The 57,671-nt window shown below is 45.4% G+C and carries 52 protein-coding genes, 4 tRNA genes and 1 pseudogene (2 of these 57 running past the window's edge); 43 read left to right on the forward strand and 14 right to left on the reverse strand.

Annotation, left to right across the window (positions count from 1 at the left end; genetic code table 11):
- From BLT32_RS05895 to BLT32_RS05925, 7 genes are all read left to right on the forward strand, one after another.
- Positions 1-329, forward strand: the 3' portion of a protein-coding gene (locus BLT32_RS05895) for a LuxR C-terminal-related transcriptional regulator (RefSeq protein WP_053953601.1). Its footprint begins 322 nt before the window's first position; the window shows 329 of its 651 coding nt (coding positions 323-651); the start codon falls outside the window, past its left edge; it ends in the stop codon at positions 327-329.
- Positions 326-2,161 carry an excinuclease ABC subunit UvrC gene (uvrC, locus tag BLT32_RS05900; RefSeq protein ID WP_053953602.1) on the forward strand — a complete coding sequence of 612 codons (1,836 nt, stop codon included), beginning with the start codon at positions 326-328 and terminating at the stop codon, positions 2,159-2,161. The genes BLT32_RS05895 and uvrC overlap by 4 nt, the downstream gene beginning before the upstream one ends.
- A gap of 24 nt (positions 2,162-2,185) precedes the next feature.
- Positions 2,186-2,734 (forward strand): CDP-diacylglycerol--glycerol-3-phosphate 3-phosphatidyltransferase, encoded by a 549-nt coding sequence (gene pgsA / locus BLT32_RS05905; protein ID WP_053953603.1) that lies wholly within the window; start codon positions 2,186-2,188, stop codon positions 2,732-2,734.
- A 96-nt stretch (positions 2,735-2,830) separates the two neighbouring features.
- Positions 2,831-2,906: transfer RNA gene (locus BLT32_RS05910), tRNA-Gly, on the forward strand.
- A gap of 6 nt (positions 2,907-2,912) precedes the next feature.
- A tRNA-Cys gene (locus tag BLT32_RS05915) sits at positions 2,913-2,986 on the forward strand.
- A 24-nt stretch (positions 2,987-3,010) separates the two neighbouring features.
- Positions 3,011-3,097: transfer RNA gene (locus BLT32_RS05920), tRNA-Leu, on the forward strand.
- 68 nt (positions 3,098-3,165) lie between these two features.
- Complete coding sequence (locus tag BLT32_RS05925) at positions 3,166-3,384, forward strand: addiction module protein (RefSeq protein ID WP_053953604.1); 219 nt, start codon at positions 3,166-3,168, stop codon at positions 3,382-3,384.
- Positions 3,385-3,749: 365 nt separating this feature from the next.
- Here BLT32_RS05925 and BLT32_RS05935 read toward each other — a convergent pair whose 3' ends face one another.
- The 7 genes from BLT32_RS05935 to BLT32_RS05965 all read right to left on the reverse strand — a co-directional run bounded on the left by BLT32_RS05935 (position 3,750) and on the right by BLT32_RS05965 (position 9,525).
- A complete protein-coding gene (locus BLT32_RS05935) occupies positions 3,750-4,115 on the reverse strand; it encodes a YdbL family probable chaperone protein (RefSeq protein WP_053953606.1) in 366 nt (121 codons plus the stop codon).
- Positions 4,116-4,133: 18 nt separating this feature from the next.
- On the reverse strand, positions 4,134-4,319 hold the full coding sequence (locus tag BLT32_RS05940; protein WP_053953607.1) for a YnbE family lipoprotein: 186 nt from the start codon (positions 4,317-4,319) through the stop codon (positions 4,134-4,136).
- Positions 4,320-4,331: 12 nt separating this feature from the next.
- On the reverse strand, positions 4,332-6,752 hold the full coding sequence (locus tag BLT32_RS05945) for an intermembrane phospholipid transport YdbH family protein (RefSeq protein WP_053953608.1): 2,421 nt from the start codon (positions 6,750-6,752) through the stop codon (positions 4,332-4,334).
- A gap of 10 nt (positions 6,753-6,762) precedes the next feature.
- Positions 6,763-7,407 carry a DNA oxidative demethylase AlkB gene (gene alkB / locus BLT32_RS05950; RefSeq protein ID WP_053953609.1) on the reverse strand — a complete coding sequence of 215 codons (645 nt, stop codon included), beginning with the start codon at positions 7,405-7,407 and terminating at the stop codon, positions 6,763-6,765.
- A 16-nt stretch (positions 7,408-7,423) separates the two neighbouring features.
- Positions 7,424-8,023, reverse strand: a complete 600-nt coding sequence (locus tag BLT32_RS05955) for a GNAT family N-acetyltransferase (RefSeq protein ID WP_053953610.1) — start codon at positions 8,021-8,023, stop codon at positions 7,424-7,426.
- Between the two features lie 15 nt (positions 8,024-8,038).
- Complete coding sequence (locus BLT32_RS05960; protein ID WP_053953611.1) at positions 8,039-8,572, reverse strand: acyloxyacyl hydrolase; 534 nt, start codon at positions 8,570-8,572, stop codon at positions 8,039-8,041.
- Between the two features lie 68 nt (positions 8,573-8,640).
- Positions 8,641-9,525, reverse strand: coding sequence for a LysR family transcriptional regulator (locus tag BLT32_RS05965; protein ID WP_235443979.1), 885 nt, complete (start codon positions 9,523-9,525; stop codon positions 8,641-8,643).
- Between the two features lie 82 nt (positions 9,526-9,607).
- Here BLT32_RS05965 and BLT32_RS05970 point away from each other — a divergent pair, with 82 nt between their 5' ends.
- From BLT32_RS05970 to BLT32_RS05980, 3 genes are read left to right on the forward strand one after another with little or no spacing between them, the layout of a single operon-like run.
- Positions 9,608-10,252: a LysE family translocator gene (locus BLT32_RS05970; RefSeq protein ID WP_053953613.1), complete on the forward strand. Its 645-nt coding sequence runs from the start codon at positions 9,608-9,610 to the stop codon at positions 10,250-10,252.
- A 60-nt stretch (positions 10,253-10,312) separates the two neighbouring features.
- Positions 10,313-11,194 (forward strand): 6-carboxytetrahydropterin synthase, encoded by an 882-nt coding sequence (locus BLT32_RS05975; protein ID WP_053953614.1) that lies wholly within the window; start codon positions 10,313-10,315, stop codon positions 11,192-11,194.
- Positions 11,187-12,011, forward strand: coding sequence for a M23 family metallopeptidase (locus tag BLT32_RS05980; protein WP_053953615.1), 825 nt, complete (start codon positions 11,187-11,189; stop codon positions 12,009-12,011). The genes BLT32_RS05975 and BLT32_RS05980 overlap by 8 nt, the downstream gene beginning before the upstream one ends.
- Here the strand turns inward: BLT32_RS05980 and BLT32_RS05985 are convergent.
- Positions 12,008-13,771 (reverse strand): M61 family metallopeptidase, encoded by a 1,764-nt coding sequence (locus BLT32_RS05985; RefSeq protein WP_053953616.1) that lies wholly within the window; start codon positions 13,769-13,771, stop codon positions 12,008-12,010. The two genes, BLT32_RS05980 and BLT32_RS05985, sit on opposite strands and share 4 nt — an antisense overlap.
- Positions 13,772-13,846: 75 nt before the next feature.
- Between BLT32_RS05985 and BLT32_RS05990 the strand changes: the two genes are divergently transcribed.
- Genes BLT32_RS05990 through BLT32_RS06005 form a run of 4 tightly spaced genes read left to right on the forward strand, consistent with a single transcriptional unit; the run spans position 13,847 to position 17,306 of the window.
- Positions 13,847-14,542 carry a flagellar brake domain-containing protein gene (locus BLT32_RS05990; protein WP_053953617.1) on the forward strand — a complete coding sequence of 232 codons (696 nt, stop codon included), beginning with the start codon at positions 13,847-13,849 and terminating at the stop codon, positions 14,540-14,542.
- Entirely contained in the window at positions 14,539-15,627 is a 1,089-nt protein-coding gene (locus BLT32_RS05995; RefSeq protein ID WP_053953618.1) for a sensor histidine kinase, read from the forward strand. Before BLT32_RS05990 ends, BLT32_RS05995 begins: the two co-directional genes overlap by 4 nt.
- A complete protein-coding gene (locus BLT32_RS06000; RefSeq protein WP_053953619.1) occupies positions 15,624-16,448 on the forward strand; it encodes a LytR/AlgR family response regulator transcription factor in 825 nt (274 codons plus the stop codon). Before BLT32_RS05995 ends, BLT32_RS06000 begins: the two co-directional genes overlap by 4 nt.
- A gap of 12 nt (positions 16,449-16,460) precedes the next feature.
- A complete protein-coding gene (locus tag BLT32_RS06005) occupies positions 16,461-17,306 on the forward strand; it encodes a DUF6279 family lipoprotein (protein ID WP_053953620.1) in 846 nt (281 codons plus the stop codon).
- Here BLT32_RS06005 and pyk read toward each other — a convergent pair.
- The gene (gene pyk, locus BLT32_RS06010; RefSeq protein WP_053953621.1) at positions 17,303-18,733 is read right to left on the reverse strand and encodes a pyruvate kinase; all 1,431 of its coding nucleotides are present in this window, start codon (positions 18,731-18,733) and stop codon (positions 17,303-17,305) included. The two genes, BLT32_RS06005 and pyk, sit on opposite strands and share 4 nt — an antisense overlap.
- Positions 18,734-18,835: 102 nt before the next feature.
- On the opposite strand from pyk, the gene msrB reads away from it, so the two are divergent.
- Positions 18,836-19,234 (forward strand): peptide-methionine (R)-S-oxide reductase MsrB, encoded by a 399-nt coding sequence (msrB, locus tag BLT32_RS06015; RefSeq protein WP_053953622.1) that lies wholly within the window; start codon positions 18,836-18,838, stop codon positions 19,232-19,234.
- Here msrB and BLT32_RS06020 read toward each other — a convergent pair.
- Positions 19,219-20,022, reverse strand: coding sequence for a DUF2989 domain-containing protein (locus BLT32_RS06020; protein ID WP_053953623.1), 804 nt, complete (start codon positions 20,020-20,022; stop codon positions 19,219-19,221). The genes msrB and BLT32_RS06020 overlap by 16 nt on opposite strands.
- A gap of 156 nt (positions 20,023-20,178) precedes the next feature.
- Here BLT32_RS06020 and BLT32_RS06025 point away from each other — a divergent pair, with 156 nt between their 5' ends.
- From BLT32_RS06025 to BLT32_RS06100, 16 genes are all read left to right on the forward strand, one after another.
- Complete coding sequence (locus BLT32_RS06025; protein WP_053953624.1) at positions 20,179-21,624, forward strand: glyceraldehyde-3-phosphate dehydrogenase; 1,446 nt, start codon at positions 20,179-20,181, stop codon at positions 21,622-21,624.
- A 64-nt stretch (positions 21,625-21,688) separates the two neighbouring features.
- Positions 21,689-22,816, forward strand: coding sequence for a M14 family metallopeptidase (locus BLT32_RS06030; RefSeq protein ID WP_053953625.1), 1,128 nt, complete (start codon positions 21,689-21,691; stop codon positions 22,814-22,816).
- 44 nt (positions 22,817-22,860) lie between these two features.
- Positions 22,861-24,537, forward strand: coding sequence for an alanine/glycine:cation symporter family protein (locus tag BLT32_RS06035; RefSeq protein WP_053953626.1), 1,677 nt, complete (start codon positions 22,861-22,863; stop codon positions 24,535-24,537).
- 127 nt (positions 24,538-24,664) lie between these two features.
- Positions 24,665-24,991 (forward strand): zinc ribbon domain-containing protein, encoded by a 327-nt coding sequence (locus BLT32_RS12815; RefSeq protein ID WP_053953627.1) that lies wholly within the window; start codon positions 24,665-24,667, stop codon positions 24,989-24,991.
- 3 nt (positions 24,992-24,994) lie between these two features.
- Positions 24,995-25,282, forward strand: a complete 288-nt coding sequence (locus BLT32_RS12820) for a YeaC family protein (RefSeq protein WP_053953628.1) — start codon at positions 24,995-24,997, stop codon at positions 25,280-25,282.
- 12 nt (positions 25,283-25,294) lie between these two features.
- On the forward strand, positions 25,295-25,759 hold the full coding sequence (locus tag BLT32_RS06050; protein WP_053953629.1) for a GAF domain-containing protein: 465 nt from the start codon (positions 25,295-25,297) through the stop codon (positions 25,757-25,759).
- Entirely contained in the window at positions 25,759-26,055 is a 297-nt protein-coding gene (locus BLT32_RS06055; protein ID WP_235443981.1) for a hypothetical protein, read from the forward strand. The genes BLT32_RS06050 and BLT32_RS06055 overlap by 1 nt, the downstream gene beginning before the upstream one ends.
- Positions 26,048-26,674 carry an RNA chaperone ProQ gene (proQ, locus tag BLT32_RS06060; RefSeq protein WP_053953630.1) on the forward strand — a complete coding sequence of 209 codons (627 nt, stop codon included), beginning with the start codon at positions 26,048-26,050 and terminating at the stop codon, positions 26,672-26,674. The genes BLT32_RS06055 and proQ overlap by 8 nt, the downstream gene beginning before the upstream one ends.
- Before the next feature lie 9 nt (positions 26,675-26,683).
- Entirely contained in the window at positions 26,684-28,744 is a 2,061-nt protein-coding gene (gene prc, locus BLT32_RS06065) for a carboxy terminal-processing peptidase (protein ID WP_053953631.1), read from the forward strand.
- A gap of 116 nt (positions 28,745-28,860) precedes the next feature.
- Entirely contained in the window at positions 28,861-30,243 is a 1,383-nt protein-coding gene (locus tag BLT32_RS06070) for a sodium-dependent transporter (RefSeq protein ID WP_053953632.1), read from the forward strand.
- Positions 30,244-30,254: 11 nt separating this feature from the next.
- Entirely contained in the window at positions 30,255-31,709 is a 1,455-nt protein-coding gene (gene nhaC, locus BLT32_RS06075; protein WP_053953633.1) for a Na+/H+ antiporter NhaC, read from the forward strand.
- A 19-nt stretch (positions 31,710-31,728) separates the two neighbouring features.
- Complete coding sequence (pepN, locus tag BLT32_RS06080; RefSeq protein WP_053953634.1) at positions 31,729-34,317, forward strand: aminopeptidase N; 2,589 nt, start codon at positions 31,729-31,731, stop codon at positions 34,315-34,317.
- Positions 34,318-34,339: 22 nt separating this feature from the next.
- A complete protein-coding gene (locus BLT32_RS06085; RefSeq protein WP_053953635.1) occupies positions 34,340-34,564 on the forward strand; it encodes a DUF2835 family protein in 225 nt (74 codons plus the stop codon).
- A gap of 198 nt (positions 34,565-34,762) precedes the next feature.
- Positions 34,763-39,610 (forward strand): NAD-glutamate dehydrogenase, encoded by a 4,848-nt coding sequence (locus BLT32_RS06090; RefSeq protein ID WP_053953636.1) that lies wholly within the window; start codon positions 34,763-34,765, stop codon positions 39,608-39,610.
- Complete coding sequence (gene pyrD, locus BLT32_RS06095) at positions 39,610-40,614, forward strand: quinone-dependent dihydroorotate dehydrogenase (protein ID WP_053953637.1); 1,005 nt, start codon at positions 39,610-39,612, stop codon at positions 40,612-40,614. Before BLT32_RS06090 ends, pyrD begins: the two co-directional genes overlap by 1 nt.
- An 89-nt stretch (positions 40,615-40,703) precedes the next feature.
- On the forward strand, positions 40,704-41,258 hold the full coding sequence (locus tag BLT32_RS06100; RefSeq protein ID WP_053953638.1) for a cell division protein ZapC domain-containing protein: 555 nt from the start codon (positions 40,704-40,706) through the stop codon (positions 41,256-41,258).
- Positions 41,259-41,341: 83 nt separating this feature from the next.
- Here BLT32_RS06100 and BLT32_RS06105 read toward each other — a convergent pair.
- Positions 41,342-41,418 (reverse strand) — tRNA-Met (locus tag BLT32_RS06105).
- Between the two features lie 191 nt (positions 41,419-41,609).
- Between BLT32_RS06105 and rlmKL the strand changes: the two genes are divergently transcribed.
- The 5 genes from rlmKL to rmf all read left to right on the forward strand — a co-directional run bounded on the left by rlmKL (position 41,610) and on the right by rmf (position 47,985).
- Positions 41,610-43,727, forward strand: coding sequence for a bifunctional 23S rRNA (guanine(2069)-N(7))-methyltransferase RlmK/23S rRNA (guanine(2445)-N(2))-methyltransferase RlmL (gene rlmKL / locus BLT32_RS06110; RefSeq protein ID WP_053953663.1), 2,118 nt, complete (start codon positions 41,610-41,612; stop codon positions 43,725-43,727).
- Positions 43,727-43,966, forward strand: coding sequence for a glutaredoxin family protein (locus tag BLT32_RS06115; protein WP_053953639.1), 240 nt, complete (start codon positions 43,727-43,729; stop codon positions 43,964-43,966). Before rlmKL ends, BLT32_RS06115 begins: the two co-directional genes overlap by 1 nt.
- The gene (gene uup / locus BLT32_RS06120) at positions 43,963-45,915 is read left to right on the forward strand and encodes an ATP-binding cassette ATPase Uup (protein WP_053953640.1); all 1,953 of its coding nucleotides are present in this window, start codon (positions 43,963-43,965) and stop codon (positions 45,913-45,915) included. Before BLT32_RS06115 ends, uup begins: the two co-directional genes overlap by 4 nt.
- Positions 45,916-45,929: 14 nt before the next feature.
- Positions 45,930-47,639 (forward strand): DUF3466 family protein, encoded by a 1,710-nt coding sequence (locus BLT32_RS06125; RefSeq protein ID WP_053953641.1) that lies wholly within the window; start codon positions 45,930-45,932, stop codon positions 47,637-47,639.
- A gap of 169 nt (positions 47,640-47,808) precedes the next feature.
- Positions 47,809-47,985: a ribosome modulation factor gene (rmf, locus tag BLT32_RS06130; protein ID WP_053953642.1), complete on the forward strand. Its 177-nt coding sequence runs from the start codon at positions 47,809-47,811 to the stop codon at positions 47,983-47,985.
- A gap of 79 nt (positions 47,986-48,064) precedes the next feature.
- Here rmf and fabA read toward each other — a convergent pair whose 3' ends face one another.
- The 3 genes from fabA to BLT32_RS06145 form a co-directional block, all read right to left on the reverse strand.
- Complete coding sequence (gene fabA, locus BLT32_RS06135; RefSeq protein WP_053953643.1) at positions 48,065-48,577, reverse strand: 3-hydroxyacyl-[acyl-carrier-protein] dehydratase FabA; 513 nt, start codon at positions 48,575-48,577, stop codon at positions 48,065-48,067.
- A gap of 88 nt (positions 48,578-48,665) precedes the next feature.
- Positions 48,666-50,582: an AAA family ATPase gene (locus BLT32_RS06140; RefSeq protein ID WP_053953644.1), complete on the reverse strand. Its 1,917-nt coding sequence runs from the start codon at positions 50,580-50,582 to the stop codon at positions 48,666-48,668.
- Between the two features lie 155 nt (positions 50,583-50,737).
- The gene (locus BLT32_RS06145) at positions 50,738-51,649 is read right to left on the reverse strand and encodes a LysR substrate-binding domain-containing protein (RefSeq protein ID WP_053953645.1); all 912 of its coding nucleotides are present in this window, start codon (positions 51,647-51,649) and stop codon (positions 50,738-50,740) included.
- 114 nt (positions 51,650-51,763) lie between these two features.
- Between BLT32_RS06145 and BLT32_RS06150 the strand changes: the two genes are divergently transcribed.
- The 7 genes and pseudogenes from BLT32_RS06150 to BLT32_RS06180 form a co-directional block, all read left to right on the forward strand.
- A complete protein-coding gene (locus BLT32_RS06150) occupies positions 51,764-52,327 on the forward strand; it encodes an FMN-dependent NADH-azoreductase (RefSeq protein WP_053953646.1) in 564 nt (187 codons plus the stop codon).
- Positions 52,328-52,627: 300 nt separating this feature from the next.
- Entirely contained in the window at positions 52,628-54,268 is a 1,641-nt protein-coding gene (locus BLT32_RS06155) for a methyl-accepting chemotaxis protein (protein WP_053953647.1), read from the forward strand.
- A gap of 138 nt (positions 54,269-54,406) precedes the next feature.
- Positions 54,407-55,843 (forward strand): annotated as a pseudogene (gene ccoN / locus BLT32_RS06160) (cytochrome-c oxidase, cbb3-type subunit I).
- Positions 55,844-55,854: 11 nt separating this feature from the next.
- On the forward strand, positions 55,855-56,475 hold the full coding sequence (ccoO, locus tag BLT32_RS06165; RefSeq protein ID WP_053953648.1) for a cytochrome-c oxidase, cbb3-type subunit II: 621 nt from the start codon (positions 55,855-55,857) through the stop codon (positions 56,473-56,475).
- A complete protein-coding gene (locus BLT32_RS06170) occupies positions 56,475-56,660 on the forward strand; it encodes a cbb3-type cytochrome oxidase subunit 3 (RefSeq protein ID WP_053953649.1) in 186 nt (61 codons plus the stop codon). The genes ccoO and BLT32_RS06170 overlap by 1 nt, the downstream gene beginning before the upstream one ends.
- Complete coding sequence (ccoP, locus tag BLT32_RS06175) at positions 56,653-57,606, forward strand: cytochrome-c oxidase, cbb3-type subunit III (RefSeq protein WP_053953650.1); 954 nt, start codon at positions 56,653-56,655, stop codon at positions 57,604-57,606. Before BLT32_RS06170 ends, ccoP begins: the two co-directional genes overlap by 8 nt.
- A 50-nt stretch (positions 57,607-57,656) precedes the next feature.
- Positions 57,657-57,671: the 5' end (the start) of a FixH family protein gene (locus BLT32_RS06180; protein ID WP_053953651.1), read on the forward strand. It continues 483 nt past the right edge of the window; only the first 15 of its 498 coding nucleotides appear in the window; the start codon lies at positions 57,657-57,659; its stop codon lies beyond the right edge, outside the window.

A 57,671-nucleotide genomic window follows, 5' to 3' on the forward strand; every position in this document is an offset into this window, starting at 1 on the left:
ACGAGCTTGTACAAGCGCTAAAGACCCTCAAAACAGGAAGCATTTATGTTGCCGCTCCGGTTGCTGAATACTTAGCGCGGAACCCGCGCAGTCGCAAGCAGCAGGGAATGGTCGATGCTCTCTCAGATAGAGAGTTGCAGGTGGCACAAATGCTAAGCCGCGGCATTCGGGTTAGAGAAATTGCAAAACATTTGTGCATCAGTAGTAAAACAATAAATACCTTCCGCTACCGCATTTTCTCTAAACTTGGCATTGATGGTGATGTACAATTGTCACATATGGCAATTCAATCGGGTCTGGTTGACCTAATTCAGTTTGAAGGTAGATGACAAATAGCAATTCAGTAACCTTTAATTACAAAGACTTTCTTCGGAACCTGACTCATCAACCCGGTGTATACCGTATGTATGATGAGTCGGGCGACGTTATTTATGTTGGAAAGGCGAAAGATCTCAAAAAGCGAGTTTCCAGCTACTTTCGAGAAAAAGTTGACGCCGTCAAAACTCAAGTTTTGGTTAAGCAAATAGCGTCAATGGATGTCACTGTGACCGACACGGAAGCAGACGCGCTGATTCTCGAAAACAGCTTTATTAAAAAATACCGACCGCGCTACAACGTTTTACTACGCGACGATAAATCTTATCCTTATATTATTTTAACCTCTCACGAACACCCCCGACTGGGTTTTCACCGAGGTGCGCGCCGAGAGAAAGGTGACTACTTTGGGCCCTTCCCAAACGGTAGTGCGGTGCGCGAGAGCCTTAATTTAATGCAGAAGCTGTTTCCAATCCGTCAGTGCCAGGACTCCTATTACCGAGCTCGTACCAGACCTTGTTTGCAGTATCAGCTCAAACGCTGTCTGGCGCCTTGCGTTAGTAAATGCACCGATGACGAATACAACGAACAAGTTCAGTTGGCGAAACATTTTCTCAATGGAAAAAATCAGCAAGTTATTGATGAGCTGGTGACAAAAATGGAGCAAGCCAGTGAGGCTCTGGAATTTGAAAAAGCGGCACGGTTTCGCGACCAAATAGCGTCTTTGCGTAAGACTCAGGAGCGCAACTCGGTTACCGGTGCGCAGCAGGAGCTTGATGTTATTGGCATGGCTCGTGGTAATGGCATGACTACCATTCAAATGATGTTTATACGGGATAACCACTTACAGGGCAGCCGCAGCTATTTCCCGAAAGTACCGGCGGACACCAGTGACGAGGAAGTTTTGCGTGCCTTCTTGCTGCAGTTTTATTTATCAGATAATGCGGGCCGAAAAACGCCCCGCGAAATTATACTGCCGGACACAGTAGAGCCCGATGAAGTGCTGGCACAAGTCATGGGGCAGGCGCTCAATCGTTCGGTGAAAATGCAAAACAATGTTCGCGGTGAACGGAAACAGTATCAGCAATTAGCGGCAAAAAACGCAGTGAATGCGCTGGAGAGCCGTCTGAACCAACAAAGCACCATGAACCGTCGTACGTCGGCGTTACAGCAGGTGCTGGATTTTGGTGTACCCATTCAACGTATGGAATGCTTTGACATTAGCCATACCATGGGGCAGCAGACCGTAGCTTCCTGCGTGGTGTTTGATCAAAACGGACCGAAAAAGTCCGATTACCGACGCTATAATATTACCGGAATTACTCCGGGGGATGACTACGCCGCTATGTCTAAAGCATTGGCAAAGCGCTATGATAAGGCTAGAGAGCAGGGCAATATACCCGACATTCTCTTTATTGACGGTGGTAAAGGGCAGCTGTCACAAGCTGAGAAGTATTTCGAGGACTGGGGCAGTGATGCCCCGATGCTTATTGGTGTAGCAAAAGGTGAGTCCCGTAAACCGGGGCTTGAAACGCTGATTATGGCGGGCAGTCATGAGACTATTCCGTTAAGTAAAGACGCCAGTGCGCTGCATTTAATTCAGCATATTCGTGACGAGTCACACCGTTTTGCAATAACCGGACACCGTCAGAAACGCGCGAAAGTGCAGAAAACATCGACTTTAGAGCAAATAGAAGGCATTGGTGCTAAACGTCGACAAACGCTTTTGAAAAATCTGGGTGGATTACAAGAGGTAAAAAACGCTAGTATTAGTAAACTTTCTAGCGTACCTGGTATTAGCCAGGCCATGGCGGAAAAAATTTATTACTCGTTTCGGGATGAGTAAAACCAAATAAGGAAACAGCGGATAATGAAGTGGAATATCCCTAATATTTTGACCAGCTTTCGGATTTTTCTGATTCCGGTGTTTCTGGTGGTGTTTTACTTGCCCTTTGAAGACGCTCGTTTTTGGGCGGCCTTTATTTTTTGGCTTGCCGCTATTACCGATGCCTTAGATGGCTTTGTTGCACGTCGTTTTAATCAATTCACTAAATTTGGTGAGTTTTTAGACCCGGTGGCGGACAAAGCCATGGTTGTGGCGGCGTTAGTGGTGATAGTTGAGGACTTTAATGCTGCGTACATTACTATACCGGCATTAACCATGATTTGCCGGGAGCTTATTGTTAGCGCCTTGCGTGAGTGGATGGCGCAAAGTGGCAACCGCGGTAAAGTTGCGGTATCAAATTTGGGTAAACTGAAAACTATTGCGCAAATGGTCGCGCTTATAGGTTTAATTTGGAACGCGAATATCTATATTTTCTGGATTTCTATTGTTTTATTCTACGGTGCTTTCGTTTTGACCGTGTGGTCAATGTGGGAATATTTGCGCGGCGCCAGCAAGGAATTGACTAGAAATTAGCAGCTTTGCCGTAAATTTGCGCAAACAGTCATAAATTTGATAAAAAGTCATTGACTGAAAAAGATTAAACAGTAGAATGCCTCGGCAGATGACGGTGCGGGAATAGCTCAGCTGGTAGAGCACAACCTTGCCAAGGTTGGGGTCGCGAGTTCGAATCTCGTTTCCCGCTCCAAATTCTGGCGGGTTGGCAGAATGGCTATGCAGCGGATTGCAAATCCGTGGATCTCGGTTCGACTCCGGGACCCGCCTCCATTATTCGAGAACACTTCTTGTAGTGCCCGGGTGGTGGAATTGGTAGACACAAGGGATTTAAAATCCCTCGCTGGTAACAGCGTGCCGGTTCAAGTCCGGCCCCGGGCACCAATTCCGTATAAAATAAATAAATTTGATGCTAAACTCTTTTGTATCTAATTGGTACAAGGCGTTTCATTATGGACATCAAAGACATCCTTGAAAGCATTAAGCATTTGTCCGGCAACGACAAAGCTAAGCTTGCTCATTGTTTGATCTCTTCTTTAGATACAGCTCAAGATGATAATGTCGATGGCGCTTGGGCAGAACTGGCCGAAGAGCGACTGTCTCAACTTAATAGCGGGGCAGTAAAAGGCGTTTCATGGTCCGAAATTAAAGAGCAAGTAAAAGGCAAGTAATTGAAGCCTCTTACCTTTCACCCTAATGTAGCTCACGAAGTTGGTGCCGCGTATCATTGGTATGAAAGCCATGCAAAAGGGCTAGGGGATGACTTTTTCTCAGAGTTGGAAGCCTCCTATAAAGTCATATCTGAATACCCAGAAGCTTGGCCTACTTTTTACTCTCGTTTTAAGCGCTATGTACTCAACAGGTTCCCATTTTCCATCATCTTTAGTGTAAAAGGTGACTCCATCTTTGTTATAGCGGTTATGAATAACAGGCGGAAGCCGGGGTATTGGCATAGTAGGGCTCAATAGGTAAAAAGCGAGGAAAAAATTCCTCGCCTCTTCAACGCACTCCTTATACTTTATAGGTTCTACCGTTGTTAAGGCTTCTTCTTCCACTGACCATCAACCTTCACAAAATGCCCTGGCTGTGTGCGTTCAATGGCGCGTTTGCCGGCCAGTAGCTCAACATCAGCAACGGCAATGTCGTTTTCTTCTGCTATGCGGGCATATTCCTGACGTCTGGCTTCATTTATTTGTTCTGCTATTTGCTTTGCTTGCGCAGAGGACTTAACAACGCCTAAATAACCATTAGGTTGCTCGCCAACCCAGCCTTTATCTTTGGCTGATGACAGTTCGTCCATGGCTTCTTGTAAGGTTATTTCCTGTGCGTAACTTGCTGTTGGCACGCTCATGCCTGAAATAGAGAGTAGGGCGACGAACGCACTAATTGTTAGTTTTTTCATGTCACAATCCTTTGAAAGTTAAAATAAACCGCTCGACTCTGAAATAACGTCGTCGAGTGCTTTGTCGACTTTAACGTAAATTTCATGCTCAATTTTTACGTTCAGATTAATGGTTATTGGCTCTTTCGGAGCCGCCACCTGAACGGTTGGGGTGCAGGCGGACATGAGCAGCACCGATAGTGTAATGACAAGCAATTGTTTCATATCGTCCTCTGATTAATTGACCCGTTGCTGGATCCGTTTACGAATAACGTCGCTGACACTGTTGCTGAGCTGTATGCCTTTAATGAGCGCAGGTAGGTCTTCCTCTAAAGTGACGTTTAATTTTACCTTACGACCATTTTCAACGGCTGGATTATATCCGTTCAGCTGTAACTCTAAGGTTAGCTCACCGTTCTTGTCATAGCCAACGACACTCGACAGCTCTTGGTAATAAAAGTCCTCCAGTACGCTGGCGAGTGTTTTCAGACTTGGGTTTGAACCAACGGTAGAGCGCAACGCCGAAGAGTCTACCTGCAAATGCCCACCAGGCGCGACAGCACTTAAATAGCCTTTTTCGACTGTTAGTTGTTGAGAGTCCCAAACGAGGGGGATGGTTCCCGAAATTTCGCCGTCTATCGCAATTCGGTTACTTGGATACTGGCGCATGAGTTCACCGAGGTTGATACGCTCGAAGACAATAGGAATACGTATTTCGTTAACAAACTTATAAGTTTGTTCTGGTATTCTAACCGAGCCTCCCAGAGCTTTAATGCTATGACTGTTGAGCTGCACTGTACTGTTTCGCAGGTTCTTGAAAGGAATGACGCCGGCAAGCTCAGCTTCTACCGGACCAATAGTAAACCCTTGCTGAATACTGCCGACGGATAAGCTTGCCTGTTGAAAACTCAAACGCTCTGGAGTCGTATTAAATTGAGTGCTCAAATTAGCGTTGGCCACAGACGTTGTGTCATATATGGCATCGATGGACTGTAAGTTTGCGTCTCCTTCATCAATGCTCCATTTTCCTGTTTCTAAATTGCCTGACAGCCTAAAGCCCGCCGTAGCGGTGCCTTTGTTTAGCGTTAATAATGGGAGAGTGTCTTGTATCAGCGGTGACAATTGTGCCTGTAAGTCTGCTTGCGCTAAGTCATGAATGTTTATATCTATATTCGAGGTCAATCTTAAATCTTCTGTCAGTGTGCTGCTATGATTGAATGCCGCGCCCTGAGCTAATTCAATAGTGCCTTCGGCGTCAACACGGCCGTTTTTGTAATGGATATTATGCGAGAGTTGAGGCTTTAAACTCTGAAAGCCTGCTACTTTTATCGCAACATTATTAACTTCCGTTGTCAGGTTTGCTGTTGCCGTTTCGGGGGCGGTAAAAGGTATTTCTGCAAAGAACGTTGGAATTAAGAAGTCAGCATTGGCAAATTCTGATTCGGCGAAAAACGAAGAGGGGTGCTTTGAGCTAATCATCAGCTTATCGCTCTCGAGCGTTATATCAGCGTTGAATGCTAAGTCACTCAACGTATTAAGTTTGAGTGGACTTATGGCGGCAATACTATGTACTACAATTCTGTCGGCACTTAGGTTAGTTTTTGGAAGTTCAAGCCGAACAAACTGAGCGTCGTTTTGAACGAAGTGACCTGCCATAGTTATCCTAGCGGCAGAGACGCCTTTGCCGTCAACCGTTGCACTCAGCTGAACCGGCCAGGCTGTTTTATTCAGTATTTGTTGATAGCTTAATGGTTCAAGCGCTAAAGAGTCCTGGCTGGTAAGTTGCCACTTTACCGTGCTTATTTCTAAAGGCAGAGCTGGCCACTGTGTCAGGTTGCCACTGAGACTTAAGTCATAGTTTTCAATAACGCCGTTTTTAACGTTGAAACGCATATTTCCGTCAGCGACGGATGTAACGCCTGACGCTGCGACATTCACAGGCTGCTGTAATTTTAAGGTGAATTTGCCGGAAGTTGCGTTAATGAGACCCTCTGCACCTATTAATTTAGTTTCTGGTGAGAGTGAACCTTGGGCATTAAGCAATAGAGCAATGCGTTCGTTTTTTACAAACTCAGATGCTTGAGCAAGTTGCTCGGTTGGAACCTTTGCTGAACCTTCAATGTTCCATTCACCGCTAATAAGCTCGTAATTGGCGTTGAAATGGCCAAGGTTATGCTCTATATCGACCGATAAAATTGAGTCGTCGCGAGAGAGATGAATAGCGAGTGCTTCAGGATTAGAAAGGTTTAAACTGAGGTTAGGGCGCTTTGTGTTTAATGTTACTTCTCCCTTAAGCGGGGAGTACTGCTTGAAAAGCTCGCCTTTCAGTGTGACCTTGTTAAGAATAACCCTTTCAGGAAGCCAGCTTGGTACAGGCGTGTTTAGTAGCTTTTTAATGGTAAGCGGTGAGGCAGCTGAGTTCGACGTGGAGGATGACGGTAACTCGTTCATTGTCACACTTAACTGCTCAATGACCACTCGCTCTTTGGACAGCGAACCGATGCTTATCGACCAGTCCTCGATACCAACCTTTGCCAGTTCACGGTTAGCTATCGACAGGCCGATTAATAGCCCAATGCCAATAAACAGGACAAGAGTCAGTAAGACACTGCCGGTAAAGGCTAATAGACGCCAAAGCATGGGCTTAATGTCAGGCATTTACCGACCCTTACCTTACTCTGAAGGTTAAGTTCACGCGGACATTGCCGGTGAGTGGATGCTGGCCGTTAGCGAGTTTTTTTACGCCGTGGTACCGAAGGCGATCGGGGCCGCCCCAGACAAGTACGTCACCATGTTGCAGCGTCACTTTTTGTGGACTGCCGCCACGTTTGAGTCCTCCCCAGAGAAAAGTAACGGGTAAGCCAAACGAGAAAGATACAATAGGCTGTGAAAAGTCGGACTCGTCTTTGTCCTGATGAAGCCCCATAGCAGCGCCGGGGTGGTAAACGTTAATTAAGCAGGCATTGGGAGAAAACGATTCAAATCCACACTTTGCAGCCGCCTGTTCAGCAAGTGTTTTTAGCGTTTCAGGCATAGGCGGCCAGGGCTTTTTAGTTATCGGGTCTGTGTCTGTGTAGCGATAGCCCTTTTTGTCGGTTATCCAGCCAAAGTCGCCGCAGCTGCTGGTGCGTACTGACATTTTACCGCCCCCGGGCGTCACAAACTGTCTTAGTGGTGACTGTTTAATAACGTCCCTGAGGTGGCTTAAAATAGTGTCTGCCTGAGATGCGACATGGCCATGGAGTAGGTAGGCTTGCTCACTAAACTGCGTAACCTCATGGTTCTCGCCAGCAAATAAGTCGAGTGATGCCATAGCTCACCAAATCCGGTTAGAGTGCACGACTCATAATTAGGCGATCTTCACCCGGACCTAAGTAATCCTGAATGGTTTCGATAACTGAAAAACCCGCTTGTTTATATAATTTGATGGCAGCGGCATTGTCCGGAGCCACACTGAGCTCAAGTGTTTTCCAACTGCTTTCAGCCGCTGACTTGATAGCCTGCTCCAACAATATGCGGCCAAGCCCCTGACCTTGGAAGCTCTTCCCTATAAGCAAAGACATTAAGGTTGCCCGGCTGCCATCGAGCGGCACTATAAGGCTGTAACCGGCAACTTTCTCGTCACTTTTTATGGTTAAAAAGCTACCAGGCCACTGTCGTAGCGCTTGGTAAAAAAACAAGCTGGAGTAGGCGTCATTGCCATAAAGCTGCTTTTCAAAAAAGGCGAGCCGGGCAATATTTTCTGAAGACGCGGTTTGTACTGTCACAGGTACATCGTTTTTACCCGCTTGTGCCAGCGAGCCGACACATAGCCGACACTCGCCGGAAGCCGGCGCAGAGCCTTCAACATAACGGAGTTTATGAGAGGCGCTCTCTCTGTTACTGGATACTTGATAAACTCTGTCTCGTGAAGAAGTATGGCTGCTCATAATAACCTTTTTTAGTTAAAAAGGATGAACCCAACTAAGCCAATAAAAATCGAGACCGTCGTTAGGGCGCTTAATGTCTGCATTAGAATAATGAGTATAGCCAAAGTCAATGCGAGCGTCAGAGTTTTTGCTGAACTGCCAGGACAGCGAAATACGATCTTCAAACTGAAACTTGGTTGAGAGCTTTCTGTTACCGAGACTGGTCTTATCGAAATAACTGCCGCCAATACCCGCTTCTAAATAAAGCGGCCGCTCTGAGCCGGCTATATGCCAGGAAGCAACAGGGCTTATAGTAAACGCCGTAATGTTGTCAGATGTATCATTCGAGTCCTGCCAATGGTTTAACCCCATATCCACATAAAGCTTAGGCGAACCCAAAAAGCCCGGCATTTCTAAAGGAATGTCGGTAAAACGGTAGGCCACACGAGCGCCACGGAATTGGTCGGTTGAATACGAAGCCGTAAAGCTGACTTCATTAGCCAGTGCAGAGGATGAAGCTAAACTACTTGATAATAATAAGGCACTTAGAAGCGAAAAACGTCTTAACATGTCGCTCTCTTAATGGTTGATGAAAAGTGCCTTTATTTTATATACATTCACGAATGTATGTAAACGAGTTATTGGTTAATTAATTGTAACCATTTAATAAAAGCGACAAGGGCGACTGACTGACGCTTCCGTTTTTTGTAAAATACCGAGAGTGGTGACTTAATTGGCTGTGCATACTCTCGAAAAGGCGTTAAATGAGATAGTTGAGCGTTTAACAGGCTGCTATCGACTAAGGTCACGGCTTTTTCTGTTTGAGCTAAGTCCAGGGACATGTAAAAGTCATCGCAATGCAGAATACGTTGATTCTTGAGCTTGGACTGGTTTGCTTCGGCCAATTTGGTATGTTCCGGATTATCTGGGTTAATTATCCAGCTTTGGTGATATGGCGTGTCATTGGTTGAAATAGCCGATACCGGGACAAGATCATTTTTCGATAAACGCTGACTTTGCAAGTGTTTGTCGTTTATCTGACCATAACCAATAGCAATATCCCAGCTTTGATGTTGTACGGCAGAGACCATGTCAGCGGCATGTTCACCGGCAAAGTAGTCAGCACAGCGTGTAAAGTTTAATTGTATATGCGGGTAAAGGGCATGAAAGTCCTCGAGCTTATCGGCTAACCAAAAGCGGAAACGTTCAGAGCTTATAGCAACGGTCAGCTGAGTTGTTGTGTTATCACTCAAACTTCGGGTACGCTCTATAGCACGCTCTAATTGATCAAATATTTGTTCAATTTGTGGGGCTAACTCAAGCGCTACCGGTGTTAATGAGTGTACTCGGTTATCACGCTGGAAAAGTCGCATGTCGAGCTGCTCTTCAAGCGCTTGAATTTGACGGGTAACGGCCGACTGAGTCACTCCAAGTTGTTGTGCAGCCTGCTTAAAAGACCCGCTTCTGGCCGCAACATCAAAGACTCGAAGTGCATTAAGTGAAGGAAACTTTGCTTTTTTCATATTAATTATTTGGTATTTGTAATTAACAAAATGTAACTTTGATTCTCGCAGGTAAGTTACTGGAAAACAAGGAAGGAATACGTTGTCGTACTGGAGTGAGTTTTTAACTATTGCGTTAATTCATTTGTTTGCTGTCGCAAGTCCGGGCCCCGATTTTGCGGTTGTGTCGCGCTACAGCTTGAGCTTTGGCAGAAAAGCGGGTTACTGGGTAGCGCTGGGTATCGCTACCGGTATTATTATTCACGTTGCGTACTCGCTGGTCGGTGTGGCACTCATTATTCACCAAACTCCCTGGTTGTATCAGACCTTGCTGGTGGTAGGGGCGTTGTATCTTGGGTTTATTGGTACCCAAGCGATAAAAGCAAAGCCGCGAACGACAATGTCCAGCGACGAATTTGAGGCCATAAAGCCGAAAAAGCGCAAAGCTTTTATTGTCGGTTTTATCACTAACGGTTTGAACGTTAAGGCAACTCTGTTTTTCCTGACGTTATTTACGACTATTATCGCACCAGAAACTCCTTTTTCAGTTAAGTTTGGTTATGGGGTTTATTTGGTTATAGCAACCGGCGCCTGGTTTTTGTTTTTAACCTGGCTACTAACTCAGCCCGCTATTTTTAAACGGGTTTGGCGTTACAGCCATTGGGTAGACAGAGCCATGGGGCTGGCGCTTATATTGTTGTCTGCTAAGTTACTTTGGGAATGGTTTTTACTTATCGAGCTTATCTGAGCCGGGCTTTCGGGTTATACTGAGTAAAATTTTAGAGAACAGCAAAGAGTCACTTTTTATATGCAGTTATTTGTGAACGATCTTACCGTTATTGATTGCTCTTACCTTTGCCCGCAACGCGGCATTGTGGGGGAGAGTTGGATTGTCGATATTGTTCTTGATGGTAACCTGAACGAACAGTCCATGGTGCTTGACTTTGGTAAGGTCAAAAAGCAAGTGAAAGCCATTATTGATGACTCGGTCGATCACAAGCTGTTGGTTCCTGGCGACCACCCCTACACGAAAGTCACCCATAATGAAGACGACAGCTCTTACTGGGTCGACTTTGAGCGTGACAATTCCCGTTCAATACACCTGTTTTGTCCGTCAGACTCTTTTGCCTTTATCGATGCCGAAGTAGTCAGTATCGAGACGGTTACTGATTATGTCAAAGCGGTGATTAAACAAGAACTACCGGTGAACGTTGAAGGTCTGAAACTCACCTTACGTCCTGAGCAAATTGACGGTTTTTATTATCACTACACTCACGGTTTAAAAAAGCACGATGGCAACTGTCAGCGTATTGCCCACGGGCATCGTTCAAAGCTACAGATATTTATTGACGGTATTCGCCAGCCAGCGTTAGAGAAAAGTTGGTGCGATAAATGGGAAGACATTTATATTGGTACCGAAGACGATATCGCGACTTTTAATGAAATGACGCTATCGAAAGCGGCAAATGGCGTAGACGAAAACACTCACATTGGTTACAGCTACACCTCAATTCAGGGATTGTTTGAATTGGTTATGCCGCGTAGCGAAAACTACGTGATTGAAAGTGACTCTACGGTTGAATGTATTGCGCAGTACCTGGCCTCGACAATAGGGCAGGAGCACGCAGGCAAGTCAGTGGAAGTCAGAGCCTACGAAGGCGTTGGTAAAGGAGCTATTGCTTATGCGTAAGTCTCGTTTTATGGGCGTGTTGATTGGTCTGATTGTATCGGCCCCTCTGCTTGCCAACAGCTCTGTGCCTCTTGAAGTTAAAGGGCCTTTTACACAAGGGGCGTTGCATTTAGGTAAAACGGTCGCTGGAGCTGAAGTGACGCTAAATGGTGAAGCGGTGGAAGTGACCGACAATGGTTACTTTGTTTTTGGATTCGGTCGCAAAGCAGAACTTGAACATGAGCTCAGTGTATCGGCTAACGGAGAGACCCGCACTAAAACCATTACACTAAGTGAACGAGAATACGATATTGACCGTGTCGATGGCGTTCCTCAAAAGACAGTGACACCAGACCCGGAGCAGGTTAAGCGAGCTCGAAAAGAAGCTGAAAAAGTGTGGTTGGCAAGACAAGAAGCGTCTAAAAATAAGCACTTCCTGACGCCTGTGGCGAAACCAGCTGAAGGGCGTATTAGCGGAGTTTACGGCAGTCAACGAATCTTTAATGGCGAGCCTCGTAACCCTCATTATGGAGAAGATATTGCTGTGCCAACAGGAACACCTGTAAAAGCTCCCTGGACCGGGAAAGTGGTTTTAGCGGAGCCTGACTTATTTTACTCGGGTGGCACTATCATTATTGAGCACGGCTACAAGGTAAACACCACCTATTTGCACCTCAGCAAGTTGCACGTGGAAACTGGCGATACAGTAAAGCAGGGTGAGGTAATAGGAGAAGTTGGCGCTACAGGCCGTGCTACGGGGCCTCATTTAGATTGGCGGGTTAACTGGGGAAATACCCGGTTAGACCCGGCATTACTTCCCCAGCTTTACGAAGACTAACTTTCTACGGTAAGCCATCCATTCAATTTGGCAGCGTCTTTAATCGAGAGCTGCCAGCATGCCGGGGTTGGCTCCTCCCAAATTAAATCTAACGTTAATAGCTCGTCACGTCGAAATGCATGCACGGTAACTTTCTGACCTGGGCGATAACGTGACAAGACAGATTGCACGTTTGCATCCGTCACTTGCAAGTGATCAATCGCGATAATACGGTCTGACGCTGACAAACCAGCGTTATAAGCTGTTTCGTCATGGTAAACACTTAATAGCTCCAACCCAGCAGACGAAGCTTTGTATTTTGCGCCTAAATTGACCGGAGCAGGGTCGTCGGCAGCTTTCAGTGAGTTGTCATCCGCGGGTACTGAGCGCGTAACTTCTAGTCCAAACTGATTCAATAAGCTTTCTAACGGCAGGCTTTCTTTGACGTACAGTTGCTCGCGTAAAAAGTCGGCAACATCAACGCCTGAATAACTGTCCAAAATGTTAAGGACGGTGTCATCGGCGGTGCCTAAACCCGTTTTGCCGAACTCATGCCAGAGCTTTTTCATGACATGAGCCAATGTCAGCGAATGGTTGCTTTGCAAACGCAGCATTAAATCCAGGCTAAGCGCAATAAGAGCGCCTTTTGAGTAGTAGCTGACAATGCTGTTCGGCGCATTCTCATTTTGCTGATAAAACTTAGTCCAGGCCAGATAGCTCGACTCTGTCACGCTTTGTTGGTACTGACCGGCGCCACGCTCAACCCGAGCTAAGGTTTCTGACAGAACTTTTAAGTATTGCTCGGCGCTGACAATGCCTCCGGCATGTAATAGATAGTCGTCGAAATAGGAGGTCATGCCCTCATAAAACCACAGCTGTTCGGTATAGCTTTCTTTGTCCAGCTGATAAGGAATAAACGCTTTGGGTTTTAATGTTTTCACATTCCAACTGTGGAAATACTCATGGCAACAAAGGCTCAAGAAGGTTTGGTAGTCTTCATTAATACCATGGTCATGCTCGCCAATTAGACTTTTACGACTGCACAGAAGGGCGGTTGAGTTACGGTGTTCGAGCCCGCCAAAACCTTCACCAACAACCATAGTCAGAAAGGTGTAGGACTTAAACGGAGCTTCTCCAAACATCGATATCTGAGTTTCACAAATACGCGCCAAATCGGCACAGATTTTTGAGGTGTCGGCAAAGTGACGCCCGCTTAACACCAATGAGTGCTTAATTCCGTGGGCAATAAATTCTTCAATGACCAGGTCGCCCATTAAGAACGGATAGTCGATAAGGGCGTCGTAGTTTTCTGCCTCGAAGGTTCCCCAGGAATGAGGTTGGCCGGTTAAGCGGGGCATGCCAGTCGCCACTTTCCATTCAAGCGCATCGACTGGTGCGTGCAATGTTAATTGGCAAGCTTCGTCTTCTCGGCCAGCAACAGCAAGACATAAACTGGTGTTGTTAAAGAACCCTTGCAATTGGTCTAAATAGGCAGAGCGAACAGACAAGTCCCACGCGTAGACTTGATACCTAACAGTGACTGTTTTTTCGGCTGTATTCAACCGCCAGCGGTTTTTGCTTACTTGCTTTATTGCTACCGCTTCACCGTTAGCTTCGGCATACAATCCGATAATATGCTTAGAGAAGTCGCGTATGAGATAACTGCCTGGAATCCAGTTAGGTAACCACAGCTCCTGCTCTGGCTCGGGAGTATCGATGGTCAGAATGACTTCGAATAGGTGACCATGTAAATCGATGGGTGTTATATCGTAAGCGATCAAGAGCGTCTCCTTTGCTTGACACTGACTGACATCTAGCGATCATAGTAGCATACAGATAGCTAGCGCGAGACCCGTATGAGCACCAAAAAAATCACCGAACTGGTTCCCGGACAAAGAATTGAAGTACAACTGACTAATTCAAACGTGCCCGCACGGTTTTTTACTGAGTTTATCGGTGCCTTAAAAGATCGCTGGCTTATTCTAAATATGCCCGATGCACGAAAATACAGTGATTTACGGGACTATATCGAGGAAGCGATTCCTGTCGTAGTACGGTTTGTGTTAGAAGCAGGGAACGGTGAAATTTGCGCTTTTCGAAGCGACATTAACTACATTGTTTCTCACCCGACAAAAATGCTGTTCATCCGTTGGCCAAATGAGGTGGAATACCGCGTAATTCGTAAAGGGCGGCGGTTTGATGCCTTCTTACCAATGGTTCTTGAAGGTCAGTCTACCGAAGGAGATAAGGTTTCCCTCAAAGGTCATGTTCTGGATGTGTCAGAAACCGGATGCCGGGTTAAACATGAGCTACCAGAGAGTAATGACAAGATCTTGTGGGAAAACGGCAGTAAAGTCGACCTAGTCATAGAGCAAAAAAATAACCGTAAAGTGACGTTAAAAGCCATTGTTCGTCAGGTTAAACGAAACGACCACTATGAATTAGGTTTACAGTTTTTAGGCAACCAGAAAGACGAAGTGAATGCGTTGTTCTCCGGAAGCTTAGTCGATATTGAAGAGTTGTCTAAACTGGAGGCGTCAGGAAGCGCATGAAGCATTTGTTGAATCAGTGGCAAATGCTGATGGAAAATAGAAACCGGTTCTTCTGGTTGTTACAAGCCGGCGGTTGGATTGGCTACGCGTTAGTGAACTACATTGGCTCACTCATGCATGAAATGCGTGATATTTACACGCTTATTATTATTCTTGGCGCGTATGCTGGCTTTCTTCTGACGGTTCCGTTGCGCTATTTCTACCGGCGAATATGGGAGATGGCACCACCGCTTATGGTGCTTATTGCTATCGTTGCGTCTTATGTTATTTCGGTGCTTTGGGCCATTATTGATAACGCGACTTACTGGGAAATTTATAAATTTGGATTCAGACCTGACAGCCCATTCTTTTATTTAAAAAACAGCCTGGCGAAGTTTTATATTATTTTAAGCTGGAGCGGGCTGTATTTTGGTATTAAATACTACCAAATGCTGCAGGAAGAAAAGCAGAAAGCACTGTTGGCCTCGTCTATGGCCCATCAGGCACAATTAAAAATGCTGCGTTACCAACTTAACCCGCACTTTCTGTTTAATACACTTAATGCGATATCAACACTTATTTTGATAAAAGACTCAGACAAGGCCAATAAGATGGTTAATAAGTTGAGTCGATTCTTAAGGTTCTCACTGGATAACGATCCGATTAAAAAAGTACCGCTGGAAAAAGAGATTGATGCGCTGCTGTTGTATTTGGACATTGAAAAGGTGCGCTTTGATGAGCAACTAGAAGTGACTATAAATCTCGAGGAAGAAACTAAGCAGGCATTGGTTCCCAGTTTAATCTGCCAGCCGCTTATTGAAAACTCGATTAAGTACGCCATTGCGCAGGTCGAAGGGGTGGGTAAAATAAGTATTCAATCGAAAAAAGTAAACGATGATTTAGAAATAACTATCTGTGATAACGGCCCCCAATTGGAATCTGACCCTAATAAACTGTTCAGGAAAGAAGGCGTTGGTCTTAATAACACTCAGCAACGTTTACAGTCACTGTACGGTAAGCACTTTATATTTAACATGAGTAAGAACGAAGGCTCAGGTCTTTGTGTCACCATTGTTATACCTTTTGAAACACTGGAGAAAGTATGAGTCAGCGCTTAAAAACGCTCGTTGTTGATGACGAACCTTTAGCACGAAAGGGCTTGTCAGTGCGTCTGGAAGCTTTTGAAGAGCTTCAGCTTATGCCGGAATGCCCAAACAGTCGCACGGCTGTCGATGTTATCGTCGAAGAAAAGCCGGATTTAGTGTTTCTGGATATACAAATGCCCGGACTGAATGGCTTCGAGGTCTTAAAAGCCGTTAAAGAGCAGGGGGGCGAATTGCCTACTGTTGTCTTCGTTACGGCTTATGATGAATATGCGATAAAAGCCTTTGAAGTAAGGGCGTTAGACTATTTGCTGAAGCCGGTTGATGACGACCGACTGAAAGAGTGTGTAGAACGAGTTATTGCTGAAAACAGCAGTTTCGATACAGAGCAACATGAAAAGTTGGTGGGTTTGGTTGCTGAAGTGACAGGGCAGAATGCGGAAGATCTGCTGAAAACCTTATCGGAAGGTGGTGACATAGCGACGAACCAGTACCCCGATCATATTGCGATTAAAGACAGCGGTGAAATTACACGGGTGGCTATTAAGGACATTAAATGGATTGATGCGGCGGGCGACTATATGTGCATCCACGCTAACGATGACACTTATATTTTGCGTCGTACCATGAAGGAGCTTGAGAAAGAATTAAGCCCTCAGCTATTTCAGCGTGTACATCGCTCTGCTATTGTCAATGTTAACCAAGTCGAGAAACTGTGTAATCAGCAAAATGGCGAATACCATTTGCAGTTAAAAAATGGACAGCAGCTGAAAGTCAGTCGCAGTTATAAAGACAAAATAAAACAGCTGATTTTAGGTCAGTAATAGGTTATCACTATGCGCTTTCTGAGCTTCGCTTTATTAATTCTCCTGGTGCTGTCGGGCTGCACAGCGAATATCGGCTACCAGTTCGCAGATACGCTAGTTGAATGGCGGGTAAAAGAGTACGTTGACCTCAATGACCAACAAGAAGCGACGCTTGCAAAAAAAGTGGATGAGCTTCATTTATGGCATGCCCAGACTCAAATACCCGAGTATCGCGAAGCGCTCTTTAACTTGCGTGAAAAGGTGCATAACCAAACGCTTGAAAAAGCCGATATTATCGCTTTTGAAGACACTTTATTGCACTTTTGGCAGAACGTGTTGAACAGAGTGTCAAAAGAAACCGCGTTAATTAACGACTTGTCGGTGAAACAAAAGCAGCAACTGTTTGAAAGAATAGAAGAGAAACAACAAGAGCGTTTCGAAAAGTTTGAAGAGAAACAGTCTGAAAACCCTATTTTGCGACAGCTTGAGCGGGTTAATGAAGTTGAAAGTGACTTGGAAGATATTATTGGTGACCTGACAGAGCAACAGGATAAGTTACTGCGTGACTGGGTTGCGAAAAGCCCTTCTATACAGGAAGATTGGCTGAATTACCGGGCACAATGGCTTACAGAATTTGAAACCATACTACTGACAGAGCCAACCGATACCAATAAGCTGACAGCTCTGATACAAGACCCTAAGCAACTGCGAACCGAAGCGCTTCAGGAAAAGATAGAGCAAAGCAGTAACACAAGAAATACGTTTTTATGGAATATGTATTTGAGCTTGTCTGACAACCAACGAGAAGCGGCAGTAGAGAAGGCCGACGAATACATCGACCTTCTTGATAGTATTATGGAAGACTTTAACGATTAACGGACTTCGATAATTTTACAGGTGTTGCTTGAACCAACCGTTTCCATAACATCACCGTGTGTGAGAATCACTAAGTCACCGGTTTTCAAGTGGCCTTTGGTTTTCAGCACGTCTATGGCTTCTAAAATAGGGTTGCTGGTTTTTGTTGAGTCAAAATTAATAGGGTACACACCACGGTACATAGCTGACTTGTTGCGACTTTCCGCATGACGAGACAGCGAGAAAATTGGCAAGTGTGAGGTAATACGCGACATGAGTTTAGCCGTAAAGCCAGACTCTGTTAGTGCAACAATAGCGGCAACCCCACTTAAATGCGTAGCTGCATACATTGCTGACATGGCAGTCGCTTCAGTAATGCTGGAAAAAACCTCTTCCAGATCTTTATGATCGAGCTTCGCTGAGGGGTGCGTTTCTGCGCCCAGACAAATATCAGCCATGGCCTTTACGGTGGCAATAGGGTGCTTACCAGCAGCTGTTTCAGCCGACAACATCACCGCGTCAGTGCCATCGAGCACTGCGTTGGCGACGTCCATGACCTCCGCTCGAGTTGGCATTGGGTTCTCTATCATCGACTCCATCATTTGCGTTGCAGTAATAACAACGCGGTTTAACTGACGAGCGCGAGAGATAATAAGCTTTTGTTTACCAACCAGTTGAGCATCGCCAATTTCTACACCTAAGTCACCGCGGGCAACCATAACAGCATCTGACGCTCGAATAATGTCGTCCAGAGCATGCTCACTGGCAACCGCCTCGGCACGCTCTATTTTGGCACAAAGCAAGCCCTTGCCACCGGCATCACGCAGCAGATGACGTGCCTGGTTGATATCATTACCACTACGGGGGAAAGATACAGCTAAATAATCAACGCCAATTTTAGCGGCGGTTTTTATGTCTTCATGATCTTTTTCCGTTAGGGCAGCGGCAGAGAGGCCGCCACCTTGGCGGTTAATGCCTTTATTGTTTGATAGCGTGCCACCAATAGTGACAACCGTATGCACCTTGGTGCCTTCAATATCAGTTACTTTTAACTGCAGCCGACCATCGTCCAGCAAAAGAATGTCGCCAGGCTTCACATCTTGTGGTAGCTGTTTATAATCAAGTCCCACAGCGTGTTCGTCACCGGCGTCTTTCGCCATTTCCGCATCCAGAGTAAACTGATCACCTGCGTTTAATTCAACGTAGTCATTTTTAAAACGTGCAATACGAATTTTCGGGCCTTGCAGGTCACCAAGTATGGCAACGTGGGCATTTAATTCTTTAGCAATGTCGCGCACCATAGAGGCTCGTTTAATATGATCGTCAGCGCTGCCGTGCGAGAAGTTGAGACGAACTACGTTGGCACCCGCTTCAATGAGGGCTCGTAAGGTGTCTTTTGAGTCTGTGGCAGGGCCGAGGGTTGTAACAATTTTGGTGCGTCGAAGCATGCTTAACTCCAGCAATTTATTAGTAATACTCAGTTTAACATAGGCTTTATATCAGTAGTATGACAATAAAGTCACAACTCTTTAAGGGTGGGAAATTGTTCAATGGCAGATAAAGACTGGAAAAAACTATCGGACGCTGAATGGCGAGAACAGCTGTCCGACGAGACCTATTATGTTTTAAGAGAAAAAGGGACGGAAAGACCTTTTACGGGTGAATATTTGGTGGCGGATAAACACGGTGTCTATCGCTGTGCCGGTTGTGGTCAGCCTATATTTAAAGGCGACACCCAATTTGATTCACATTGTGGCTGGCCCAGTTTCGACGCTGCTATTGATGGTGCCGTACGTTACGAAAAAGACATGAGTCATGGCATGGTACGCATTGAAGTGTTATGCAGCCGCTGCGATGGTCATTTAGGCCATCTATTTGATGATGGCCCTACAGAAACCGGGCAGCGTTACTGCATCAATTCAGTGGCTATGCATTATGAAGATGAGTAACGGCCTTTAAACTGACCATCCTTGATTTGGTCGACAATATCTTCCGCCTGATCGTCCCAGTCATCGTATTCATCTTCTGATGCGGTGACGATATTTTTCATGCTGTTTTTATCCAGGTTGTCCTGGCCAAGCTGCCAGGCAACTTGTGACCAAACATAGGCTTTTTCAGCTTTGCCTTCTTTAAGGTACATAGATACTAACGTCGAAGGTATTTCGGGGTTAATGCGATCACCTTCTTTATATAGGCGTAGGGCGTTGTAAAGCAGCTTGAATGTTTTTTCTGAGTCTTGCTTGGTGTAATAGGTAGCCAGAGCGAGTTGCAGCTCGGGTGTCTGCATACGCTTAGAGCCTTCCATTGCCAACAGCTTATCAAGTGCGTTTGTATCTCCTTGATTAGACCAATGCCAGTAAAGCCAAAGAGGGTGCTCAGAATTTTCGGTTTCTTTTGCCAGCGCTTTTATATTTTTCTGCGAGTTAATGTAAGCTTCAATACGGTTTGACTGTTTTTGTTTCAGCTTTTTATGTTCGATAGTCGACGCCAGCTCAATGCATTTGCTGTATTCCTGCAGGTCCTGCATCAAATAGTATTGGTTTTCGGGAGTTTTGTTCTGACTGACATCGTAACGACTGAATATAAGTTGACGGCGTTCGGAGTTACACCAGTTGTCATCATTTAAGTCACTGCACATTGATGGAGTACCCTGACAAATTTCCCTAACTGTCGGAGCGCTGTCATAACATCCCGCCAAGGGAAGCAAGGCAATAAAAACTGCGTATTTTTTAAACATAATCACCCGTTTACGATATCACTAAAAGCTGATTTTCTCTTAAAGTTGGCTTCATGCCGACCTTTTCAGTACAATACTGCGGATTTTTAAGCGTAGCACTTTATTTGCTTACTGAACACGCTCACTGAACATTAAGTACAGAGGACAGGGCTCAATATGAATGCTAACCAGCAAGATCCAACTCTAGCAAGCTGGCAAGAACGCCAGGAATACGCCGAACAAATGCAGCCGATTCTCGGCAAGCTTTACCGTAACTTTGGTGTTGAAATTCTTGTTTACGGACGTTCTCTTTTGAACGTTTCAACTATCAACATTATCAAGTCTCACCGTTTAATTCGCCGTTACGAAGGCCAGAAAGTTCGCTTGCGTGAAAGCTTCCCATTCCTGGAAGCAATGGCTGAGTTGAAACTGTCTCCAGCACGCGTTGATTTAGGTAAGTTAGCTTATGGTTACCTGTTTGGCGGCAAAAGCGATGACTTGTCAATTAAAGACTATGTTAAGCGCGAACTGACTGACATTATTGACAGAGAAGACGATATTGAGCCGCGTGATGTTGTGCTTTATGGCTTTGGTCGTATTGGTCGTTTACTGGCTCGCCAGCTTATAGAACGTAATGGTGCTAACAACAAAATGCGCTTAAGAGCGATAGTTGTTCGCGGCGGACGCGATGGCGACTTAGAAAAGCGTGCAAGTTTGTTGCGCCGTGACTCTATCCACGGTCAGTTTAACGGTTCTATTACCGTTGACCACGAAAACCAAAGCATTAAAGCAAACGGTACCAACATCAAAGTGATTTACTCTGATGGTCCGGATCAAGTCGATTATACCCAGTACGGTATCAACAACGCGATTGTTATCGATAATACGGGTATTTGGAAAGACGAAGCTGGCCTTGGTCTGCACTTAAAGTCGAAAGGGGTAAACAAAGTCTTGCTGACAGCCCCCTCAAAAGGTGACATCAAGAACATCGTATTTGGTGTTAATGACAGCGATATTGAAGACAGTGATGCGATTGTTTCAGCGGCAAGCTGTACAACCAACGCAATTACGCCTGTATTGAAAGCCGTTAATGACAAATACGGTATTCGCAATGGTCACGTTGAAACCGTGCACTCGTACACCAACGACCAAAACCTGATTGATAACTACCACAAAGCAGACCGCCGTGGGCGTTCAGCTCCGTTAAACATGGTTATTACCTCAACAGGTGCAGCAAAAGCAGTCGCTAAAGCATTACCGGAAATGGCTGGTAAGCTTACTGGTAACGCAATTCGTGTTCCAACGCCGAACGTGTCGATGGCTATCATGAACCTGAACTTAGAAAAAACGACCTCTCGCGATGAGTTAAACGACTTCTTGCGTGACACTGCTTTGCATTCTGAGTTGGTTAACCAAATAGACTACACCGCATCAACTGAAATTGTGTCCTCTGACTTAGTCGGTTCGCGCCACGCGGGTGTTGTTGACTCACAAGCAACTATTGTCGATGAAGATCGTGCTGTATTGTACGTTTGGTATGACAACGAGTTTGGTTATAGCTGTCAGGTTGTTCGTGTAGCAGAAGCTATGGCGGGACTTAAGGTTCCGAACCTGCCTAAATAACGTTAAAAGAGCGCCCGCCGGGCGCTTTTTTGTTACAACAGAATTGCTTAATAAAGGGTGAATTATGCGTATTTCTGCTAACTTTGATAGTGGCAACATTCAGGTTATTAGCGCTGACAGCGCCGACAATATCCGACTCGCAATAAATAAAGACAACCAATCCGAGTTTTATCAGTGGTTTCACTTTAAACTTTTTGGTGAAGCCGGTACTGAACACGTCATGGTCATTGAAAATGCATCGGGCTCGGCTTATCCAGACGGTTGGGACGGTTATGAAGCATTAGCGTCTTATGATCGCGAAACGTGGTTCCGTGTCCCGACAGAATACAACGGTAAAGAACTGACCATTCGCCACACACCAGAGCAGGAAAGTGTCTATTACGCCTATTTCGTGCCGTACTCTTATGAGCGCCATCAGGACTTAATTCAGTCGGCTCAACAGTCAGTAGACTGCTATCACGAATTACTCGGCGAAACCATTGACGGTCGTGAGCTTAACTTATTGGTGATTGGCGAACCGGCAGAGCACAAAAACACCATTTGGGTCACTGCGCGTCAGCACCCGGGCGAGTCTATGGCTGAGTGGTTCATGGAAGGCTTTTTAGGTCGCTTATTAGATGATGAAGACGGTGTAGCTCGTAAGCTGCTCGACAATAATGTCTTTTATGTTGTTCCTAATATGAACCCAGACGGCAGCGTTCGTGGGCATTTGCGTACCAACGCGGTAGGCACTAACTTGAACCGCGAATGGGCGGAACCAAGCTTGGAAAAAAGCCCGGAAGTTTTCTACGTTTTAAAACGTATGGAGCAAACCGGCGTCGATATGTTTTTAGATGTGCATGGTGATGAAGCCTTGCCATATAACTTTGTTGCGGGTTGTGAAGGCATTCCGTCATACGATGAGCGTCATAAGGACTTGGAAAACACTTTTAAAGCTGCTTTATTAACGGCGACACCAGAGTTCCAGACCAAGTATGGTTATGACCTTGATGAACCCGGCCAGGCTAATATGACAGTTGCCAATTCAGCCGTGGGCGAGAAGTTTAAGTGTCTTTCGTATACGCTGGAAATGCCATTTAAAGACAATGCTGACTTACCAGATGAGGATTTTGGCTGGTCTGCGCCACGTTCGCAGCGTTTAGGTGAAGACGTATTAACCGCAATATTGGCAGTATCGCCAAAATTGCGTTAAAACTAGAGTGAATTAACAATAATAACAACAAGAGGGGGTCTTCCTTGGAAGCGCTCAATAATTTTCTATTATGGATTGATGGGTTCTTAGGCTCTGCAGCCTATTTCCCATTCATTCTGCTGGGTGTGGGTCTGTTTTTTACGTTATACCTTGGTTTCCCACAAGTTCGTTACTTCAGACACGCATGGCGCGTTCTAGCCGGTAAATTTGACCGCAAAGACTCGCAAGGCGACACCAGTCACTTCCAGGCTTTGTCGACAGCCCTGTCCGGTACAGTAGGTACCGGTAACATCGGTGGGGTTGCACTGGCTATATTCTTAGGTGGCCCAGCCGCTATTTTCTGGATGTGGATGACGGCATTCTTGGGTATGACCACCAAGTTTGTCGAGGTGACCTTATCGCATAAATACCGTGTTAAAACCGAAGACGGCACTATGGCTGGTGGCCCTATGTATTACATGGATCGCCGCCTTAACATGAAATGGCTAGCCGTTATTTTTGCTATTGCCACTATTGTTAGTTCTTTCGGTACGGGCAATATGCCGCAAATTAATAACATTGCTCAATCGATGGAGCAGACTTTCGAGATTGATCCTGTCTGGACCGGGGCTATTTTGTCGATACTGTTGGCGATGGTTATTATTGGCGGTATTAAACGTATTGCGGCGGTAACGTCAAAGATTGTTCCTATCATGGGGATTCTTTATGTTATCGGCTCTTTAAGCGTTATCTTCTTCAATATTGATAACATTGGTGAGTCATTCGTCTCTATTTTCAGAGATGCCTTTACTGGCTCAGCGGCTGCTGGTGGTTTCTTAGGGGCAAGCTTTGCGTACGCCTTTAACCGAGGGGTTAACCGTGGCTTGTTCTCGAACGAAGCGGGTCAGGGTTCTGCGCCAATTGCTCACGCCTCTGCGAAAGCGAAAGATCCGGTTGCTGAAGGTTTGGTATCGATTCTCGAGCCTTTCCTGGACACCATTTTAATTTGTACTTTAACCGGTTTGGTTATTCTCTCTTCTGGTGTATGGACCGAGAAGCATGAGAATAACTTTGCTCGCAGTGACCTCGACTTTATTGTTGGTCAGTACAATGACGTTGATACTGACGACCGTGAAGAGCTTTATAAGTACTTGAACGGATTCAGTGATACTGAAATTGAGCGTTACTCCGGTAAGCTGGAAGTGGTTGATGGTGAAGCGCAAACAGGCGGTGAAATTACTATTTTGCATGCCCGTTCAGTAGCTGAAGATGTTCGTTTTATTATCGCCGGCGAGGATGCCTATAATGGTACCGTTGAGATTAAGAACGGTAACTTAATAAAAGAAGACATCGAAGTGGTTGGTAAGTCATTGGTGCACTCGGCTGCGTTGACTTCATTAGCCTTCGCTAACGGCTACTTCGGCGATTACGGACAATATATTATTCCATTAACGCTACTGATGTTCGCGTTTTCGACAGCTATTGCCTGGTCTTACTATGGTGACAGGGCGGTTGTCTATCTAGTCGGGCAAAAGGGCGTTATGCCATACCGTATCCTGTATGTTGCTGGTTTCTTCTGGGCGTCTTTCGCAGATACCACACTGGTTTGGACGGCGTCGGCAGTTGCTATTGTACTGATGACGCTACCTAACTTGCTGGGTATGTTATTGCTTCATAAAGAAATGAAGTCGACTGTTAAGTCTTATTGGAAAGACTTTGGTGACGCTGACAAGAAAAAATAAATTCTTTTGAGTCAGTTAAAACGGCCAGTTCTTGCTGGCCGTTTTTTATTTTCTTATTCACTATGCTTGAAATTCAGCGCAAAAGCCTTATATTGCAAGGACTGCATAAGAGGTAGGTTATGAAATTATGGCGTTAACGAAATGCCCATCTTGCAATAAACGAATTTCATCAAAGGCTCGTGAATGCCCACATTGCCAATTTGTTTTGGCGGGGCAGAGCAAAGAAGACATTCAGCGCGAACGGCGCCGCTTGAACCAGGAAAAATCAGATAAGCTGGTTTCTCGCTCAATGTTGGCCTTAATTATTGCAATAGCCGCTTTTACCTATTTGTTTATGCAACAACCACAACCTCAGTCATGGGGCTATAATATCGCTATTGGCGGTATTGTTGTTGGCTTAATATGGTTTGTTATAAACCGAGTTCAGTTGATGTTCCTGAAAAAGAAACGGTAACCCATGCAGTTCGATGACTTAATTAATAGCATGACGCCTGAGGTGTATGAACGCTTGGTTCAATCTGTTGAGACTGGCCGGTGGCCTGACGGCAACAAACTAACCGACGAGCAACGAGAAAATTCGCTGCAGTTGGTTATGGCGTACCAAGCTCGGTTCGGTAACTCTGACGAGGCGTATACGGTGGGTCCGGACGGCAATATTATTTCTAAGTCTAAGCGGGAATTAAAAGATCAGTTCCGCTCCGACAATGACACGGGTTCAATAGCCCGTTTCAAGCTCGATAACTAAGTTGAAACTACTATGAAAGCTAAGTTGTATTCCGACCTTTTACGCCAGTCTCAAGCTATTACAGAAGGCGAGCCTAACCTAATAGCTAATCTAGCCAACATTTCTGCCTTGTTGTACGACACTGTCGATGACATAAACTGGCTTGGGTTTTACCTAACCGACTCCGATAATGAGCTTGTTTTAGGACCATTTCAGGGCAAAGTGGCGTGCGCAAGAATCCCGTTTGGAAAAGGTGTTTGTGGTGTTGGTGCACAGTCCCAAGAAACGCAGTGTGTTAAAAACGTGCATGAGTTTGAAGGCCATATAGCTTGCGATTCAGCATCAAATAGTGAAATTGTGGCACCTATAGTTGTGAACGGCACAACCGTCGCTGTTCTTGATATTGATAGCCCTTCTATTGGTCGTTTTGACAATGAAGATGCAGAAGGCTTTCAAAAAATAGCTGACTTCTGTAGCACGCTGAACTGGTCGAAATAATGTTAATGTTTGCAGAATTCGATATTCATAGTTATTTGGTGACGCGTGAAGACGCTATATTCTTCGACGATGATGCCGAAGAAGCTGCGGACCAAGTTAATGAAATGCTGCATCATATTAATGCGTTGCGCACAGATGACGATAACACAGAGCAATTGGAAGAAATGGTTCGTCGTACCCTGTATGACTGGATAGAGGAACCGGCTCTTTTAGAATTATCATTTGACGAAATGGACGAATACGTTCAAAACCTAATGGACGACGTTCGAGAACAGGAAGAAGAACAGAATGAGTGAACCGGAAAAACTAACGAAAAGCAAAGACGTTATTGCCTATCTAGCAGAACAGTTTCCTAACTGCTTTTCGTTAAAAGGTGATGCCAAGCCTCTAAAAATCGGCATTTTTGAAGATTTGGCCAAACGCTTAGAAGACGATGAAAAAGTCAGCAAGACACGCTTAAGAACAGCGCTTCGTCACTACACAAATAGCTGGCGTTACCTTTACAGTATAAAAGCCGGTGAAGCTCGAGTCGATCTTGACGGTAACGAAGCCGATAAGGTCACTGAAGAGCATCAGGAACACGCTCAAGAGTCATTAAAAGAATCTAAAGCGAAAGCAGCACAAAAAGCGAAAGAAAAAAATGCTGCAAAGCCTAAAGCGCCGGCGAAAAAGAAAAAGCCTGAGGCGAGCAAACCTAGCAAGCCTAAAACCGCTAAGAAAAAGCCAAAACCAGAGCTTAAACTGGAAGAAGCGGAACTTAGCAAGCTTTCTGTAGGTCAACAAGTACAGGTAAAAGCTGGAAACCAACCCATGACGGGAACCATTACTGAATTGGACAAAAGTGATGTTCAGGTTCAGTTGGCAAATGGTCTCAGCATGAAAGTGAAAGCTGATAAGATATTTTTGCGCGCTTAGGAGCATTGAATGAAACACTTGGCTGTAAAAAGTTATTTATTGGCGTTGGCTGTCGCAGTACCTGCAGCTTACGCTATCCCTCCAAAACACAGTGTCGATGAGTTGCCGGAATTAGAGCAAGAGTCTCAGCACGATACAGCCAGTGAACGCATTACATCCTATTTCACTCGTTATCACTTTAGCGGAATGACGCTGGATAACGAGTTGTCTGAGCAAATTTACGACCGCTACTTCGAGATGATCGATTACAGCAAAATGTTTTTGCTGAAAGAAGATGTTGAAAGTGCGTCAGAGTATCAACACTTATTCGATGACATGCTGAAAAGTGGTGACCTCGATGTCGCCTACGACATTTACCAAAGTAGTCTGAAACGTCGATTTGACCGGTATACTTACGCGTTGTCTTTACTCGATGACGAAAAGCCAATGGACTTCTCGGCACAAGGCGATAAGTATTATTACGACCGCGAAGATGCTGAGTGGGCTAAAACGGAAGAAGAGCTTGATGAGCTCTGGCAAAGCCGCGTTAAATACGATGCGCTTAATTTGAAGCTTGCCGGTAAAGAGTGGCCTGAAATCGTTGAAACCCTGGGTAAGCGGTACAATAGTGCACTTAACCGTTTAACGAAGTCTAAGAGTGAAGATGTATTTCAGACGCTAATGAATGCTTTTGCTCGCTCTGTGGAGCCGCATACCAGCTACTTATCGCCCTCGAACTCTGAGCGCTTTAAACAGAACATGAATTTAGAGCTTGAAGGTATCGGTGCTGTTTTGCAGTCAGAGTATGACTACACCGTTATTCGTAGCCTGGTTCCTGGCGGTCCTGCTGATAAAACAGGCAAATTATCGCCCGAAGATAAAATTATCGCTGTTGGTCAGGGCGAGGGCGAAGATAAAGAAGAGTTTGTTGACATTATTGGCATGCGTCTGGATGACGTTGTTGAGCTAATAAAAGGCCCTAAAGGTACTACCGTACGACTTCAGGTACTTAAGTCCAGCCAAGGGGCAGGCGGCACGCCAAGTGTTGTTAAGGTTACTCGTGACAAAGTTAAACTGGAAGACAGAGCCGCTAAAGCAGAAGTGAAAACCATTGAAGAAGGCGTTTATGAAGGCCAGAAAATGGGCGTTATTGAAATACCAGGCTTTTACAACAATCTGACTGCTGATGTCCAAAAGCTTATTAAAGAGCTTCAGTCTGAAAATGTGGAAGGTCTTATCATCGATTTACGTGGTAACGGCGGTGGTGCCCTGACAGAAGCTATTGGGTTAACCGGTTTGTTTATCGATAAAGGCCCTGTCGTACAGGTAAGTGACGGTCGTGGTCGCGTTGATGTTAGTGAAGATAAAGACGGTAAAGTATTTTACTCCGGACCTCTGTTTGTCATGGTTGACCGTTACAGCGCGTCAGCTTCCGAAATATTCGCAGCGGCAATGCAAGATTACGAGCGCGCGCTTATTCTGGGTGAAAATACCTTTGGTAAAGGCACTGTTCAGCAGCACCGTGGGTTAGCGCGTCGTTTCGACTTTTTTGATGAGCCTCTGGGCAGTGTACAGTACACCATCGCTAAGTTTTACCGTATTGACGGTGGTAGTACGCAGCTGAAAGGTGTTCAGCCTGATATCGTATTTCCTTCGTATGTGGAGCCATCAGAGTGGGGCGAAAGCAAAGAAGATAATGCGCTACCGTGGGACAAAATTAAAAAAGCAGACTTTAAGCCTGTCAATAGAGTTGATGACTCAGAAATTGAAGTGCTGCAAACACGTTTAAATAAACGCATTGAAAAAGCGCCGGAATTTGAGTTCATCTTTGAAGATATTGAGCGGTATCGCCTGGAAAAAGACAAAACCTGGGTCAGTCTTAATTCAGAAGAGCGCAAGAAAAAAGAAGATGAGCAAAAAGCTCGCCAGCTTGAACGAGTCAATGCTCGATTAAAACGAGCGGGAATGGAGCCAGTTGAAGACATCGAAGATGCTCCTGAGGAAGTGACGGAGGTCGACCCTTACCTTGATCAGGCATTGCTCGTAGCGATGGATTTTATTAACGGCGAGGAGCTTGCCGCGAATAATTAATGGACACTGTATCCTTGAAATACCGCCTTAACTGGCGGTATTTTTTTAATACAACCGACAACAACAGAAGCGGTTGTGATATAACTCAATAAAATAACAACAATAACTAAAATACGATGACAAACAATCAAACAATCTCAAGCCGCTGGTCCAGCCGGTTAAGTTTCATTTTGGCATCCTCCGCAGCAGCCGTTGGGCTGGGCAACATTTGGAAGTTCCCTTATGTCATGGGGGAAAATGGCGGTGGCGCTTTCGTTCTTATTTATTTGCTGTGTATTCTTGGCATTGGCATTCCTATCATGATAGCCGAGGTCATTATTGGTCGTCGGGGCCGTCATTCACCTGGATATGCAGCAAAGTCTGTCGCCCTGGAGTCAGGGAAAAGCTCGTTTTGGCAAAGTGCTGGTTGGCTGGGAATGCTAACAGGGTATTTGGTTTTAAGTTTTTACGCGGTTATTGCCGGCTGGGCATTAGCCTACGTTTTCAAAGCAGGACAGGGGCTGTTTGAAGGCGCATCGGCAGAACAAGTGGGTAACGTTTTCACCGGGCTGCTTTCATCGCCGGGCGAGCTAATGCTATGGCATAGCCTTATTATTGTGGCGACGGTTTTAGTGGTTGGTAATGGTGTGAAAAACGGTTTAGAACGTTCTGTCCGATTTCTATTGCCTGCGATGATCCTGTTACTGGTTGGCATTGCTATATACGTTGGCAACATCGGCGATTTCTCTGCCGCTATTACTTTTATGTTTGAGCCTGACTTTAGCAAACTGTCGGTAAACGGTGTAATGATTGCTTTGGGTCACTCATTCTTTACATTAGGCTTGGCGTCAGGCGTAGTGATTATGTACGGCGCTTACTTGCCTCGGGAAACATCAATTGTTCAAACCAGTTTGTGGATAGCTGTAATTGATACCATCGTTGCGCTACTTGCCGGTTTGGCCATATTTCCTCTGGTTTTCGGTTTCGGTCTTACGCCAAGCGAAGGACCAGGCCTTATCTTCACTACATTACCTCTGGCATTTGCAGAAATGCCTGCGGGTACGTTACTTGGCACTGTCTTTTTTGTCATGCTTGTTATAGCCGCATTCACATCGGCCATTGCTATGATCGAGTCATCGGTCGCTTTTGTGGCAGAGAAGTTCTCCTTAAGTCGTTGGCCGGCTACGTTAGTTTCAGGCCTTGTTCTGTGGTTGCTGGGACAACTCACCATTCATTCATTTGCCGGTAGTGACTGGGCGCAGCTTAGCGGCGAGTGGTTAGGTAAACCTATTAACTCAATTTTTGATATTATTGACCTTCTGACGTCGAGTATTCTTTTACCATTAGGCGGTTTACTGCTCGCAATTTTGGCTGGCTGGGTGATGAAAAGAGAGCACAGCGAAAATGAGCTGGACAGTCATAAACCCGTTTTTGACATCTGGTTGTTGTGCGTTAAATACATAGCGCCTGTAGCCATTATTATTATTTTCTTACAGCTAATTGGTTTTATAAAACTTTAGGTTAAAAATTAATGAGTCACACAACAAAACAACCGAGTTTGCTCCAGGCGCTTATTCCATTAATCGCGCTAATTGTCATGCTGGCTTCATCCGTTTATTTATTCGGAGAAGATTCTTCTTACGGGCCTAACCAAATAGCGCTATTAGTGGCAGCGGGTATCGCCGTTATTATTGGTTTCCGAAATGGCTTTAGCTGGTCACAAATAGAAGAAGGTATTACCGAGGGGATTTCAGTCGCCCTAGGCGCTATGCTGATAATTCTTGCAGTTGGCTCATTAATTGGAACCTGGTTGCTTTCGGGCACCGTACCAACACTTATTTACTTTGGCTTAGAGTTGCTGAATCCCGGATTATTTTATGCGGCCAGCTGTATTATTTGCGGTATTGTCGCTCTGTCAATTGGTAGCTCCTGGACAACCGCAGCTACCATAGGTGTGGCGCTTATGGGGGTAGCTTCAGGCATGGGGCTTGAGCCAGCTATTGCAGCCGGTGCTATCGTTTCTGGTGCGTATTTTGGTGACAAAATGTCACCGCTTTCCGATACCACAAATCTTGCTCCCGCCGTTGCCGGTACAGAGCTATTTGCGCATATCCGTTACATGGGCTACACAGCCGGCCCGGCGTTTGTTATCTCAGTCATCATCTTTTTAATTCTGGGCTTAAACGCAGACACCAATGTGAGCTTACAGCGTCTGGAACAAATGCAAACACAGCTTCACGGAACCTTTAATATTGGTTGGGAAATGCTGGTACCACTTGCCGTACTTTTATACTTAGCGGCAACACGTAAACCGGCGCTACCCACCGTGTTCTTTGGGGCGCTACTAGGCGGCGTCTGGGCGCTCATTTTCCAGCCTGAAATGGTCACGCAAATTGCCGGAGAAGAAGGTTGGATAGCATCGCTAAAAGTGGTTTGGCTGGCATTGTCTGATGGCACAACCGTCAGTACCGGTAGCGCTAACTTAGACTCTCTGTTAAGCGGTGGAGGCATGGTTTCTATGCTCAATACCGTTTGGCTTATTCTGAGCGCCATGACATTTGGCGCCATTATGGAAAAAATTGGTCTGTTAGAACGATTTATTCGCGGTATGTTAAAGGCGAGCAAATCTGTCGGTTCACTCATTACCGGTACTATATTCACCTGTTTTGGTGCCAACGTTTTAACCGCTGACCAATATATGGCGATTGTCTTGCCAGGTCGCATGTTCCGCGAGGAATATGAGCGCCGTAACCTTGATCCTCGCGTGCTGTCTCGTACGTTAGAAGACAGTGGTACTATCACCTCAGCATTAATTCCATGGAATACCTGTGGTGCTTATATGTTCTCGGTGCTTGCGGTAAGCCCATTTGAGTATGGTATCTTTGCGTTCTTCAACTACTTAACACCGTTAATTGCTATCGTGTTTGCCTACACAGGCTGGACCATTCTTTATAAAAAGCCAGAGCAAAAAGAAGCAACGGCTTAATCAGTAACGAAAGGAAGTTATGACACAGTTACCGAAAGCGAAGTATAGAAAAGATTATCAACAACCCGAATTCACTATTTCAACGGTTGACTTAACCTTTGAGTTACACCCTGAAAATACCCGGGTCACTAATGTCATGAAGGTTGAGCGCCAAGGGAATCACAGTAAGCCGTTGGTGCTTGATGGCGAAGACATAACGCTGAATAGTGTCAAAGTGAATAATGAGGTTATTCCGGCCGAAAAGTGGAAGGTTGAAAATAACCAGTTGGTACTCGAAACAGCGTTCGATAGCTTTGAACTCACCATTGAAAATACAGTTAACCCAAGCGCCAATGAGGCGCTTGAAGGTTTGTATTTAGCCGAAGGAACTTACTGTACGCAATGTGAGGCCGAAGGGTTCCGTCGCATTAGTTACTTCATGGATCGCCCCGACGTTCTGGCAAAGTACCGCACAACGGTTATTGCCGATAAAGAAGGCTACCCATACTTGCTATCAAACGGTAACCGCGTTGAATATCGTGAGATAGAAGGAGGTAAGCACCTGGCCGTGTGGGAAGACCCTCATCCGAAACCCAGTTATTTGTTTGCCTTAGTTGCTGGTAACTTCGACTTACTGGAAGATACTTTCACAACCAAAGATGGCAGAAACGTAGAGCTTCAACTGTTTGTCGATAAAGGCAACCTTCATCGAGCCCCACACGCTATGGAATCGCTCAAAAACGCGATGAAATGGGACGAAGAGCGTTTTAACTTGGTTTATGACCTCGATATTTATATGGTCGTTGCCGTCGACTTCTTCAATATGGGAGCTATGGAGAATAAGGGCTTAAATGTCTTTAATGCCAAATACGTATTGGCGAATCCAGAAACCGCGACTGACCAGGACTTTCTCAACATCGAGTCGGTTATCGGCCATGAGTACTTTCATAACTGGACGGGTAACCGAGTGACGTGCCGTGACTGGTTCCAGTTGTCCCTGAAAGAAGGCTTAACTGTTTTTCGAGATCAGGAGTTTAGCTCTGACTTAGGCTCTAGAGCAGTAAACCGCATTAACGATGTCAAAGTTATTAGAAGCCATCAGTTTGCTGAAGACGCTAGCCCAATGGCGCACCCCATACGTCCGGATAAAGTGGTTCAAATGAACAACTTTTATACCGTTACGGTATATAACAAAGGTGCAGAAGTCATTCGCATGATTCATACCTTGTTAGGCGAAGAAGGCTTCCAAAAAGGCATGGCGCTATATTTTGAGCGCTTCGATGGACAAGCCGTTACCTGCGAAGACTTTGTTGCGGCGATGGAAGATGCCAATGGTGCTGACTTTGGCTGTTTCCGCCATTGGTATTCACAAGCGGGTACACCAACAGTTTCTGTTGAGCAAGATTATGATGCTCAGCAACAAAAACTGACTATTACCTTGCGCCAGGAAACGCCTGCAACGCCCGGACAAAGTGAGAAGGCACCATTCCATATTCCGGTGAAATGGTCAGCGTATTCCGTAAAAGGGCAGCCATTGGAGTTGTCTGATGAACAGCTGATTCATCTTAAAGATAAAGAGCTAACGCTAAGCTTCGAAAATGTTGCCGAACAGCCTGTTTTATCGCTGTTTGAGAACTTCTCAGCACCGGTGAAAGTGAAGCGGGACATCAGTGACGATGAATTACGTGTTCTAATGGCTCACAGCCAAGATGAATTTAGTCGCTGGGACGCTGCACAAACCTTGTTTTCACGTAAGGTTGAGCAGGCTATCTCGAGCGAAACGGCGCTAGAGTTAGACGAACAAACGGTTACGTCTTGCCGAAACTTACTGCTTGGAGACAGCGACCCGGCTTTAATTGCATTAGCGTTAACATTACCCACGCCTGCAACCATCGCTGAAAACTTTAGTGTGATACCTGTTGAGCGAATTAACGAAAACCTCGATGCGCTTAAACAGCAGCTCGCTGAAGCGTTAAAAGAAGACTTTATTAGTGTTTACAATAAGTGTTCAACTAAACACCCTTATGAGTTGTCGGCACAAGACATTGCGGCGCGACAGTTGAAGAAAACCTGCTTAAGCTATCTGGCCTTAACCAGCAACAGCGATGAACTGCTTGAGCAAGAATTTAGTCAAGCGGACAATCTGACTGATCAGCTTGCGGCATTGCAGGCTGCTGTTTGGTCAAATCATTCGCTGGCGAAAACTCTCCTGGAGGCCTTTGATAAGCAATGGCGTGGGGAAAAACTGGTGATGGACAAGTGGTTCAGTACTCAAGCACTTGCCAATAACGAAGCGACCGTTGAGCGGCTGACTGAGCTTATGTCGCACCCGGATTTCAGCATTAAAAACCCGAATCGGGTTTATTCGTTACTGGCTGCTTTTACACAGAACCAAGCGCAGTTCCATAGAGCTGATGGTAAAGGGTACCAACTGGTAGCTGAGCAAATTAAAGTGTTGAATGACTTTAACCCTCAGGTAGCGTCGCGCTTATTGTCTGCGTTTGTAAGTTGGCGTCGCTATGACGAAAAACGTCAAGAGCTAATGAAAGCTGAGTTGAAAGGCATTCAGTCTTTACCAAACTTAGCCAGCGACTTGTTTGAAAAAGTAGAAAGTTGTCTAACTGAATAATTATTTAAGGTAGGCGAGTAACGTGATCATCCAGTATGTCTTTAGTCTGTCCATGAGCTATCAGGAATACTGTGATGTTTACTATAACAAGGGCTTTCAACAGGTAGTTGTAACCACTGATAACGGCACGCGGGTCGCAATTCCCGCGGGCCGCTTTATTAAGTTTATTGACAGTCAGGGAATAAGAGGACGCTTCTGCCTACAAGTCGATGAAAATCAAAAATTTGTTGATTTACGTCGTGTCTAAAGACTTCCATTCAGTTAAATAACATAGTTATTTCTTAATCCCCGAAATATCTGGTCTAAACACTGGTTTTTAATGCGAAATAGCGTTGAAAGCCTATGATAAATGTCCGACAATAACCTCAATCATAGATTCATTGGCCGCGGGCCGCATTTGGCTTGCCTGCGACGTTTCACCAACAACCTCAAGGACTCTGTAATTATGTCGTTGGTCGATAGTCAATCTCCGGTTTTACTGGAAAAAGTCGTTGAATTGATAAATAAGAAAGTTCCAGCCCCTCAGGCGCATTTAGTTGCAGATTTTGCCAAACGGTTATACCGAAACATTGCAAGCGATGATTTAACCAATCGTCACGATAGCGATATGTACGGTGCTGTTTTAGGACTTTGGCACAGCTTTAACGAATATAAGTCTGGCGATAAAGCACTTATTAAAGTCTACAATCCTGATGTCCCTACGGACGGCTGGGAGTCGCCACATACCATTGTTGAAATCATTCAAAATGATATGCCGTTTATGGTCGACTCCGTGCGTATGGCGTTATCTCGCCTGGGTATTACGTCGCACTTACTGCTGCACATGCCGATTAGTCACAAACGGGACAAAAAACACCAAGTTACAGAGTTACAAAAGCCCGGTACACGTAGTAAAGATAATTACGTCGATACCGTGTTCCTGATAGAAATTGACCGTCAGACCAGCAAAGAAGAAATTAAGACACTGAAGAAAGAGTTGGTCTCGGTAATGGAAGAAATTAGCCTGGCTGTTCAAGACTGGAAGCCAATGCGTGAGCGCTTGCAAGAAGTGGCTAAAGAGCTTGATAACGATTTTTATCCTGGCGATAAAGTCTATAAAGACGAGGCTAAGAAGTTTCTTAAGTGGTTGGCAGACGACAACTTTACATTAACCGGCTATCGTGAATATGAGCTTAGCCCGGTAAAAGGCGACTATGAGCTAAAACAGATTAAAGAGACCAGCCTTGGCTTAATGAAAAATTCGGTCAGTGATAAAGGTCGTTTGGTTTCATCATTGCCGGAAGATGCTCGCGAAATCATTCAGAATGATCGCCTGTTACTATTGACCAAAACCAATTCTAAATCGCGTGTTCACCGTCCTGCGTACTCGGACTACATTGGTATTAAGCGCTTCAATGAAAAAGGTGAAGTTATTGGTGAGCACCGCTTTATCGGTCTTTACTCAGCGAGCTTCTATAATAACAGCACCTCGGATATTCCTCTGGTTAGTGAAAAAATCGAGCGTGTTTTGGAAATGTCTGGTTTCGCACCACAGTCTCATGCCGCCAAAGCGTTACTGAATATTTTAGAAACCTATCCACGTGATGAAATTGTTCAGGCTGAAGAGGATGACTTATTAGAAGTCGGTCTGGGCGTGCTGCAAATGCAAGAGCGTGATATGACTCGCGTGTTTTTGCGCCGAGATATCTTTGGTCGCTTCATGTCATGCATGGTTTACGTGCCGAAAGAGCGCTACAACACCTTACTGCGTGAGCGTACGCAAAGTATATTGGCAAGAACGTTCAAAACGGAATACGACGTTGACTTTACGACGTATTTTTCAGAGTCATCATTGGCGAGAACACACTATACAGTCCGTTTAAGTGATGATCATCAGACGATTAACGTGAAAGATTTGGAGCAAAACTTGATTGAAGCTGCACGCACCTGGGAAGATAATTTCGAGAGAATTTTACAGTCTACATACGGTGAAGCCCAGGCAACGCGTCTCAACAAGCGTTATTCTTCAGCTTTTCCTCGCTCATATAAAGAAGATGTGCTGCCATCAGTAGCTATCTCTGACATTAAGCAACTTGAGTCGCTAGACGATGATCACAAGTTGGGCATGGTGCTGTATCGTGCGCAAGAAGAGAAAGACGACAGCAAACATCTGCATCTGAAACTATTCCATAAAGACGAACCCATTCATTTGTCTGACGTGCTGCCGATGCTCGAAAACTTTGGTTTACGAGTTATTGGTGAAAGCCCGTATCAGATTAAAACCAGCGATGGTCATATTTTTTGGGTTCTTGACTTCCAAATGCTTCACACGGCGGGTTCGCTGGACTTAGATGAAAGTCGCGAGACCTTCCAAAATGCCTTTGCTAAAGTATGGGGCGGTCAGCTTGAAGATGATGGCTTCAACCGTTTAGTACTGGGTGCTGGTATGAATGGTCGCCAGGCAACCATTTTGCGTATGCTGGCTAAATACATGCGCCAAATTGGTACAACATTCAGCCAAAGCTACATTGAAAGTACCTTTAGTAAGTATCCGCTGCTGGCTAAATTGGTTGTGAAAATGTTCTATACCAAGTTTGAGCCGGGTACTAAGGATGTCGATAAAAAGCTCGAAGCGTTGCACACACGAATTAACACCGAGTTGGATAACGTTGCCAACTTAGATGACGACCGCATTATTCGTCGTTACGTTGAGCTCATTGATGCTGCACTTAGAACAAACTTTTTCCAAACCGATGAAAGCGGCAAGGATAAGCCTTATATCTCATTGAAATTCCTACCGGAAATGGTGCCGGAAATGCCGCTGCCATTGCCTAAGTTTGAGATTTTCGTTTATTCACCGCGTGTTGAAGGTGTTCATTTGCGTGGCGGTAAAGTTGCCCGTGGCGGCTTGCGCTGGTCTGACAGACGAGAAGACTTCCGCACCGAAATTTTAGGACTGGTCAAAGCTCAGCAAGTGAAGAATACCGTTATTGTGCCGGTTGGCGCAAAAGGTGGTTTTATTTGTAAAGCGCTGCCGGAAGACCGTGAGGGCTTTATGGCAGAGGGTCAGGCATGCTACAAAACCTTCATTCGCGCACTGTTAGACATTACTGACAACATTATTGAAGGCGAAATTATTCCACCGAAAGACGTTGTGCGTCATGACGAAGACGACCCATATTTAGTGGTCGCGGCCGATAAAGGCACCGCAACCTTCTCGGACATCGCTAACGGTATCTCTGCCGAATATAATTTCTGGTTAGGCGATGCGTTTGCGTCCGGTGGCTCAGTGGGGTACGACCACAAGAAAATGGGTATTACCGCACGCGGAGCCTGGGAGTCTGTTAAACGTCACTTCCGTGAAATGGGTATTGACTGTCAAACCACTGACTTTACCTGTGTTGCTATCGGCGATATGGGCGGTGACGTATTTGGTAATGGCATGTTGTTGTCTAAGCATACGCGCTTACAAGCTGCGTTTAACCACATGCATATTTTCATCGACCCAGAGCCAGATGCAGCAAGCTCCTGGAAAGAAAGAGACCGCTTATTTAAGTTACCGCGCTCTACCTGGGACGATTACAACAAAGAGTTGATTTCTAAGGGCGGTGGTGTTTTCTCAAGAAGTGCCAAGGCCATTGAGTTAACGCCAGAAATTAAAAAGATGATTGGCACCAATAAGAAGTCGATGACGCCAAACGAGCTGATAAAAGCCTGTTTGACGATGGAAGTCGATCTTATTTGGAACGGTGGTATTGGTACCTACGTAAAAGGTAAAGCAGAGACCGATACTGACGTCGGCGACCGTGCCAACGACGCACTACGTGTGAATGGTCACGAGCTCAAAGCAAAAATTGTGGGTGAGGGCGGTAACCTCGGGTTCACTCAACTTGGACGTATCGAGTTTGCTCAAAAAGGCGGTCGCATTAATACTGACTTTGTTGATAACGTGGGTGGCGTTGACTGCTCGGATAATGAAGTCAACATTAAGATCTTGCTGAACGGCTTGGTGACCAGTGGCGACTTAACGCAGAAGCAACGCGACAAATTACTGTACGACATGACAGAAGAAGTGGCAGAAATTGTGCTGGATGACTGTAATCGCCAAACTCAGTCAATTTCAGTTACCGCGCTTCGCGGCGCTGATCAGATAAAAGAGCTGCAGCGCTTTATTCATCAGTTGGAACGTGACGGTGCGCTGAATCGTCAACTGGAGTTCTTACCAGATGATGATGAACTGGCCGAACGCCAGGCGTCGAATCAGGGGTTAACTCGTCCAGAGCTTTCAGTATTAACCGCTTACGGAAAAATGGTTCTGAAAGAACAATTGATCACAGACGAGATTACTGAAGATCCTTACCATGCTCGTGAGCTATTTGATTCGTTCCCGGTACCACTGCGTGAGCGTTTTGCTGAAGCAATGACGTCGCACCCGCTGAAAGGGCAGATCATTGCAACCAAGCTGGCCAACAACATTGTTAATGACATGGGGCCAAACTTTGTATTCCGTAAGCAGGAAGCAACAGGAGCTAGTGTTGCAGAAGTTGCCTCAGCTTATGTCGTTGCACGTGAGTGTTTCAAAGTTGAAGAGCTTACCGACAAAATTGAAGCGCTGAACAATAAAGTACCGGCTGAGGTACAAAACGACGTATTGTTCCAGCTTCGCCGCATGGTCCGCCGCGCAACCCGCTGGTTCCTGCGCCACAGAAATCCAACGTTGAATGGTATTCAGGAACACCTGGATTTCTACATGGGCGCATTTGATGATCTTCGCAAAAACAGTCTGAAATATATGATTGAAGACGAAGTGAAGGTGATTGAAGAAACGATAGAGAAATACAAAGAACACGGCTTCCCGGCTGAACTAGCGAAGCACGTTGCCAGCTTGAGCACCATTTTCTCTGCTATGGATTTAGCTGAAGTGGCTAACGAAAGCGGGCAAAACCTGAAAACGGTCGGAACACTTTACTTCCGTTTAGGTGCTGAGCTTAACTTACACTGGTTCTTAACACAGATTAATAACCAACCGGTTGCTAACCACTGGCAAGCACTGGCTCGTGCCGCTTTCCGCGAAGAGCTGGATTGGCAGCAACGCTCACTGACGCAAGTGGTATTAAAAGCAACCTCAGACGCGAAAGACCCAGAGAAGATGATAAGCGAGTGGGTAGAGAAGAACGAAACACTGCTGTACCGTTGGCAGCAAATGCTTTCTGACTTTAAAACGACTAAGAGCCATGAGTTTGCTAAGTTCTCAGTCGCGTTACGCGAGCTGATGTTACTTAGTCATAACTGTGCACCAAAAGTATGCAGCTAATGTACGGAATTATTCGTTCATGGCTGTTTCGCCAAGACGCCGAGCGCACGCATGAGTTTGCGCTCGGTATTTTAAAGCGTTGGCACAACACCCCGTTGTCGCTGTTTTGGAAACAGAGTATTCCAGATAAACCGTGCGAAGTAATGGGTATTCGCTTCCCTAACCAGGTGGGTTTAGCGGCAGGTCTTGATAAAAACGGCGAGTGCATAGATGCTTTTGGTCAAATGGGCTTTGGTTTTGTTGAAATAGGGACTATCACGCCGGTTGCTCAACCGGGTAATGATAAACCTCGCTTATTCCGCTTGGTAAGTGATGAAGCCATAATTAACCGGATGGGCTTTAATAACGAGGGTGTTGATAAGCTTTTGGAGAATGTTAAAGCCACTTCTTATAAAGGCGTGCTTGGCATTAACATTGGCAAAAACAAAGTAACTCCCGAAGAAGAGGCTATTAACGACTACCTTATTTGCCTTGAGAAAGTCTACCCGTATGCAGATTACGTCACCATTAATATTTCATCGCCCAATACGCCGGGTTTACGTAATTTGCAGCACGGCACTGCATTAGATGACTTGCTCAGTAAGCTAAAAGCGTCCCAGGCTGAGCTGCATAAAAAGCACGATCGCTACGTACCTTTAGTCGTGAAAATTGCCCCAGATCTAACAGCAGATGAAGTCACCGTAATGGCGAAATCACTGCTCAATGCCAACATTGACGGTGTTATTGCAACTAACACAACACTTGCTCGTGAGCATTTAACCGACTCGCAAGCGTCAGAAGCCGGCGGTCTTAGCGGGCGTCCGTTGCAAGATAAAAGCACAGATGTTATCCGTCACTTAAGCAACGAGCTTCATGGAAAAATGCCGATTATTGGAGTAGGGGGCATTAATAGTGCAGCTGCGGCTAAAGAAAAATTAGCTGCCGGAGCAAGTTTAGTTCAGGTTTATACTGGGTTTATTTATCACGGTCCCAAACTTATTAAAGAAGTTGTTAACGGCTTGTAATAGATACCTGAGTCTAGTATCTTTACCCGTATATTATTTAGTCGCATTCGAATCATTTCGCTCATATTAGAAGAATAAAGGGCAACAGCGTGGAATCACAACCGCATTGGTTATGGCTATACAATCAAGAATCTGGCGAGCTTTCTGTTAAGCTCTCGGAAGAAAACTCATGCCAAATAGCGTATAAGCCAAACCAGCTGGTCAACATTCATTTTGAACGTTCTGAATTGGATATTGAGGATGCGACTGTATTTCAGTCAACAACCGAACTCCTCGAAGGCTATCCAAGCGACAAGCTCCCATGTGCTATTGACGATGCTGCATTACATGCAATGGCCTGGAAGCGTTTCGGCCGTCCTCAAATGCCACAAAGCTGGCACTTTCAAAAATCAGATATTACTGAATGGCCAGAAGAGCGTCGTTTATGTGAGCTCAACTCCGGGTTCGATCAAGGCTTGTTTATGATTATAGATGCGGATGATGAGTTTGCATCCTGTGTCTTGCTTGACGAGTCTATGCAGTTGTCTGCCATTAAGACCATGCGCCAATTTCAAGTAATAAAAGTGACCTTAAATCGGTTACTACCCGCCACTATTGACTTAGCAATGTCTTCACAGTCGTCCTGGGGACAGCGTTTAGCATAAAGTTTTTGTGTTAGCTTTCAGGTATTCTTTTTGGAAGTAAATTTCTGAAGATTATTTAAAGGAGTTACTTTAGAAAGGATAATTGGTTGCGGGGGCAGGATTTGAACCTACGACCTTCGGGTTATGAGCCCGACGAGCTACCAGACTGCTCCACCCCGCGTCCGATGAGGCGAATACTATACCTGTCCTTTCCATAGCGCAAGCCTTATTTCACTTAACCGCCTACTATTCAGTCAAATTGGAGTTAAGTGCTTATTAATTACTCATTTAAGGTTATTTCCCGGGTTATTAAAGACAGCCAAGTGGCTCTCCGTTATAATTGCGGTTTACTGAATGAACAAGTCGGAATTTATGCATCGTTTTTTTATCGCCTGTGCCAAAGGGCTCGAAGAGCTACTTCACGAAGAATTGCAGGCTTACGAATTACCTTATTTAAAACAAACATTTGCCGGTTGCTATATCGATGCTTCTTTAGAGCAGGCCTACCGCATTGTTATGTGGTCTCGTTTGGCAAGCCGTATGTTGCTCCAGTTAGGTGAACACGAACCCAGCAGTCTGGACGACATAAAGCTGACACTGACTCAGTTTAACTGGCAAAGTGTCTTTAGTAATAATGAAACCTTTATCGTGGACTTTTCCGGTGGTAATGACGATATTCGTCATACTCAATTCGGTGCACAATTGGTAAAAGACTGTATTGTCGACTACTTCCGAAATAAGGGGCTGGCAAGACCGAACATAGAAAAGGAGCAGCCCGATATTCGTATTGCGGTTCGTCTGCATAAAGGAAAACTGGTGTGGTCGTTAGACTTCTCTGGTGACGGTATGCACAAACGTGGTTATCGGACAGAGCAGGGCGCAGCGCCGTTGCGCGAAACCTTAGCGGCAGCAATTCTTATTCGCTCGGGTATTAAAACCGAGCTAGAAAAACCTCAACCCGCTATTTTTGATCCCTTTTGTGGCTCAGGCACTTTGCTTATTGAGGCTGCGATGATGGCCTCTGATCACGCGCCCGGCCTTGGTCGCGGGCACTGGGGCTTTCTGCGTTGGAAAGGACATGACACAGCCGCATGGCACAGTGTGCTAGACGAAGCGGAAGAACGCTTCAAGGTTGGCAAGGCCGCTTTCAAAGGCATCATAAAAGGTTCTGATAGTAGCGGACGAATGATATCCATTGCCCGCAGTAACGCGAGTCGCGTACTGCTGAATAATGTTATTGAGTGGGAAGAGCGAGACGCAACAGACCTGGAAGCGCCTGCTGAATCGGGTTTGTTGGTCACGAATCCGCCTTACGGTGAGCGTTTAGGTGAAGTTGTTGAGACGTTATTGCTTTACCAGCGTTTCGGACAAACCTTAAAAGAAAACTTTCACAACTGGCAGCTAGCAATACTTGCCGGTGACGAGCAACTGCTGAAGCGTTTACGACTGAGAAGTCATAAGAAATATTCGTTACTAAATGGTGCCATTCCTGTCACTTTAGCGCTTTATGACTTAACTAAAGAGCAGCCAGACTTTACAGAAAGTAAAAGTAATGACCTTTTAAATAGACTTAAAAAGAATTATTCAAAACTTCGCAAGTGGGCTGACAAAGAAGAGCTGGATTGTTGGCGCGTCTATGATGCCGATATTCCTGAGTACAATGCTGCCATTGATATATACGGCGACTACTTAGTGGTTCAGGAATATGCAGCTCCTAAAACAGTACCCGACGGGGTCGCAAACGATCGTCTGTGGTTCATGCTAGAAACCTTAAGTGAAGCTCTACCATTTGATGAAAGCAATATTGTCTTAAAGCGCCGCCAGCGCCAAAGCGGTCGCCAGCAATATGAGAAGCGCTCGCAGGAAAGTAAGGTACTGACGGTTCACGAATACGGTGCACGTTTCGAGGTGAACTTAACCGATTATCTCGACACGGGTTTGTTTATGGATCATCGCTTAGTTCGCAAGGAGCTTTTGGACAAGTGTAATGAGCTCGATGTTCTAAACCTGTTTGCTTATACCTGTACAGCATCGGTTCAAGCCGCCAGAAGCGGGGCGAAACGTGTGGTTTCGGTAGATATGTCGAACACTTACCTTAAATGGGGTGAACGCAACTTCGAACTCAACAATTTGCGTGGCGACTATGATTTTATTCAAGCTGACTGCTTTAGCTGGATGCGGGAGCAAAGAGGGAATCAAGCATTTGATGTGATCTTCCTGGATCCACCAACGTTCAGTAATTCTAAGCGAATGACGGGCACACTGGATATACAGCGTGACCACGTTGGGTTGATAAAAACTGCAGCAAACTTGCTGCACGAAGACGGTGTCATTTTGTTTTCTAACAACCGCAAGAAGTTTAAAATTGATGTCGAAGGCTTGGAAAAAGCCGGCTTTGAAGTTAACGACCAAACGCAGGCGTCTATACCTGAAGACTTCAAACGTCATAAAGGCATACACCATTATTTTATTATTTCCCGGGCGCACTAATGTCGGCAGTTTACCTATTAACTAAGCCCAATTGCCCGTTATGCACACAAGCGTTGCAAATGCTGTATCAGTTAGCATTAGAAGAGCCAGTAGAGCTTGGGGTCGTCGATATTTCGGAACAAGATGACTTACAAGAAGAATATGGCTGGCTTGTGCCTGTATTCGTGAAAGCCAACGATGACAGTGAACTTCGTTGGCCATTCGATGAAAAGCAACTATTGGAGTTTATTGAGCAATGAGTTTGTTGCGAGTTCAGGATGCTCATTTAGCCTTTGGCGCAGATGCCATTCTTGATGGCGTCGATTTTACCGTTGAAGCCGGTGAGCGCATTTGCCTGGTTGGTCGCAATGGCGCAGGCAAGTCTACATTACTAAAGACAATTGACGGCGAAGTTACTTTAGATTCGGGTAGTGTGCAGTGGATAGGTGATACTAAAGTATCACGTTTACCTCAGGACCCTCCTGCACAGTCTACGCAAAAAATTTATGATTATGTTGCTGAAGGCTTAGCCGAAACCGGAAAGCTATTATCGGAATATCATGAGCTTTCCGAACAGCTGGCTGATGCAGCGCATAGCGAAAAGGTGTTACAAGATTTAGAAAGAGTTCAGACCGCTCTTGATGCCTGCAACGGTTGGCAAATGGCCACTCGTATAGAACAAACATTAACGCGCTTGCAGTTACCTGCTGACGACACCATGGCCTCATTGTCTGGTGGTTGGTTAAGACGTGTTGCTTTAGCGCGCGCTTTGGTTGTTGACCCAGACTTGTTATTGCTGGATGAGCCGACCAACCATTTAGATATTGAAATGGTCCGTTGGCTGGAGGAACAAATTGTCGCCTTTAAAGGGGCTGTGTTGTTTATCAGTCACGACCGCGCATTTATTCGACGTCTGGCCACTCGCATTATAGACCTCGATCGCGGCATACTCACCAGCTACGTAGGTAACTACGACAATTACTTGGTAAAAAAGAACGAAGCGCTGGAAGTTGAAACGGCTCAAAACGCCGAGTTTGATAAGAAGCTCGCACAAGAAGAGGCGTGGATCCGACAGGGCATTAAAGCGAGACGAACGCGCAATGAAGGCCGAGTTCGAGCGTTACAAGACTTGCGCAAGCAGCGACAACAGCGCCGAGAACTGCAAGGCAAGGCGAACTTATCAGTGAACGAGTCACAGCGTTCCGGTAAGAAAGTCTTTGAAGGCGAAAATATGTCACTGGTGTTTGGAGAACAACAAATCATTAGCTATCTCGATTTGTTGCTCATGCGTGGTGACAAAGTTGCTTTTGTTGGCCCCAATGGTTGTGGAAAGAGTACCTTGATTAAGGTTATTTTGGGTGACCAGCCGGTGGACTCTGGCGTCGTGCGCTTAGGAACAAACCTGGAAGTCGCTTACTTTGACCAACACCGGGCACAGCTCGACCCGGGTCAGTCGGTTATGGACAACGTGGGTGACGGCAAACAAGACATTGAGTTTCAGGGGCGTCCGCGACATATCTTAAGTTACTTACAGGACTTTCTATTCACCCCGAAGCAGGCACGTACACCGGTCAGTGCATTGTCTGGTGGTGAGCGAAATCGCGCCTTACTGGCGAAAATACTGCTAAAACCAAGCAACATTTTGGTACTCGATGAGCCTACCAACGACTTAGACATTGAAACGCTGGAGCTTTTAGAGCAGATTATTGCGAGTTACGAAGGCACAGTTCTCTTGGTTAGTCACGACCGTGAATTTGTCGACAACACCGCAACCAGTGTGTTGTATTTCGAAGGTGAGGGCGTTATAACCGAGATAGTGGGTGGTTTTACAGAGCTTGAGCATTACCTGAAAAACAAAGCTCCTACAACTAAGGCAGATTCTTCTAAAACTAAGGGAACCAAAGCCCCAACAAAAGAGTCTGACTCGAACGAAAAACAAGAATCGAATACACAAAAATCGGTTAAAAGTTCAGCTAAGCCGCGTAAAAAGTTATCCTACAAGCTACAACGTGAGCTGGAAGCTTTGCCGCAAGTTATTGCTGAAAAAGAAGCGCGACTGAAAAAGTTACAAGAATCAATTAATGAAGCCGGGTTTTTTGAACAACCGCTAGAAAAAACAGAGCCTGTAATGAACGAAATTACTGAGCTGGAAGAGCAGCTCATGCAGGATCTTGAGCGTTGGGAAGAACTCGAAAACTTATCTGAATAGAGTAGTTATTAATAATGAAAACATTTACAACAAAAGCTGTTACTGCCGCTATTTTGTCATCGCTGTCACTGTCAGCTGCCGCTGATCTGTACCAAGTAGAAGAAATACCCACAGCCGACAACTTTCGTCATAGTTTTGCCAGAGATATTAACGCACAAAACTTTGTAGTAGGTGTTTCGCGCTTACCAGAAACCGCAGAAATTGACTTTGAGCGCTTGGGAATTGAAGACCCGGACACTCTTACAGATGAGCAAATTGTCAATTTCATACGCAACTTAGCAAATGAAAGCACATCAAATACTCAACAACAACGTATAGGACTTAATCAAGCGTTCTACTTTGATACGACAACCCAGGCAGTAGAACCTATACCACCAACAGGTGAGCAATGGGCAGACAGTACAGACAGCTTTTTCTACAGCATAAACAATGCTAACTCGGCTGTGGGTTACAGTACCGCGCCTTACGAGCTTATCGAGTATACCTATACCGATGGCGACGGCGAGGAGCAAACGCAAGAATACTTTGTCTCTGACTTTATTACTCGTGGAGTATGGTTTAACAATGGCGAAGTAACTCAGGTAACGCCACCAGAAACACAATACTTAGGCGGTGAAACCGCGTTAATGGATATTAACGACTCAGGTTTAGCAGCCGGTTATGCGAGTGTGGCAGTCAGCCCTTTAGCTGAAGAGCGAATTGCTGACTGTACGCCTGAAGACGAAGAAACCATTGTTACCAAACCGGTGCAGGTTTGTGCCTGGGAAACATGGTTCGCTTTGAAAAACAGTACCGCAAATAATATAGAGCCATTTACATACAGCTTTTACTCAAGAAGAAGTAGTGGCTCTTTTGGTGCTAACCGTTCTATTTACGACGTTCGTGGTTTCTTATGGCAATTGGACGCCAGTGGCAATGTCATTGGTGAGCCACAGCAGCTTGGCACTTTAATGCCTCGTGAAGAAGAAGATGAAAACGACTTTTCGAGTTACGCATACACGGTCAACAACAACGGTATAGCCGGTGGTCAAAGCTGGACGTATCATCCTGACTTAGACGCGATAAAAATGCCGGCTATTTTTGTTGAAGGCGAAGCCTTAGCGGTAACAGAAGACACAAAATATCGTTGGGGTTCGGTCAATGATATTAACGATAATAACGTTGCGACGGGTTACCTTGCCGAAGTTATTTCGTCTAAGCTGAGAACTACCGGCTTCATTTATAGTGTGGACAACGAACAGCTTACAACCTTACCGGGGTTCTTCACTGGCTCATCTACAGTCGCTAATGCTATTAATGATGACGGTATTGTGGTCGGGACTGGAGAAGTTGAAGCAACCTTAGCGACTCGCGACAGAGCTGGATTTATGTTCGACTCAACAGAAGAGGGCGCTGAGTTTATTAATTTGAACGATACAATAAGCTGTGACGCTCCCTACAATATTATTGAGGCGAACAGTATTAATGACAGCGGCGTTATTGTTGCAACCGCTTTAAAAGCTGAAGAGTACACTGACAGCGAAGGGGAAACTCAAACACGCGACGTGGTCGTTACGGTGAAACTTGACCCTTCGGCAGCTGATGGCGAGCTAAACGACTGTACCCAACAAGAAAACCGTGTTGAAAGACAAGGTGCAAGTTTAGGTCTTGGCACGTTGCTCGGCTTTATGGGTTTAGGCGCACTTATTTCTGTATTTCGCCGTAAATCAAAAATTAATAGCTAAACGTTCTATATAAAAAAGTGGCACAGTTTCAATTCGTTAAAAAATGTCAACTGAGACTCTGCCACTTTTACAATTGAACTCTCTCCAAATAAGTCTATCAATAGTAGAGAGGCATTAATAAAAAGCCTCTTTAAAAGAACAACTGTGAACAACAGGCGAGGATAGATTTATGAAAAGACAAAAACGCGATCGCTTTGAAAGAGCTCACACTCAAGGCTTTAAAGCCGGCTTACATGGGCGTTCGAAAGATAACTGTCCTTATCAAACTCAAGACGAGTTTAGGTCGCATTGGTTAGGTGGCTGGAGAGACGCCATGGAAGCAAGGAATACCGGCTTGTTTCGCTAATTTGTCATTCCTTTAAAGGAGAAACGCCGATAGTTGTTGCTATCGGCGTTTTTGTTTTAAGCAAACTTATGTCGTGCAATTAAAACGTTGAAGTATCGGTAAATAATCCGACTTTTAAGTCTTTCGCGGTATAAATTTCACGGCCATCAACTTCGACACGACCGTCGCCAACGCCCATGAACAGCTTGCGTTTTATAACGCGTTTCATATCAATGTAATAACTGACTTTTTTATGCTCAGGCAGAATTTGTCCCGTAAACTTAACTTCGCCAACGCCTAATGCACGACCGCGACCGGGGCCGCCTGACCATGCCAGGTGAAAGCCCAGCAATTGCCACATTGCGTCTAAGCCTAAGCATCCCGGCATGACTGGGTCACCAATAAAGTGACACTGGAAAAACCAAAGATCAGGGTTAATATCTAATTCTGCGTGAATATAGCCTTTGCCATGAGCGCCGCCATCTTCGCTAATCTCGACGATTCTATCCATCATTAACATATCAGGGGCGGGTAGCTTGCTGTTACCTGGACCAAACATTTCACCACGGCTGCAAGCCAGCAGCTCTTCCCGAGTAAAGCTCGACTGATTCATAAACACCTTAAGTAATTGAAAAAACTGTGCAGCAGTTTAGCGTACAGCTGTACGCTAAACAAATCCGACAAGTGTTTATGAGGGGGAATTAAGAAAAAAGTCGACGCCAAAAGCCAATAGGTTGACCTGACTCATCATCTTCTAAGGTATTTTCTTTTACCTTTTGGAAAAAGTTATCCGCCCTGCAGGAAGAGAGTATCTCTAATGCTTCCTCGACGTGAGCCACAGCATAGATGTGGAAGTTCCCTTGTTTTACCGCGTCAATGACTTCCTCGTTCAAGTTCAGTTGGTGCTTATTGGAAACAGGAATAATGACGCCTTGTTCGCCATTTAAACCACGTTCTTTACACAGAGCGTAGTAGCCTTCAATTTTTTCGTTAACAGCCCCAATAGACTGCACATTACCGAACTGGTCCACAGCGCCTGTTATGGCTAACGACTGCTTCAGCGGAATATTAGCCAGAGCCGACAGCAAGCAACACAGTTCTCCTAAAGAGGCGCTGTCACCATCGACCTCATAGTAAGACTGTTCAAAGACGACTGTCGCCGACACCGACAGCGGCGCGTACCGTGCAAATTGGTTTGCTAAATAAGCACTGAGAATCATCACGCCTTTTGTATGAATATTTCCGGACAAATCCGATTTACGCTCGATATCAATAATATCGCCGTCGCCATAATGGATAGTCGCGGTAATTCGCGAAGGTTCGCCAAACTCGCTACCGCCCATAGTTACAACCGTAAGGCCGTTTAGCTGACCAATTGCCTCACCATGTGTATCAATACGAACCTGTTGTTCAAGTATGCTACGACGACTCAATTCTGCTAAATTGCCTTCGCGGTCACGCTGTTGTTGTAAAGCGTCATCAATAGCTTGCTTATCAATTTCCGTTTGTTGACGCTCCAAAGCACAGCTGTTCGCTTCTCTTAATACTTGTAACAAGCGCACGGAGTTAAGCGTTAACTCCTGCTGATAGTCAGTGTATCGCGCGCAAACCTTTAGTAGTCCCGCATAGCCACTTTGGCTCAAAGGTAAAACATCAGCAATTTGCCAAACGTAATTAAGGTAATCGAAGTAGGGGGCAACAGGCTCATTCTGAGTGGCATAATGCCCATGAAAGTCCGCCAGAAATGGAAAGAAATGATCAAAGTCTTCGTCGTACTCACGCAGCTGGGCATACTCATTACGAGAGCCTAATAAAATTACTTTTAAGTTAACCGGAACCGGCTCAGGACGATAGAAGAACGCTGTACCAGAGTCAGGTTTTGCTGCTGACCATTCCAGCTCGCTGCACTCAATCACGTTTTTCAAACGTTTCCAAAGCTTAATGTCTTCTAAAAGTTCTGCGACTTCAATGGCTAAAACGCCACCATTGGCTTTATGAATAAGTCCAGGCTCAATAAGGTGAAGCTCTGAACGAACAGTTCCTTCAATAGCCTGTACGCCAATGTGGCCGAATAGCCGCTCCTCAGTAACCCGATCACAATAGTAATAAGGAGCAGGGTGCTCGTGTGCGACTAAAATACTGGCCAGTTGTTCGCCTTGTATGTCTTCGGGCGCCACATCTCGTATTTGTTGCATATAGTCACGCAGTTTGTGCGTGTCATAGGTTTGAGTTATTTCTTTATAGGCTTCTTCGCGATTGTCCTTGGGTAAATTAATAAACGCCCAAACCGCTTCTAAAAATGACTCAGCAGAGCCTGACGGGATATTAACCGCAACAGGTCGAAGTGCATCTTTTGGATTCGCCATATAAACCCAGTCGTACCAGCTTGAATACTCCCACTGATGCTCATTGAAATACGCGTTAAGTACATCACGTTTTAAAATGCCAGGCGAAAACAACGCATAGATATTTGAATACGTACCATGCTGCTGCAGTGAGTCGCCAAAAGCCTTAGCTGCGCGTGACTGACCAACCAATGGGTTCTCACTCAGCTCAGCAGGAAAACTCTTTAACCAGGTTTCAATATCCGGCTGTAACGCCTTGTAGTCTAATTTCATAAAACCGTCTCTTTATTATCTATGAGCGCATGATACCAGAATTCCTGAGTAACCGATGATTTGGGCCGTAAAACACCATATTACATAATTGCGTATAATGTATATTATGTTAAATGAGATATATAAATGGATAACTAAGCCGGTAAGCGCTAACTTTAAAACGTGTGCTCTGCTACTTCAGGAAGTTTTTCAGCAAGAAAATCTATTAAGGTTCTTACCGCAGGTTTAAGTCCACGGCGATGAGAATATGTCATGTGCATAATGCCAACCGGTAAGTTCCAGTTTGGTAGTAACTGAACAAGCAGCCCTTCAGATACCGCTTGCTGTCCTATGTAATTTGGCAATGCGACAATTCCCTGGTTATTAATGGCGGCTTCTTTTAACAGCATCATGTCGTCGCTAATCAGTTTCGGCTGGAAATTGATTTGCTGCTTGTCGCCTTGTTCATTGGTTAGCTGATAATGGTAACGACCGCTGGTGTAATGCAAACTCAGTTGTGGGTGTTGTATTAAGTCCTGGGGCTCTTTAACCGGCTGCGCGTTCAACAGCTCAGGAGAAATAAACAAACTTGATGGCGACTCTGTTAATGGCCGCGCAATTAACGAGGAGTCTTCAATATACGGACGTACCCGAAGCGCAATGTCGATATTTTCATCAATGAGGTTAACCGGCCTATTGGTAGCAATAACATTAAGCTGCACTTCGGGGTATTTATCCATAAACTCAGGCAGTACTTTGACCAGTAAACTTTGGCTGATGGCATACGGACAGCTAATATTCACACGACCTCTGGGCTTTTCTAACAATGCCTGAGTCACCATCTGCGCAGACTCAGCCGCATCAACTAATAACTCGCAATGCACCAAAAATGCTTCGCCAACGTCAGTAAGCTTTAACCCTGAACGCCCCCTGTTTACAAGGCGTACGCCCTGCTCTTTCTCTAATTGGCTGAGCCTGCGGCTTATGGTCGACTTTGGTAGCTCTAATTCTCTTGCCGCCGCATTAATACTGCCGACACGCACCGTGCGGGCGAATAAATAGTAATTTGCAATATTGGGTATCGACATAAGTGTTCTAATTTTGGAACGTTTAATCCCATTTTATCGTCTTTTCATTTAATTCGGAACACTTAGTATTAACGCCAACATTATGAATAAGGTAAGACTTAAAGGAGCTACCCTATGAACGTATTGCATTTAGACTCTGGTATTTTTGTTGAAGGCTCAGTGAGCCGTCAGTTAAGTGCTGACATTATTAAGAAGCTACAAGCAGAAAGCGATATTTCGGTAAAGCACCGTGACTTAGTGACTGACGCTATTCCGCACTTAGGCGCTGATGAGTTGTTAGCTGAAGATAAGCCATTAATTAACGAGTTGATTGAAGAGCTCAAAAACGCCGATGTTTTAGTCATTGGCGCCCCCATGTATAACTTCACCATTCCTACACAGCTTAAAGCCTGGATTGATCGGGTATTGCAGGCAGGCGTAACCTTCCGTTATACCGAAAATGGTCCTGAAGGTTTGCTGGAAGGCAAAAAAGCCTATATTGCTTCGGGTCGTGGTGGTGTCTATTCAACCGGAGAGGCGAGCGCGCTTGATCACCAGGAGGCCTATCTAAAAACAGCATTGTCTTTTATCGGTATTACCGATGTTGAAATCGTTCGTGCTGAAGGCCTGAACATGGGTGATGAGTCACGAGAGCAAGGTTTATCGAATGCTCAGTCACAAATAGCAGACATTGCCTAGTTTTCAAACGGTCGGCGAATTGTGAAGGTGACAAAACCAACCAATTCGCCACTTCGATAAAGTTATTTATAATTAACATTAGGTAAATTAAATAACCACTTTTAGATGGATAAGTTAAACCCAACTACAAACAAACCTGTCGCCAAATGGTTTGGTGAACAACCTTGCCAGATTAGACGTCAAGCACCATAAACGGTGGTTTTATCAGCAAGTTCTTTGACTTTGGTCTACTTTTCTTTATGTAAAGAAAGGGTAAATTAAGACGATATAAAGACTTACGTTAAAAGTTAAGGAACGGCAATGAAGTTAATACAGCGTCTTAGCATTACGCAAAGGCTGGTCACTTTATTAGGAATAGCGGCTTTTGGTACCGCCCTGATGGTGGCGTTTATGATGTTTATCCTAAATGGACTTTTAATAGACGAAGAAAAGCGCAAGCTGGATGCTGTATTAGATTCTGCCCATACCATTGTTAACTACTATTACGAGCAAGCTGAAAACGGCGACATAACCGAAGAAGAAGCCCGACAGCAAGCGTTTAACAGGCTGGACGATATTCGTTACGAAGGTGCAGAGTATATTTTTACACTGAACCGACAAGGTAAGATGGTTCAGCACCCTTTTACGAAGTCGCTGGTGGGTGAAAACGTTCTTTCTTATGAAGACCCTGAAGGTACCCAACTTTTTCAGGAAATGGTCGAAAAAGCACGTAATAACGACCGGGGCACTGTCGAATACATTTGGCAAAAAGGCAGTGATGCCAATAACTTAGTGCCAAAAATTAGCCGAATTCGTGTCTTTGAACCTTGGAATATTATTCTGGGAACAGGTCAGTATACCGATAATATTGCGGATATTTTATGGCAGGAGTTCTTTAAGCTTGCAGGTCTTGCTCTTGTGCTTGCTGTTCCTTTGATGCTCTTATTTATATTCATTATTCGCTCAATTACTCGCCCGCTTAAAACCATCAACAGCGCCATGGTTGATATTGCCGAAGGCGAAGGTGACTTAACGCGCCGTTTAGACGACTCAGGCTCGGACGAGCTTGCCAGGCTCGCCGCTTCGTTTAATACCTTCGTGCATAAAATTCAGCAGCTCGTGCAAAGTGTTCAGGAAAGCGCACACAGTGAAAGTGAAGCTGCTAAAAAACTGACTGAGCTTTCTTCAACCAGTCGTCGTCAAAGCGACGAACTCAGCTCGCAAACAGGCTCGGTTGCTACGGCTATTACAGAGCTTTCATCGTCCGCGGCTGAAGTGGCTGAGCACGCACGTCAGGCGGCAGATTCAGCGAACACGGCAGATGAAGAAGCTGGACGCTCTGCTGTCATTGTGCGTGAGTCCGTGAATAACATTGAAGCACTGACTAATGAACTTAAGAAGGCCGGTGACCAGGCCCGCCTACTCCAGGGCGGTTCGGAAAAAATTGGCAATATTCTGGGTGTCATTGTCGCTATTGCAGAACAAACCAATTTACTGGCATTGAACGCTGCTATAGAAGCTGCTCGTGCAGGTGAAGCTGGCCGTGGCTTTGCTGTTGTTGCTGATGAAGTCAGAACCCTGGCAACACGCACCCAGCATTCAACCGATGAAATTTCAGGCATTGTTGACAGCATTCAGGGAGCCATAAAAGACGTTAGCCAAATCATTACGGACGTTGAGGGTCGTTCAGCTTCGACCAATGAAGAAGCGCTGAAAGCCGAGCAAGCTATCGGTCAAATACAGGAAGCGGTTGCCAACATCTCAACCATGAACGTGCAAATTGCTTCAGCTACTGACGAGCAAAGCCGAGTCACAAAAAATCTCAACGAAAATATCACGGGTATTTCAGATCTTTCCCACGCTAACCAGGAGGCAAACGCTCAAGTTGCTGAAGTCAGTCAGAACTTAAACAAGAACAGTGTTGATTTAAGTCAACTTGTGAGCCGCTTTAAAACGCAATAACCTTGAAAGTTATGGGGATACTGGCAATATCCCCCTGTACCTTTTAGAACATAAAGCGTAAAATATAGGTACTTTTACAAGGAGTGTGTCTGGTAAAAGTCTCCTTTTTCCTGATCTTAATCATTGCGGATTTAAAAGATGAGTCAAACTATTCCACAACAACCGAACGAATATAATATGAAGGTCGTCCGGCAGTTTACTGTCATGACCATTATTTGGGGTATCGTCGGTATGGCGTTAGGTGTATTAATTGCAGCCCAGCTTGTCTGGCCTGAGCTTAACTTTAATACCCCCTGGCTAACCTACTCACGTCTTCGCCCTCTTCATACCAACGCTGTTATTTTTGCGTTTGGTACTAGTGCGCTTTTTGCTACCTCTTATTACGTGGTGCAAAAAACCTGTAAAGTGAGTCTGTTCTCAGACAAACTTGCTGCCTTTACCTTCTGGGGCTGGCAAGCCGTTATTGTTGCAGCTGTTATTACGCTGCCACTAGGTTTAACCAGTACCAAAGAGTACGCTGAGCTAGAGTGGCCAATTGATATCCTCATTGCCATTGTCTGGATAGCTTATCTCATCGTATTTTTCGGCACTTTGGCCATTCGTAAAACCTCGCACATTTATGTTGCGAACTGGTTCTATGGCGGCTTTATTGTTGTTATTGCGATGCTTCATATCGTTAACAGCCTGGCAGTACCGGTAGACTTTACTAAGTCATACTAGATGTACTCAGGTGCTGTCGATGCCATGGTGCAATGGTGGTATGGACACAACGCCGTTGGCTTCCTGCTGACTGCGGGTTTCCTGGGTATGATGTATTACTTCGTACCTAAGCAGGCAGAACGTCCGGTTTACTCATACCGTTTGTCCGTTGTTCACTTCTGGGCACTTATTTCACTGTATATTTGGGCCGGTCCTCACCATCTGCATTACACCGCTTTGCCTGATTGGACTCAGTCGGTCGGTATGGTCATGTCAGTTATCTTGTTCGTACCCTCTTGGGGCGGCATGATCAATGGTATCATGACGCTTTCTGGTGCTTGGCATAAGCTGCGTACTGACCCAATCCTGCGCTTCTTAATTGTGTCATTGTCGTTCTACGGCATGTCGACCTTTGAAGGTCCAATGATGGCAATTAAATCGGTTAACGCCCTGTCTCATTACACTGACTGGACAGTTGGTCACGTACACTCAGGCGCACTTGGCTGGGTTGCAATGATCACCATTGGCTCTATGTACTACTTAGTACCTCGCCTGTTTAACCAAAAAGAAATTCACAGCATTAAATTAGTGAACGTGCATTTCTGGTTACACACTATCGGTGTTGTTTTCTACATCGTCTCTATGTGGATTTCAGGTGTTATGCAAGGCCTAATGTGGCGTGCGACTAACTCTGACGGAACTCTCACCTACAGCTTTGTTGAAAGTGTTCAGGCGTCTTACCCGTTCTGGACTGGCCGCTTCATTGGTGGTGTCTTCATTGTCGTAGGTATGCTGTTAATGGCATATAACTGTTATAAAACCATTCGTGCTGGCCGTCGTGAGACTGCCGCAGGCAACGTCGTACAAACAGCCTGAGGGGTAAGAAAATGAGTCGCTTTAAACACGAATTTGTTGAAAAGAACTTAGGCTGGCTGTCTATTTTCATGATAATCGCAGTGTCTATTGGTGGTTTGGTTGAAATTACACCGCTGTTATTCCAAAACCAGACTAACGAGCCTATTAAAGGCTTGAAACCATACACTGCGCTTGAACTTGAAGGTCGTGATATCTACATCCGTGAAGGTTGTAATAACTGTCATAGCCAGATGATTCGTCCATTCCGTGCGGAAACCGAACGTTATGGCCATTACTCATTAGCCGGTGAACATGTTTGGGAGTTCCCTCACCTATGGGGTTCTAAGCGTACCGGACCAGACTTGGCTCGTGTCGGCGGTCGTTACAGTGACGAGTGGCACTATGTTCACTTAATGAACCCGCGTAATGTAGTTCCTGAGTCGAACATGCCGGCGTTTCCCTGGTTAGATGAGAATAAATTAACTGGCGAAAAAACTGCGAAGAAAATGGAAGTAATGCGTTCTCTTGGCGTTCCGTATACCGATGAAGATATTGCCGGTGCAAAAGAAGCCGTTCAGGGCGAAACTGAAATGGATGCGCTTATTGCGTACCTTCAGTCGCTGGGTACCGCTTTGCAGCAGGCTGATAAATAATGGATTACGGAACTTGGCGCGGCGTGTTTAGCCTGATCATCCTGGCAATTTTCATTGCCATTGTGTTCTGGGCTTTCAGCCGCCGCAGTAAAAAACAATTTGATGAAGCCGCCAACTCTATTTTCGAAGACGAGGCTTCATCAACGACTAATAGCGACAAACCGGAGTCGAAGAAAGATGAGTAGCTTCTGGAGTGCATGGATCATTGTTTTAACGCTAGCCACCTTAGTGGTATTGATCTGGCTGCTGCGTTGTAACATGAAAAACTACACACACATCGAAGAAGGTCAGGAAATGGACCACGAATTCGATGGCATTGTAGAGATGAATAACCCACTACCTAAATGGTGGACGTATCTGTTTTGGGCGTGTTTTGTTTGGGGCTTTATCTACTTAGCGCTGTACCCTGGCCTGGGTAACTTCCAGGGTCTACTGGGCTGGAAGAGCTCGAATCAGGATATCCAGTCATTGGAAGAGTCACGTCAGGCAATGCAGGCGTCTCAGGACAATGGGATGATAGTAGAGTACGACCGCGCGGTACGTGATGCAGAAGAAAAGTACGGGCCAATCTTTGAGGCTTATGCTCAACAGCCTGTTGAAGAGTTGGCTCATAATGAAGATGCGCTCGATGTAGGACAACGCTTGTTCCTGCAAAACTGTGCTCAGTGCCACGGCTCTAATGCTATGGGTGGTCAGGGCTTCCCTAACCTAACGGATAATGATTGGTTATACGGCGGTTCGCCTGAGGCGATAAAAACAACCCTATTACAGGGTCGTCAAGGCAACATGCCGGCATTTGGCGAGCAGTTCAGTGACAAGCAAATTACAGAGCTTGCTAACTATGTTGCGAGTCTAAGTGGTCGTGACCGTGATCCTGACTTGGTTGAAGCTGGCAAAGCCAACTTTGCAGTTTGTAGTGCCTGCCACGGCGCCGACGGTAAAGGTAATCAACAGTTAGGCGCTCCTAACTTAACCGATAACGTTTGGCTATACGGCGGTTCAATTAATAAAATTGAAGAAACGCTTAAGCATGGTCGTAATGGTGTTATGCCTGCCTGGAAAGATATTCTGGGTGAGGATAAAATACACGTTATATCGGCTTATGTTTACTCGCTCTCTGACGACGAGTAAAAGGAAATCACAAGCCCCGCTACGGCGGGGTTTTTTGTAAGAGGTTTACTATGCAACAACCTTGG

The sequence above is a fragment of the Idiomarina zobellii genome, from assembly GCF_900100855.1.
Classification (GTDB): Bacteria; Pseudomonadota; Gammaproteobacteria; order Enterobacterales; family Alteromonadaceae; genus Idiomarina; species Idiomarina zobellii.

Bases quoted from the DNA above. Each gene is read 5' to 3' on its own strand.
- BLT32_RS06150 (WP_053953646.1), top strand. From the start codon at position 51,764: ATGAACGTATTGCATTTAGACTCTGGTATTTTTGTTGAAGGCTCAGTG.
- BLT32_RS05935 (WP_053953606.1), bottom strand. From the start codon at position 4,115: ATGAAAAAACTAACAATTAGTGCGTTCGTCGCCCTACTCTCTATTTCA.
- proQ (WP_053953630.1), top strand. From the start codon at position 26,048: ATGAGTGAACCGGAAAAACTAACGAAAAGCAAAGACGTTATTGCCTAT.
- uvrC (WP_053953602.1), top strand. From the start codon at position 326: ATGACAAATAGCAATTCAGTAACCTTTAATTACAAAGACTTTCTTCGG.
- uup (WP_053953640.1), top strand. From the start codon at position 43,963: ATGAGTTTGTTGCGAGTTCAGGATGCTCATTTAGCCTTTGGCGCAGAT.
- BLT32_RS05965 (WP_235443979.1), bottom strand. From the start codon at position 9,525: ATGAAAAAAGCAAAGTTTCCTTCACTTAATGCACTTCGAGTCTTTGAT.
- BLT32_RS06090 (WP_053953636.1), top strand. From the start codon at position 34,763: ATGTCGTTGGTCGATAGTCAATCTCCGGTTTTACTGGAAAAAGTCGTT.
- BLT32_RS06050 (WP_053953629.1), top strand. From the start codon at position 25,295: ATGAAAGCTAAGTTGTATTCCGACCTTTTACGCCAGTCTCAAGCTATT.
- BLT32_RS05925 (WP_053953604.1), top strand. From the start codon at position 3,166: ATGGACATCAAAGACATCCTTGAAAGCATTAAGCATTTGTCCGGCAAC.
- BLT32_RS06025 (WP_053953624.1), top strand. From the start codon at position 20,179: ATGAATGCTAACCAGCAAGATCCAACTCTAGCAAGCTGGCAAGAACGC.
- nhaC (WP_053953633.1), top strand. From the start codon at position 30,255: ATGAGTCACACAACAAAACAACCGAGTTTGCTCCAGGCGCTTATTCCA.
- BLT32_RS06000 (WP_053953619.1), top strand. From the start codon at position 15,624: ATGAGTCAGCGCTTAAAAACGCTCGTTGTTGATGACGAACCTTTAGCA.
- BLT32_RS06070 (WP_053953632.1), top strand. From the start codon at position 28,861: ATGACAAACAATCAAACAATCTCAAGCCGCTGGTCCAGCCGGTTAAGT.
- pyrD (WP_053953637.1), top strand. From the start codon at position 39,610: ATGTACGGAATTATTCGTTCATGGCTGTTTCGCCAAGACGCCGAGCGC.
- BLT32_RS06140 (WP_053953644.1), bottom strand. From the start codon at position 50,582: ATGAAATTAGACTACAAGGCGTTACAGCCGGATATTGAAACCTGGTTA.
- BLT32_RS06125 (WP_053953641.1), top strand. From the start codon at position 45,930: ATGAAAACATTTACAACAAAAGCTGTTACTGCCGCTATTTTGTCATCG.
- pepN (WP_053953634.1), top strand. From the start codon at position 31,729: ATGACACAGTTACCGAAAGCGAAGTATAGAAAAGATTATCAACAACCC.
- BLT32_RS06020 (WP_053953623.1), bottom strand. From the start codon at position 20,022: ATGTTTAAAAAATACGCAGTTTTTATTGCCTTGCTTCCCTTGGCGGGA.
- ccoP (WP_053953650.1), top strand. From the start codon at position 56,653: ATGAGTAGCTTCTGGAGTGCATGGATCATTGTTTTAACGCTAGCCACC.
- rmf (WP_053953642.1), top strand. From the start codon at position 47,809: ATGAAAAGACAAAAACGCGATCGCTTTGAAAGAGCTCACACTCAAGGC.
- BLT32_RS06030 (WP_053953625.1), top strand. From the start codon at position 21,689: ATGCGTATTTCTGCTAACTTTGATAGTGGCAACATTCAGGTTATTAGC.
- BLT32_RS05945 (WP_053953608.1), bottom strand. From the start codon at position 6,752: ATGCCTGACATTAAGCCCATGCTTTGGCGTCTATTAGCCTTTACCGGC.
- BLT32_RS05955 (WP_053953610.1), bottom strand. From the start codon at position 8,023: ATGAGCAGCCATACTTCTTCACGAGACAGAGTTTATCAAGTATCCAGT.
- BLT32_RS06005 (WP_053953620.1), top strand. From the start codon at position 16,461: ATGCGCTTTCTGAGCTTCGCTTTATTAATTCTCCTGGTGCTGTCGGGC.
- BLT32_RS05995 (WP_053953618.1), top strand. From the start codon at position 14,539: ATGAAGCATTTGTTGAATCAGTGGCAAATGCTGATGGAAAATAGAAAC.
- BLT32_RS05960 (WP_053953611.1), bottom strand. From the start codon at position 8,572: ATGTTAAGACGTTTTTCGCTTCTAAGTGCCTTATTATTATCAAGTAGT.
- pyk (WP_053953621.1), bottom strand. From the start codon at position 18,733: ATGCTTCGACGCACCAAAATTGTTACAACCCTCGGCCCTGCCACAGAC.
- BLT32_RS12820 (WP_053953628.1), top strand. From the start codon at position 24,995: ATGCAGTTCGATGACTTAATTAATAGCATGACGCCTGAGGTGTATGAA.
- prc (WP_053953631.1), top strand. From the start codon at position 26,684: ATGAAACACTTGGCTGTAAAAAGTTATTTATTGGCGTTGGCTGTCGCA.
- BLT32_RS06115 (WP_053953639.1), top strand. From the start codon at position 43,727: ATGTCGGCAGTTTACCTATTAACTAAGCCCAATTGCCCGTTATGCACA.
- msrB (WP_053953622.1), top strand. From the start codon at position 18,836: ATGGCAGATAAAGACTGGAAAAAACTATCGGACGCTGAATGGCGAGAA.
- BLT32_RS05990 (WP_053953617.1), top strand. From the start codon at position 13,847: ATGAGCACCAAAAAAATCACCGAACTGGTTCCCGGACAAAGAATTGAA.
- ccoO (WP_053953648.1), top strand. From the start codon at position 55,855: ATGAGTCGCTTTAAACACGAATTTGTTGAAAAGAACTTAGGCTGGCTG.
- fabA (WP_053953643.1), bottom strand. From the start codon at position 48,577: ATGAATCAGTCGAGCTTTACTCGGGAAGAGCTGCTGGCTTGCAGCCGT.
- BLT32_RS06145 (WP_053953645.1), bottom strand. From the start codon at position 51,649: ATGTCGATACCCAATATTGCAAATTACTATTTATTCGCCCGCACGGTG.
- BLT32_RS12815 (WP_053953627.1), top strand. From the start codon at position 24,665: ATGGCGTTAACGAAATGCCCATCTTGCAATAAACGAATTTCATCAAAG.
- BLT32_RS06155 (WP_053953647.1), top strand. From the start codon at position 52,628: ATGAAGTTAATACAGCGTCTTAGCATTACGCAAAGGCTGGTCACTTTA.
- BLT32_RS05980 (WP_053953615.1), top strand. From the start codon at position 11,187: ATGCGTAAGTCTCGTTTTATGGGCGTGTTGATTGGTCTGATTGTATCG.
- BLT32_RS06170 (WP_053953649.1), top strand. From the start codon at position 56,475: ATGGATTACGGAACTTGGCGCGGCGTGTTTAGCCTGATCATCCTGGCA.
- BLT32_RS05975 (WP_053953614.1), top strand. From the start codon at position 10,313: ATGCAGTTATTTGTGAACGATCTTACCGTTATTGATTGCTCTTACCTT.
- BLT32_RS06055 (WP_235443981.1), top strand. From the start codon at position 25,759: ATGTTAATGTTTGCAGAATTCGATATTCATAGTTATTTGGTGACGCGT.
- BLT32_RS05940 (WP_053953607.1), bottom strand. From the start codon at position 4,319: ATGAAACAATTGCTTGTCATTACACTATCGGTGCTGCTCATGTCCGCC.
- pgsA (WP_053953603.1), top strand. From the start codon at position 2,186: ATGAAGTGGAATATCCCTAATATTTTGACCAGCTTTCGGATTTTTCTG.
- rlmKL (WP_053953663.1), top strand. From the start codon at position 41,610: ATGCATCGTTTTTTTATCGCCTGTGCCAAAGGGCTCGAAGAGCTACTT.
- alkB (WP_053953609.1), bottom strand. From the start codon at position 7,407: ATGGCATCACTCGACTTATTTGCTGGCGAGAACCATGAGGTTACGCAG.